This is a genomic window from Streptomyces sp. NPDC060064 (assembly GCF_042736455.1).
Lineage (GTDB): Bacteria > Actinomycetota > Actinomycetes > Streptomycetales > Streptomycetaceae > Streptomyces.
In genome coordinates this window covers 54,936-105,296 of sequence record NZ_JBHWWF010000033.1, presented here as the reverse complement: position 1 = coordinate 105,296, position 50,361 = coordinate 54,936, and the positions used below count along the sequence as shown (strand labels likewise).

Below are 50,361 nucleotides of genomic sequence, written 5' to 3'. Positions count from 1 at the left end.
CGGACGCTACAGCGTCCCGGGCCCTCCTCTTACGTATGTCTGTCTACGCGGTCTGGTGCGCGGCCAGCAGCGCCAGCGCCGCTATCAGCACCACCAGCAGGGTCAGCAGCGCCACCGGGTTCAGGCCGCCGAAGGGGCCCTCCTGCTGCAGCCGCTCGCGGTTCGCCCGGCATACCGGGCATCGGCCCTCGTTCACCGGGGCCGCGCAGTTGGCGCACACCAATCGGTCGTAGGTCATGCGCTCTCCTCCTCCCGCGCGCCGGAGCCGCAGGTGCGGACCGTAAGCACAGTTCTCTCCCGCCAACGCTCAAGGAAACGCAACTGTTCCCCTACCACTGTGCCAGCTCCCGCGCGTTTCGGCGCGCCGCCCCGGATTACGCCCGTTCCGTTACGGGACAAAATGCGCAACCCCGCGACGTCGACTGCGAGCGCCAGGCTCCTTCGCGTAGTGTCACGCTCACCTACCCCCGGCCGACCGTGGTGCACCCGTGATCCGATTCGACAACGTCTCCAAGACCTACCCCAAGCAGAGCCGCCCAGCCCTGCGCGATGTGTCGCTCGACATCGCCAAGGGGGAGTTCGTCTTCCTCGTGGGCTCGTCCGGTTCCGGAAAGTCGACCTTTCTGCGCCTTGTTCTGCGTGAGGAGCGCGCCAGCCAGGGCATGGTGCATGTCCTCGGCAAGGACCTGGCCCGGCTGTCGAACTGGAAGGTGCCGCACATGCGCCGCCAGCTCGGCACCGTCTTCCAGGACTTCCGCCTCCTCCCCAACAAGACCGTCGCCGAGAACGTGGCGTTCGCGCAGGAGGTCATCGGCAAGCCGCGCGGTGAGATCCGCAAGGCCGTGCCCCAGGTCCTCGACCTCGTCGGCCTCGGCGGCAAGGAGGACCGGATGCCCGGTGAGCTCTCCGGTGGTGAGCAGCAGCGCGTCGCGATCGCGCGGGCCTTCGTCAACCGCCCCATGCTGCTGATCGCGGACGAGCCGACCGGAAACCTGGACCCGCAGACCTCCGTGGGCATCATGAAGCTGCTGGACCGGATCAACCGGACCGGGACCACCGTGATCATGGCGACCCACGACCAGAACATCGTCGACCAGATGCGCAAGCGCGTCATCGAGCTCGAGAAGGGCCGTCTCGTACGCGACCAGGCACGCGGCGTCTACGGCTACCAGCACTGAGCCCGTACAGACTGAAAGGCTGAAAGCTCGCCATGCGCGCCCAGTTCGTCCTGTCGGAGATCGGCGTCGGTCTCCGCCGCAATCTGACGATGACCTTCGCCGTCATCGTTTCGGTAGCCCTTTCGCTCGCCCTCTTCGGCGGTGCGCTGCTCATGCGCGAGCAGGTCAGCACGATGAAGGACTTCTGGTACGACAAGGTCAACGTCTCGATCTTCCTCTGCAACAAGAACGACGCGGCGACCTCGCCCAAGTGCGCCAAGGGTGCCGTCACCGCGCAGCAGAAGGAGCAGATCGAGGCCGATCTCAAGAAGATGGATGTCGTCGACACCGTCCAGAAGGAGTCGGCCGACGAGGCGTACAAGCACTACCGGGAGCAGTACGGCGACACCCCCATCGCCTCCACGATCACGCCGGACCAGATGCAGGAGTCGTTCCGCGTCAAGCTGGACGATCCGGAGAAGTACAAGGTCGTCGCGACCGCCTTCGCCGGCCGGGACGGTGTGCAGTCCGTCCAGGACCAGCGCAACATCCTGGAGAACCTCTTCTCCCTCATGAACGGCATGAATGTCGCCGCGCTCTTCGTGATGGCGCTGATGCTGGTGATTGCGCTGATGCTGATCGTCAACACCGTGCGGGTGTCGGCGTTCAGCCGCCGTCGTGAGACCGGCATCATGCGACTTGTGGGAGCATCCAGCTTCTACATCCAGATGCCGTTCATCATGGAGGCCGCCTTCGCCGGTCTGCTGGGCGGTCTGGTCGCCTCCACCATGCTGCTCGTCGGCAGGTATTTCCTGATCGACCATGGTCTGGCGCTCTCCCAGAAGATGCAGCTGGTCAACTTCATCGGCTGGGACGCGGTGGTCACCAAGCTGCCGCTGGTGATCGCGATCGGGCTGCTGATGCCCGCCATGGCCGCTTTTATCGCTTTGCGCAAGTACCTCAAGGTGTGACAAGCGCCCCGGGCGCTGTACGGCCAACGGCCGTACGGCGCCCTTTGCTTGTCCTAGAGTGGGCGCCATGCCGGGCCCGGAGTTCTGCCCTCGGCCCCGCCGCATCCGCCGCGGGGCGGCCCTGACGTTGGTCTTCGCCAGCGTGCTCGCCACCGCGGCCGCCACCGACGGCCTGCCGCGCGACGACGAGAAAACGCCCCGCCCCCTTGCCGCCCGCGCCGCTGCCGCGACCGTCGACCGCGACGACGTCGCCAGGGCCGCCGCTGAGGCGATGGCCGACGGCAAGTCCGGCACGAAAGCGGCCGAGGACGTCGTCAGCCGCAGCGGGGACCGCTGGGGCGCGGTGTACGACAAGAGCGAGTACGAGGAGTTCGAGCAGGCCCTCGACGGCGAGTACACGGGCGTCGGCCTCGGGGCCAGACGCACCGCCGACCGGCGTGTGGAGGTGGCCAGGGTCCAGCCCGGCGGGCCCGCCGACAAGGCGGGCATCAAGGCCGGCGACCGGCTCCGTACGGTCGGCGGCATCGACGTCGACAAGCGTCCCGTCACCGAGGTCGTGGCGCTGCTGCGCGGCGGCAACCGTACGAGCGTGGTCCTGGGCCTCGAGCGCGCCGGTCGGAGGTGGTCCGAGACACTGCTGCGCACCACACTGACCACCGAGGCGGTCACCGTCCGCAACCTCGCCGACGGGGCTGTGATGATCAAGGTTGCCTCCTTCACCAAGGGCTCGGGCGCGCAGGTACGGAACGCGGTCCGGGCCGCTCCCGCCGGGGCCGGCGTTCTGCTCGATCTGCGCGGCAACGCCGGCGGCCTGGTTGCCGAGGCCGTCGCCGCCGCCTCCGCCTTCCTCGACGGCGGCCTGGTCGCCACGTACGACATACGAGGCGAGCAGCGTGCTCTGTACGCGGCAGCAGGCGGTAACACCGAGCGACCGGTGGTCGCGCTCGTCGACGGCGGCACCATGAGCGCCGCCGAGCTGGTCACCGGGGCGCTGCAGGACCGCGGCCGCGCGATCACGGTGGGGTCGCGCACCTTCGGCAAGGGCTCGGTCCAGATGCCCAGCCGCCTTCCCGACGGCTCGGTCGCCGAGCTGACCGTCGGCCACTACCGCACGCCGGCGGGCCACAGCGTCGACGGCCGGGGCATCACACCGGACCTGGTGGCGGGCAAAGGGGCCGAGAAACGGGCCCAGACGGTATTGAGTGGCCTCGGGGGAGGGTCGTAGTGCGAAAATGACCGCACTATGGCAAAGGAAACAGGGCGCAAGCTGATCGCGCAGAACAAGAAGGCGCGGCACGACTACCACATCCTCGACACCTACGAGTGCGGTCTCGTGCTGACAGGTACCGAGGTGAAGTCGCTGCGCCAGGGGCGGGCCTCGCTGGTGGACGGCTTCGTCCAGATCGACGACCACGAGGCGTGGCTGCACAACGTGCATATCCCCGAGTACACCCAGGGGACGTGGACCAACCACAGCGCGCGGCGCAAGCGGAAGCTGCTGATGCACCGCGCCGAGATCGACAAGCTCGCGTCGAAGACGCAGGAGACGGGGCACACGATCGTGCCCCTCGCGCTGTACTTCAAGGACGGCCGGGCCAAGGTCGAGATCGCGCTGGCGAAGGGCAAGAAGGAGTACGACAAGCGGCAGACGCTGCGGGAGAAGCAGGACCGGCGGGAGACGGACCGCGTGATCTCGGCGGCGAAGCGGCGTCAGCGGGCCTGAGCCGTGGGCGCGGGGGAATATGCTGGCACGGTCGTGCGTTGGTCACGTACGATGGCATCTGCCCCTCACGGGGTGTGTACCACCAGCACCACCTTGAAAAATAAACATGGGGATGATCGGTTTCGACAGCGGATGTCGAAGCAGGGGAAGCGAGCCGAGGAAGCGGCAATGATCTCGTAAACCATATGTCGCAACCAATAATCGCCACTTCCAAGAGCGATTCCCGCGCCTTCGCGCTCGCTGCCTAATTAGCAGCTAGCGAAGGCCTTCGGGTGTCAGCCCGGGGCTGTTCCCGACCCGGATCCTGGCATCAGCTAGGGGACTAAACCTCTAAGCCCGGTCACGGGGCTTAGAGGGAAATCAAACAGTGACTGAGCCCGTCGGAGACTTGTTCGCGTGATCTCCGGGGCCGAGAAAATCGCAGCGAACTGCGCTCGGAGAAGCCCTGTTTCTGCACCGTTGGACGCGGGTTCGATTCCCGCCATCTCCACAATTCCCATGTGAGGCGAAGGCCCGGCTGCTACGGCAGCCGGGCCTTTGTCGTGCATACGGCCGTGCACAGGCGTGTGCACGGCCGTGTACGCGGACGTGCCTGCCGCGGCTCAGGCCGCGGGCTGGTGGCCGCCGGTCAGCAGCCCGAGCAGGTGGTCCATCTCGGTGCGCCAGATGCGGTGCACATTCATCCGGGTCGGCTGCGGCTGCCCGGGCAGCTGGAAGCGGAACGAGCTCCAGACGGCATTGCGCTTGACGTCACCGATCATTCCGACGACTTCGGCCGGCTGAAGTGCGAAAGCGATCTCCTGCGGGCGATTGCTCATCCGGCCCGCCTTGTGGACGACCACGGCCTGCTCGGTCACGGTGATGAAGTAGTACGTCAGAAACGCCTGGCCTATGAGGCCGAGCATGCTCATCAGCCACACACTGGGGCCTGCGATGGCCTGGATGGTGACGATGGGCCGGTCGGCCGGATTGGCCTGCGCGATGGCGGCGGCCACCTGCTGCTGGATGGTTGCCTTCTTGATGGCCATGGGCCCTCCCCTGAGCGGAACACAGGCCCCCGCTTCGGGGGCGGTGCAGCGTATCGCCCGGTCCGCGGCGGTATCCGCCCGGGGGCTGGGGTCAGGGCCGCCGGGCCTTCGCCGCTGCGGACAGCAGCAGCGCGACCGCGGCCGCCGAGAGAGGCACCACGTATCCGTACGGTGCGCTCGCGTGCTCCACCGTCCAGCCGCCCGTCGCCGAGCCGGCCGCTATGCCGCCGAGCAGCGCGGTGACCGCGAGCGTCATGCCCTCGTTCAACTGGCCCTCCGGGGTCAGGCGTTGCACCAGCGTCATGCCGGTGACCATGGTCGGGGCCGTGGCCATCCCGGCCAGGAGCAGCGCGCCGGCCAGCGTGAGCAGCGAGCCGGTGGCGGCGGCGAGCAGCGGCAGCGACATCAGCGCCGTCATCGCGGCGATGCAGGTCAGCAGGCGGCGCGGAAGGCTGCGGGCGGGGCGTACGGAGCCGTAGAGCAGGCCGGCCGCGCACGATCCGGCCGCCTGGAGCGCGAGCACCGCGCCCGCGGCGCTCGCATGCCCGCGGTCGTCCGCGAAGGCGATCGTCACGACCTCCATGGAGCCGAAGACCGCTCCCGTGGCGAGGAAGACGGAGAGTATCGCGGGCATTCCCGGCGTACGGAGCGGGGATCCGGCGTGCGTCGAGCGCGCGGCCACCGGCGGTTCGGTGGAGCGCTGGGCCGCGAAGATCAGTACGCCCGTCAGCAGCAGGACCGCACCGGTCAGGGTGCCCGCCTCGGGGAAGAGCGCGGAGCACAGGAACGCCCCGAGCACCGGGCCGAGCATGAAGCACAGCTCGTCGGCGGCCTGCTCGAAGGAGTTCGCGGTGTGCAGCGCGGCCGCGTCGCCCTTGTGGAGATGGGCCCAGCGGGCGCGGGACATGCCGCCGGTGTTGGGGGTGCTGGCGGTCGCGGCGTACGCGGCGAAGAGCGTCCAGTCGGGCGCGCCGAAGCGTACGCACAGCAGCAGCGCGAGCGAGCCGAGCGCGGCGAGCGCGGTGGCGGGCACGGCGATACGGGCCTGCCCGTACCGGTCCACGAGCCGCGCGGTCCACGGCGCGACCAGGGCGGTGGCGGCGAGGCCGGTCGCGGTGACGGCTCCGGCGAGGGCGTACGAGCCACGCGACCCGGCGATCATGATGACGGCGCTCACGCTGAACATGCCCATGGGGAGGCGGGCGATGAGGTTGCCGAGGGTGAAGGCGCGGGCGCCGGGGGTCGCGAAGAGCCGGGCGTAGGGGTTGTGCCGCGGGGTCCGGGTGGCGCCGTGCGGCTCGAAGAGCCGGAGGTAGGGCGCGAGGCGGGACTTTCCCCCACCCCGCCGCTTCCCGTAACCGGGGCTCCGCCCCGGGCCCCGCGCCTCAAACGCCGGCGGGGCTTGATTGTCTGATTGCGGCATGGGGCAACCCTCGCCGCGGTGCTCCCGCCGCGTCCAACACCTGCTCGGCACCCATTGACGCACCCACGTTGTAAATTCACCGCGTGCCCCAGGACATGGACCCCCGGCTGCTCCGCGCCTTCATCGCCGTCGCCGACGAGCTGCACTTCACCCGTGCCGCTGCCCGGCTGTATGTCGCGCAGCAGGCCCTCAGCCGCGATATCCGGCGGCTGGAGCGGGAGTTGGGCGTCGAGCTGTTCGTAAGGACCACCCGCCAGGTGACCCTCACGGCCGACGGCGAGCGGCTGCTGCCGTACGCGCGGCGGGTGCTTCAGGCCCAGGACGATCTGCTGGCCGCCGCCTCGGGCGCGTCCCGGCCGCTCCTCGTCGACCTCAACAGCGAGGGCATGGCGTCCGGCCGGGTGCTGGCGCTGGCCCGTGAACTCGCCCCGGAGTGCGAGCTGATGGCCCGCTTCGAGAGCGGGCTGACCGGCGCCGCCGCCGAGATCGTCGCCGGTCGGCTCGATGTGTCCTTCGGGCGGTTCGCCGGGCTCGAGCCCGGCATACGGGCGCTCCTGTCCCACCAGCCCGTGCGGTACGAGCCGATGGCTGTACTGCTGCCGCACGACCACCCCCTCGCCACAATGCCCCGGATCCCGTTGAACGCTCTGGCGGGCGAGACCGTATATGCCGGTGCGGGCAATCCGCGCACGCTGGAGTGGACGGATCTGGCGCGGCGGCTGTTCGCGGGTCGAGGGATCGCGATCGCGCCGCCCGCGCCCGTGGCGATCGGTGCTGAGGAGTTTCGGAGGGTGATGGCCAAGACGCGTAACCCGGTCCTGGCTGTCGTGGACTTTCCGGCCATGCCGGACACCGTGCTGCGCCCGATCGTCGACCCCGTACCGCTGTCACCGCTCTCGCTGGTGTGGCGCAAAGGATCGCGCCACCCCGGAGTGGACGCGCTTCGAGCGGCGGCCGCCGAACTCGCCGCGCAAGAAAGCTGGCTGGAATGGGACCCATCGGGATGGTTGCCGGAATGTGACATGTCGCTGATCTGTGACAACAACTGACACAAGGGCACGAGTGTCATCGGTGTGCGCTACATTCTGGGTCCGGGTGCATGAGGTAGGGGGCGTTCGGATTGGGTGGGGACCCGGTCCGGCGAACACTGGTCAGTCGTATGCGCGCTCGTATTTCAGCCAGGTGGGGGTGTGTGTACAACTGTGGATAATTGGCAAGAAGATTCCCGTATCGGTCATACTCATGAGCCGTACGAAGTCACTGTCCAACTGGACGGGCTTGGCCGAATACTGGGGGATCTACCGCCCGAGCCGGCCGCCCAGGAGGGCTCCGACGGACCGGTGTTCGTCGATGAGAGCGGCCGCCGCAGCAAGAAGTTCCGTCGCCTCGGCTGGGTCCTCGCGATCGCCTGCGCCTGCTACGCCGTGACGCTCGTCGCCGCCCTCGTCGGCGGCAACTCCAGCGCGCCCTGGCTGCCCGGCATCGGCCAGCAGGGCAAGGAGCAGACCGACAAGGTCGAGATACAGCCCGCCCCCACCGACGGCGCCTCCGTGGCGGCCACCCCCAGCGGCGTACCCGGCGCTCCCACCCCGACCGACTCCAACGGCGCCGTGCTGCCGCAGCCGTCGGGCCGTGCGTCGAACGGCAGCTCCGTCGGAGGGCCGGCCGCACCGGGTCCCGGGGCCTCCGGCTCCGTATCGCCCAAGCCCTCCAATGGCGGCGGCCTTCCGGTTCCCGGCGGGCCCTCCACGTCCGCCTCCCCGGGCGGCGGAGGAAGCGATCCCGGACCCGAGCCCGACGGCAGCCCCACCGCTCCCACGCCGCCCGACCCCGGTCCGACCGGCGGTCCGACCGAGCCACCCATGCAAGAAGGCGCGCTCTAACACATGACACTCCCCAGCAACCGGGCCCCGCGACAGCGTCGGAGAGCCCGGCGCTCCGTACGGCGCAGACTGCCCATGCGCTATCTGCTGCCCGTGGTCTTCCTCGTCGCGCTGCTCGCCATGCTGATGCTGCGCGGCTATGTGCACAGCGAGATCCTCGCCGACCACCGCGTCCGTCCGCCGGCGCCCACCGACCAGGTCCCCGACCAGATCCTCGAGGGCGGACCGGTCATCGACGCCCGCGGCAAGTCCGCGCCCAAGGCGTTGCGCATCCCCGACAAGCAGCTCGTGCTCACCTTCGACGACGGCCCGGACCCCGTCTGGACGCCGAAAGTGCTGGACAAGCTGAAGAAGTACCACGCGCACGGCGTCTTCTTCGTCACCGGCACCATGACCTCCCGCCACCCCGAGCTGGTGGAACGGATGGTGCGGGAGGGGCACGAGGTGGGTCTGCACACCTTCAACCACCCCGACCTCTCCTTCCAGTCCACCGACCGCATCGACTGGGAGCTCTCGCAGAACCAGCTGGCGATCGCGGGCGCGGCAGGCATCCGTACGTCCCTCTTCCGGCCGCCGTACTCCTCCTTCTCGGACGCCATGGACAACAAGTCCTGGCCGGTCACCCAGTACATCGGCAGCCGCGGCTACATCACCGCCCTCAACAACACCGACTCCGAGGACTGGAAGCGCCCCGGCGTCGACGCGATCATCAGGCAGGCCACGCCCAAGGGCACCCAGGGCTCGATCGTGCTGATGCACGACTCCGGCGGCGACCGCTCCCAGACCGTCGCCGCCCTGGACCGCTTCCTGCCGCAGATGAAGGCCAGGGGCTACCGTTTCGCGAACCTCACCGAGGCGCTCGGCGCCCCCAGCGCCCACACCGCCGTCACCGGCCCCGAGCTGTGGAAGGGCAAGGCATTCGTCGCCGCCGTCGCCTTCTCGGAGAACACCACCGAGGTCCTGGTCGTCGGCCTCGCCGCGATCGGTGTGCTGGTCTTCGCGCGCTTCGCGCTGATGCTGCTGCTCTCCTTCGCGCACGCCCGCAAGGTGCGCAGGCCCGGCTTCAGCTGGGGCCCGCCGATCACCGGACCCGTGTCCGTGCTCGTCCCCGCGTACAACGAACGCGAGTGCATAGCCAATACGGTGCGTTCGCTGATGGCGAGCGACCATCCCATCGAGGTCCTCGTCATTGACGACGGCTCCACCGACGGCACCGCGGACATCGTCGAGGCGCTGCGGCTGCCGAACGTCCGCGTTGTGCGCCAGGAGAATTCCGGAAAGCCCGCAGCCCTCAACAACGGCATCCGGCACGCCCGTTACGAGATCGTCGTGATGATGGACGGCGACACCGTCTTCGAGCCGTCGACCGTGCGCGAGCTGGTGCAGCCCTTCGGCGACATGCGCGTCGGCGCGGTCGCGGGCAACGCCAAGGTCGGCAACCGCGACAGCCTGATCGGGGCCTGGCAGCACATCGAGTATGTGATGGGCTTCAACCTGGACCGCAGGATGTACGACCTGCTGGGCTGCATGCCCACCATCCCCGGCGCGGTCGGCGCCTTCCGCCGCCAGGCCCTGGAGCGCGTCGGCGGCATGAGCGAGGACACCCTCGCCGAGGACACCGACATCACCATGGCCATGCACCGCGACGGCTGGCGCGTCGTCTACGCCGAGCGGGCCCGTGCCTGGACCGAGGCGCCGGAGACCGTGCAGCAGCTGTGGTCCCAGCGCTACCGGTGGTCGTACGGCACCATGCAGGCGATCTGGAAGCACCGCCGCGCCCTGGTGGAACGCGGGCCCTCGGGCCGCTTCGGCCGGGTGGGCCTGCCGCTGGTCTCCCTCTTCATGGTCCTCGCGCCGCTGCTGGCCCCGCTGATCGACGTCTTCCTGCTGTACGGGCTGGTCTTCGGCCCCACTCAGAAGACGATCGTCGCCTGGCTCGGCGTCCTCGCGATCCAGCTCGTCTGCGCCGCGTACGCCTTCCGGCTCGACCGCGAGCGCATGATCCATCTGATCTCGCTGCCACTCCAGCAGCTCCTCTACCGGCAGCTGATGTACGTCGTGCTGCTCCAGTCCTGGATCACGGCACTGACCGGCGGCCGGCTGCGCTGGCAGAAGCTGCGGCGTACGGGAACGGTGGAGGCGCCCGGAGTGATACCGAGCCAGCGGCGCAGCAGTGAGGACCGGAGGCCGGTCGCGTGAGCCACAGCTCCACGGCCGCCGCGGCGCCGGACCTGGCAGCCGCCGGGCCGGCTCCGCGCCCGGGCCGCGACCGCTATCTCGACCTCCTGCGCTCCGTCGCGCTGGTCCGCGTCGTCGTCTACCACATCTTCGGCTGGGCCTGGCTGACGATCCTCTTCCCGTCCATGGGTGTGATGTTCGCGCTCGCGGGCTCGCTGATGGCGCGCTCGCTGTCGCGGCCCGCGCTCGGGGTGATCCGCGGCCGTATCCGCAGGCTGCTGCCACCGCTGTGGGCGTTCGCGGCGGTCCTTGTGCCGATGATGTTCCTGGGCGGCTGGAAGCCCGACAAGAAGGAAGGCCTGTGGTGGTGGGCCGACCTGCTCAACTACCTCTTCCCGGTCGGCGCCCCGCCGTTCCCCTGGTCCCTCGGCGACAAGTCAGGCCTGGTGGAGACCACCTGGGCGGTGCAGGCCGGCGAACCGCTCTGGTATCTGCGCACCTACCTCTGGTTCGTGATCGCGTCGCCGCTGCTGCTGTGGGCCTTCCGCAAGGTGCCGTGGGCGACGCTGCTCGCCCCGGTCGCCCTGTGCGCCGTGGTGGGCACCGACCTGGTGAGGATCCCCGGCGAGACGGGCTCCGCCATCGTCGACTTCGCGACCTTCGGTGCCTGCTGGGTCCTCGGCTTCGCCCACCACGAGGGCCTGCTGCAGCAGATCCCGCGCCATCTCGCGCTGTCCTGCTCCTCGCTGGTGATGGCCTTCGGCCTGTGGTGGGCCTCGGGCCACCAGACCGTGGACGGCTGGGACCTGAACGACATACCGCTGGCCCAGGCCACCTGGTCGCTCGGCTTCGTGGTGATCCTGCTGCAGTACTCCCCGTCCTGGCAGCAGCTCCCGGGCGGGCTCGCCCGGCTCGACAAGTACGTCACGCTGTCCAACAACCGAGCGGTGACGATTTACCTCTGGCACAACACCCTGATCATGGCGACGATCCCGCTGCTCGACCTGTTGTGGGAGATCCCCTTCGTGGACGCCCACCTGGGTGGCGTACTGGAAGCTACGTACACACCTCTGATGTTCGTGGTGGTCTGGCCGCTGATCGGGCTGATGATCGTGACCGTGGGCTGGGTCGAGGACCTGGCGGCGAAACGGAAGCCGCGACTGTGGCCGACCGGCGCCCGTAGGGCGAAGGACGGCTCACACCGGCGCTGACCGCCGGGTGAGAGCAAGGTTGCCTACCGGTCACCTCACGCCACCTGGACCGAAACGCGCCGTCCATAACGTCGCTTCCACGACCCGAGGACCGTGGAGGCACGTGATGGCTGGCCGGTGGATCGAACAGTGGGACCCGGAGGACGAGACCTTCTGGCGAGCGACGGGGGAGAAGATCGCCCGGCGTAATCTCGCCTTCTCCGTCCTGAGTGAACATATTGGGTTCTCCATCTGGACCCTGTGGTCCGTGATGGTGCTCTTCATGGGGCCGCAGTACGGCATCGACCCGGCCGGCAAGTTCTTCCTGATCGCCACGGCGACGCTGGTCGGTGCGGTGATCCGGGTGCCGTACACCTTCGCCGTCGCCCGCTTCGGCGGCCGCAACTGGACCATCTTCAGCGCGCTGCTGCTCCTGCTGCCGACCGGCGCGGCGTACGCGGTCATGGAGCCCGGGACCTCGTACACCACCTTCCTGGCGGTCGCGGCGCTCACCGGCGTCGGCGGAGGCAACTTCGCCTCGTCGATGACGAACATCAACTCCTTCTTCCCGCTCCGCAAGAAGGGCTGGGCCCTCGGGCTCAACGCGGGCGGCGGCAACATCGGGGTGCCGGTGGTGCAGCTCGTGGGCCTGCTGGTGATCGGGACGGCCGGGGCGACCCATCCGCGCATTGCGCTGGGTGTGTACATCCCGCTGATCGTGGTGGCCGCGGTGTGTGCGGCGCTGTGGATGGACAACCTCGCGCCGGTGAAGAACGACACCGGAGCGGCCAAGGAGGCGGTCCGTGACGCCCACACCTGGATCATGGCGTTCCTCTACATCGGGACCTTCGGCTCCTTCATCGGCTACAGCTTCGCCTTCGGCCTCGTCCTGCAGACGCAGTTCGGCCGTACGCCGCTGCAGGCCGCGTCGCTCACCTTCATCGGGCCGCTGCTCGGCTCACTGATCCGGCCCGTCGGCGGTCTGCTCGCCGACCGGTTCGGCGGGGCGCGCATCACCCTGTGGAACTTTGTGGCCATGGCGGCCGCGACCGGAGTGGTCGTCGCCGCCTCGGTCAAGGAGTCCCTGAGCGTCTTCCTCGTCGGCTTCATCGCGCTGTTCGTACTGACCGGGCTCGGTAACGGCTCGACGTACAAGATGATCCCCGGCATCTTCAACGCCAAGGCGCTGGCCAAGGGCATGACGGGCGAGGAGGCGGGCGCGTACGGCCGCAGGCTGTCCGGGGCCTCGATGGGACTGATAGGCGCCGTGGGCGCGCTCGGCGGCCTCGGCATCAACCTCGCCTTCCGGCAGTCCTACCTGACCGCCGGGACGGGGACCAGCGCCTTCATCGCCTTCCTCGCCTTCTACGCGGCGTGCTCGGTGGTCACCTGGGCGGTATACCTTCGCCGGCCCGCCGCCACCCCTGTGCAGGCTGGGGCAGCCGAGGCGGCTGAGGCAGAACCGCAGCTCGGCTACGCCCGGGTGTGAGCGGGACGACACCGGAGGGACTCGCCGTAACGGCTGGGAAATGTGGGCGAACCGAGCCTGTCACGCACCGTTGGCAGGCTCGGCCGCCACATCCGTACAGGGTGGGACAGAGTAGGGACGATCACATGCAAGACCATCAGCACGGGCCCCTCGCCGGATTCACCGTCGGCGTCACCGCCGCCCGGCGCGCCGACGAGCTCGGCGCGCTGCTCCGGCGCCGCGGCGGCGACGTTCTGCATGCCCCGGCCCTGCGTATCGTCCCGCTCGCCGACGACGCCGAACTCCTCGCCGCCACCAAGGAGTTGATCGATCACGCGCCCGATGTCGTGGTCGCGACGACCGCGATCGGCTTCCGCGGCTGGGTGGAGGCCGCGGACGGCTGGGGGTACGGCGAGGAACTGCTGACCCGGCTGCGCGGTGTAGAGCTGCTGGCCCGCGGGCCCAAGGTGAGGGGCGCGATCCGCGCCGCAGGGCTCACCGAGGAGTGGTCCCCGGCCTCCGAATCCATGGCCGAAGTTCTCGACCGGCTGCTGGGGGAGGGTGTCGACGGCCGCCGCATCGCGCTCCAGCTGCACGGCGAGCCGCTGCCCGGATTCGTCGAGTCGCTACGGGCCGGGGGCGCCGACGTCGTCGTCGTACCGGTCTACCGGTGGATGGCGCCGGAGGATCTCGGTCCGCTCGACCGGCTCCTCGACGCGACCGTCTCCCGTGCCCTGGACGCCGTCACCTTCACCAGTGCCCCGGCCGCCGCCTCGCTGCTCTCCCGTGCCGAGACCCGCGGCCTGCTCCCCAAACTGCTGCGCGCACTCGACCACGATGTGCTGGCGGCCTGCGTGGGGCCGGTCACCGCGCTGCCGCTGCAGGCCGTGGGTGTCACCACGGTGCAGCCGGAGCGCTTCCGGCTCGGCCCGCTCGTCCAGTTGCTCGGCGTTGAGCTGCCCTCCCGCGCCCGTACGCTGCCGGTCGCGGGACACCGCATCGAGATCCGCGGCCACGCCGTCCTGGTCGACAACGACCTGCGCCCGGTGCCGCCCGCCGGAATGGCCCTGCTGCGCGCCCTGTCCCGGCGCCCCGGCTGGGTCGTCTCCCGCTCCGACCTGCTGAGCGCGCTGCCGGGCGCGGGCAAGGACGAGCATGCCGTCGAGACGGCCATGGCCCGGCTGCGTACGGCGCTGGGCGCGCCCAAGCTGATCCAGACCGTCGTCAAACGCGGCTACCGGCTGGCGCTGGACCCGGCTGCCGACACCAAGTACTCCGACGTCTGACGTACGAGAGCGGTCGCCCGCCACAGGCAGGCAAGCGCGGCCGTGGACAGCACCAGGCGCACCACGTTCCAGGCGACCCACGGGTCCTCGAAGCTTTCGCGCACGGCGGCAGGATCGGCGATCCGGGCCGGGTCACCGGCTGCCGCCAGCCCGTCGTTGAGCGGAATGTTCACCGCCGTGGTCACCAAGAGCACCGCGGCGTACAGCACCAGCGCCGCCACCGCCCACCTGCGCGCCGGGGAGCGGCGCTGCTGCCAGGCCGCGACCGCGGCCAGGATCAGCGCACCGAAGAAGCCCGCGAAGAAGGCGGGATTCTGGATCACCTCGTTGATGTTCTGCATGACCTCGATGTAGATCCGGTCGTCGCTGCGCGCCAGCGCCGGCATCACGGAGGTCGCGTACGCGTACCAGACGCCCGCGACCAGGCCATTGGCCACTGTCGCCGCCCCGAGGACGGCCTGAGCGCTCCCGCCGGCTGCCCTGCTCTCCGCTCTGATCTCTGCCCTGTCCTCTGCCTTGTTCTGCGTCATGTCATCAGTCAAGCGGTGGCAGTGGACCCTCTCCATGGGCGAGCGTCGCAACCCCATGTCCAGGCGTCTACGGTGCAGGGGTCTGCGGTGGGGGCGTCTACGGTGCGGGCGTCTACGGTACGCAGGATGAGCACTGATCATGTCCGCCTCAGCCTCGACGGCCCGGACGACGCCGCACGCCTCGCCGAGGCGGTGGGGTCTGCCGGGCCGCCCGCGAGGAGCTCGGCCTGCACCGCATCCAGGCAGGCACCCTCCTCGACAACGCCGCCTCCCAACGGGTCCTCGTCAAGTGCTCCTTCGAGGTCATCGGCACGGCCTCGCGCTATCTGCACATCAACGGCGAGTGGCGTGACCACCGCCTCTTCCAGCGGATTCTGCACAACGACCCACCCACGCCCTGAAGTTCACCTCCCTCATGCAACCTGTCCGGGTGTCCGGCGCGTAATGATGTCGCCGACGTCCGCATCAGCGGCGCGGCCCGCACCGGAATGGAGAACAGCCAGATGGTCTCAGGCACGGTGAGCACAGGCATGGTCGGCAGAGGTACGGCGTTGGGCGCGGTCCTGCTGTCTCTGCTGGCAGTCCCCGCGCAGGCCGCATCAGCCACGACGGCTGCGGAGAGCGCCAGTTCGGCCACGAAGGGCACCACTTCCGCCGCGAAGAGCGCCACTTCGGCTGCCGAGGGGGCTCGCACGCTCGAGGCGGCGTTCTGCGGCAAGCCGGCGGCCGTGTCGACAGCGCCCACCGCACGCGCCACGACGCCTGGCGGGCCGTACGCCGAGCACCACGTCGACCGGTACGAGGACATCGCTCCGGGCATCGCACGCCACTGACGCCGGAAAACGCGGCCGGACCGGGCAGGAGGAGGGGTTCCGGCCGCGCCTCCGGACGGGCACTCTGAAAGGGAACGGCTCCCACCGGCAACCTCCGAGACAAGCTCCGAGACCCCGAGGCGGTGACAGGCGCATGACGGCGGGCATGGGCTCGTACGACTGGCGGTTCGACTCAGGGCGCATCTGCCTGGACCTGGTGGCGACCTCGGAGACGGCTTCCGGCATGGCCTCCGGCGCCGAGGAGCCGCTGGCGGAGGCCGGACGGCTCGGGCAGTGGCTGGTGGGGGCGGGGCTGGTGCCCGCCGGGACACCGCTCGCGGCCGTCGACGGCCACTGGGCGGCCAGGTTCGTCGAACTGCGGGACTGTGTCGGGCAGCTGGTGCGGGCCCAGATCGAGGGCCGCTGCGCCGAGTTCGCTCTCGAGCGCGTCAATGTCTTCGCCGCGGGGCGGCCGCCCGGCGTCAGAGCCGTACGCGCCCCGGACGGCTCGCTGGTACGGACGCTGAGCGCCGCGCCCGATTGCGAGGCGCTGCTCGCCGCCGTCGCCCGCGACGCCGTGGAGCTGCTGACCGACCCGGTTTCCCGGGCCCGGCTGCGGCGGTGCGAGGGCGACAACTGCCGCCGCGTCTACCTCGACACCTCGCGGGGACGGCGGCGCCGCTGGTGCTCCAGCGAGGTGTGCGGGAACCGCGAGCGGGTCGCCAGGCACCGCCGCAGGGCCGCCGTGGCGAGGGCCTGAGACCCCTCCCGGGGCCGCCGTAAAAGATCTTGAAAGTTTTTTGGCTGTGCGTTGAGTGATGCGTCTGTGGTCCCCGTAGTGATGGGGGAGAAGCAGTCAGCCGAAATCAGGGTCTCGACCGGGAGGTTCAGGTGCGCAAGGATGCGGCCGTGGCCGATGACCGTCCGCAAAGGGCCCGCCATCGCAGCGAGAAGCCACGCATCGACTCCTCAGCACCTGACGAGGAACTCATGCGCGCGCTGTATCGCGAACATGCGGGACCTTTGCTTGCTTATGTACTGCGCCTCGTCGCCGGCGATCGCCAGCGCGCCGAGGACGTGGTGCAGGAGACGCTCATCCGTGCCTGGAAGAACGCCGGTCAGCTCAACCGAGCGACCGGCTCTGTCCGACCCTGGCTGGTGACGGTGGCACGCCGCATCGTTATCGACGGTCACCGCAGCCGGCAGGCCCGGCCGCAGGAGGTCGATCCGTCGCCGCTGGAGGTCATGCCCGCGGAGGACGAGATCGACAAGGCGTTGTGGCTGATGACGCTCTCAGATGCGCTCGATGATTTGACGCCCGCCCACAGGGAAGTGTTGGTCGAGACGTATTTCAAGGGCCGTACGGTCAATGAGGCGGCCGAAACGCTCGGCATACCCAGCGGGACGGTGCGGTCCCGTGTGTTCTACGCACTCCGTTCCATGAAGCTCGCTCTGGAGGAGAGGGGGGTCACGGCATGACCATGTATGAGCAGGAATCCGTACACGATGCGGTCGGCGCATACGTGCTCGGCATTCTCGACGACGCGGACGCCTCCGCCTTCGAGGCGCATCTGGCGGGCTGCGACATTTGCGCCGCCCACCTCGAGGAGTTCTCCGGGATGGAGCCGATGCTGGCCATGCTGGCGGAGGCCCCGGCACCGGTCCAGCAGTCGAATGTGCTGAGCATGCCCGGTCTGCACGCCATGCCGGGGGCGGAATTCCCGCCACCGAGGCCCGTTCCCGTGGTGCCGAAGGCGCCCAGCCCGAAGCTGCTCGGCGGACTGCTCGACGAGGTCGCGGCCAAGCGGGCGCAGAAGCGCAGGCGCGGGATGTATCTGGTCGCGGCCGCCGCGGCGCTGATCATCGGTGGTCCCGCCGTCGCGGTCGTCGTCACGGCGAACGACACCGGCACCAAGAACGAGGCGGGCGCGGGCACCGACCCGCACCCCACCAGTCCCGCCGAGGACGCCTTCTTCAACCACATGGACGAGAAGGTCCGGGCGACGGACGCGACGACCAAGGTCAGCGCGACCGTCGGTATGGAGAAGAAGGCCTGGGGCACCCACACCGTTCTCGAACTGAAGAACGTCAAGGGTCCGCTGAAGTGCAACCTGGTCGCCGTCTCCAAGACCGGCGAGCAGGAGGTCGTGACCTCCTGGGCGGTGCCGAAGTGGGGGTACGGGATCGCGAACAGCCCGAACGCCCTGGGCAAGAACCCGCTCTACGTCCATGGCGGCGCGGCGATGGACCGCAACGACATCGACCACTTCGAGGTCCGTACGTTTGACGGCAAGCGACTGGTGGAGGTCGAAGCCTGACAGATTCGCCCCCTTCGCGTACGGTTGACGGCTGCCCAGTGCACGTCAGAAGGGGGCCTCGGTGGCCGCGCAGGATGCCGCTGTTGATTCCATGGTCGAATCCGCCGTTGACACGGTCAGGGACCGTGAAATCGGTGTTGAGCAGGAACATCTCGACCAGGTGTACCGCCGCCTCGAGGAGAAGATCCACGAGGCGGAGTTCTTGATGAACGACGCCGCCAAACGCGGCCAGGTCGGCACGCCCGGCGCGCTCGCCGAGCGGGACGCCCAGGTCTTCAGGGCCGGTGTGCACCTCAACCGCCTGAACAACGAGTTCGAGGACTTCCTCTTCGGCCGGATCGACCTGCTGTACGGCAAGGACGGCGAGAAGGGCCCGGACGGGGCGTACACCTCGGTCGAGCCCGCCGACGACGCCGTACGTGCCGACAACACCGCCGAGATCGGCGAGACCCTGCACATCGGCCGTATCGGCGTTCTCGATTCCGACTACGCGCCGCTGGTCATCGACTGGCGGGCCCCGGCCGCCGCGCCCTTCTACCGCTCGACACCGGTCGATCCCGGCCGGGTGGTACGCCGCCGGGTCATCCGCTCCAAGGGCCGCAAGGTCCTCGGCGTCGAGGACGACCTGATGCGCCCGGAGCTGACCGCCACGCTGGACGGCGCCGCGCTCCCGGTCATCGGGGACGGCGCGCTGATGGCGGCGCTCGGACAGGCCCGCAGCCACTCGATGCGTGACATCGTCGCCTCCATCCAGGCGGAGCAGGATCTGGTGATCCGCGCCCCGGCCGCTTCCGTGACGTATGTCGAGGGCGGCCCGGGGACCGGCAAGACCGCGGTGGCCCTGCACCGGGCGGCGTATCTGCTCTACCAGGACCGCAGGAGATACGCGGGCGGCATCCTCATCGTCTCGCCGACCCCGCTGCTCGTCGCGTACACCGAGGGCGTGCTGCCTTCGCTGGGCGAGGAGGGGCAGGTCGCGATCCGCGCGGTCGGCAGTCTGGTCGACGGCGCGGAGGCCACGGCCTACGACGAGCCGGCCGTGGCCCGGATCAAGGGCTCCTCGCGGATGCTGAAAGTGCTGCGCCATGCCGCGCGGGGCGCGCTGGAGCTGTCGGGACCCGCGGTGGAGCCGACGGGGCAGCTCGCCTTCGGCGAGGAGCCCCAGGCCCCGTCCGGAGCGCCCGACCGGCTGCGCGTCGTCGCCTTCGGCCGCCGCCTCGAGATCGAGGCCGACGAGCTCCATCGCATCCGCCACAACATCCTCGGCGGCACCACCCCGGTCAATCTGCTGCGCCCGCGCGCCCGCAGGCTGCTGCTGGACGCCCTCTGGTCGAAGTCCGGATCCGCGGGTCGCGGTGCGTCTTCTTCGCTCGGCGACCCCGAGCTCGCGGCCGAGCTGCGGTCCTCCTTCGACGAGGACATCAGCGGCGAGGACAGCTTCATCGAGTTCCTGGACGCGTGGTGGCCGGAGCTGACGCCGCGCGGCGTGCTCGTCGCGATGGCCGACGAGCGGCGGCTGGGCCGGTGGGCGCGGCGGGTGCTCAACCCGGGCGAGGTGCGCCGGCTGGCCCGCTCCCTGCGGCGGCTCGGCGACGACGGCCGAGGCCCTCTCTCCGTACACGACGTGGCCCTGCTGGACGAGCTGGGGACACTGCTGGGCACCCCGGCCCGTCCGCGCAGGAAGCGCGAACTCGACCCGCTGGACCAGCTCACCGGTCTGGAGGAGCTGATGCCGCAGCGCCAGGAGTCGCAGCGCGAGCGTGCCGAGCGGCTGGCGCAGGAACGTACCGAGTACGCGCATGTCATCGTCGACGAGGCGCAGGACCTGACTCCGATGCAGTGGCGGATGGTCGGCCGCCGCGGCCGGCACGCCACCTGGACGGTCGTCGGCGATCCGGCGCAGTCGTCCTGGTCGTCCCCGGACGAGGCGGCCGAAGCACGCGACGAGGCGCTCGGCAGCCGTCCGCGCCGCCGCTTCGAGCTGACCGTCAACTATCGCAATCCGGCCGAGATCGCCGAGCTGGCGGCCAAGGTGCTGGCGCTGGCGATGCCGGGCATGGAGTCGCCGTCCGCGGTCCGCTCCACGGGCGTACGGCCGCGCTTCGCGGTGGTGCGGGACGGTGACCGGGCCGCGGCCGTACGGGCGGAGGCGAAGCGCCTGCTGGACCAGGTGGACGGCACGGTCGGTGTCGTCGTCGCGATGAACCGGCGCGAGCAGGCGGCACGTTGGCTGGCCGGGCTCGGCGAGCGCGTGGTGGCGCTCGGCTCGCTGGAGGCGAAGGGACTGGAGTACGACGCGACCGTCGTCGTCTCGCCCGCGGAGATCGCGGACGAGTCCCCGGCCGGGCTGCGCGTGCTGTACGTGGCGCTGACGCGGGCGACCCAGCAGCTGACGGTGGTCTCGGACCGGCGCGACGAGCCGGACGCGAACGGTGTGCCTGACCTCCTGCGGGACTGATCCGGGGCTGATGGGGGGCCGGTCCGGGACTGATGGGGGGCCGGTCCGACGCCGGCCCGGGACTGAACGGACGCTGATCCGTACTGATTCCGAGCAACCCGCGATGCGGGAATCGCCTACCGGGATTGTTGGTCCGGGGGCGTCCCCCGGGAAAAACACAGTGTTAGCCTGGTTGTGGCACCGGCTCGATCCAAGCCCCCGGGCCCAACCTTCGTCGCTGCGAGCGACCACTTGCCGCGAGGCGAGCATGGCGGGTCGGTGCCACCTTTTCGTACGAGAGACAGGTCCGCGTCACCGGAAGGTGGCGCGGACCTGTTTCATTGGGGGCTTCCGCCGGGACAGCCCTATCTCGTATGGTGGAAAGCTGTTTCCGAAAACTAAATGACCACTATTACCTGCTACTCGCAGGTAGGTGCGACCATCGGAAAGCGTCGCCGGGCATGAGCCGCGGCCGCATGGCAATGAAGCTAGCGAAAGCAGAGGAACCCGGTCATGGCAACGGCGCCCAGCGTCTCGTACTCGATGACGGTCCGGCTGGAGGTCCCCGCGAGCGGTACCGCGGTCTCCCAGCTCACCACGGCCGTGGAGTCCTCCGGCGGCTCTGTGATCGGCCTGGATGTGACCGCTTCCGGCCACGAGAAGCTGCGGATCGACGTTACGATCGCAGCGACCTCGACCGCGCACGCCGACGAGATCGTCGAAGAGCTGCGCAAGATCGTGGGCGTCGTCCTCGGCAGGGTCTCCGACCGTACGTTCCTGATGCACCTCGGCGGCAAGATCGAGATGCAGTCCAAGCACCCCATCCGCAACCGTGACGATCTCTCGATGATCTACACGCCGGGCGTGGCGCGGGTCTGCATGGCGATCGCCGAGAACCCCGAGGACGCCCGACGCCTCACCATCAAGCGCAACTCCGTTGCAGTGGTGACCGACGGCTCCGCCGTCCTCGGCCTCGGCAACATCGGCCCCATGGCCGCGCTCCCGGTGATGGAGGGCAAGGCGGCCCTCTTCAAGCGCTTCGCCGGCATCGACGCCTGGCCGATCTGTCTCGACACCCAGGACACCGACGCCATCGTCGAAATCGTCAAGGCGATCGCCCCCGGCTTCGCGGGCATCAACCTCGAGGACATCTCCGCGCCCCGCTGCTTCGAGATCGAGGCGCGGCTGCGCGAGGCCCTGGACATCCCGGTCTTCCACGACGACCAGCACGGCACCGCGATCGTCGTCCTCGCCTCGCTGACCAACGCGCTGCGCGTGGTGGGCAAGGCCATCGGGGACGTACGGGTCGTCATGTCCGGCGCCGGCGCGGCCGGTACGGCCATCCTGAAGCTGCTGATCGCGGCGGGCGTCAAGCACGCCGTCGTCGCCGACATCCACGGTGTGGTGCACGCGGGCCGCGCGGACCTGGTGGCCGCCGCGCCCGACTCGCCGCTGCGCTGGATCGCCGACAACACCAACCCCGAGGGTGTCACCGGAACGCTCAAGGAAGCGGTCGTCGGCGCGGACGTCTTCATCGGCGTGTCGGCCCCGAACGTGCTGGGCGCGGAGGATGTCGCGGCGATGGCCGACGGCGCGATCGTCTTCGCGCTCGCGAACCCCGACCCGGAGGTCGACCCGGCAATCGCCCGCCAGACGGCGGCAGTTGTCGCCACCGGCCGCTCCGACTTCCCCAACCAGATCAACAACGTGCTGGTCTTCCCGGGCGTCTTCCGCGGTCTGCTGGACGCCCAGTCCCGTACCGTCAACACGGAGATGATGCTCGCCGCGGCCGCGGCGCTGGCGGATGTCGTCACCGAGGACGAACTCAACCCGAACTACATCATCCCGTCCGTCTTCAACGACAAGGTCGCGGGAGCGGTCGCCGGAGCGGTACGCAACGCCGCGAAGGCGGCCGGCGCGGCTGTGACGGGCCCCACGTCGTCCTGACGTACGGCGCGTCGCGGGTCGCGGGGCCGGGAATGCGGCTCTAGGGTGACGGACCATGAGCCCCGCGCTCGAGGCTCTGCGGCTCCGTGGAGTCTCCGACGAGTAGACGGAACGTCACCACGACGAGGCAGTGGCGCTTTTCGTGTGACTCCGGAGGGTGCCGGATTGGCTTTCCCGCCGCTGGTGGGGGCAGGATGCGTATTCGGGCGCGAGGGTCTGACAGCAGACCCGGGTCCGGGGACTGTCCGAGGGCCCTGGCAGCATCGGCTTCGATCTCACGCCTCACAGGCAAGAAGAACACGGGAGTAACAACATGAACCGCAGTGAGCTGGTGGCCGCGCTGGCCGACCGTGCCGAGGTGACCCGGAAGGACGCCGACGCTGTACTGGCCGCTCTCGCCGAGGTCGTCGGCGAGGTCGTCTCCAAGGGCGACGAGAAGGTCACCATTCCCGGCTTCCTGACCTTCGAGCGCACCCACCGTGCCGCTCGCACCGCTCGTAACCCGCAGACCGGCGACCCGATCCAGATCCCGGCCGGCTACAGCGTGAAGGTCTCCGCGGGCTCCAAGCTCAAGGAAGCCGCCAAGGGCAAGTAAGCCCCGAGGCACAGCACGAAGGGCGGCCACCTGTGTGTCGGGTGGCCGCCCTTTGCGTGCGTACGGGCCTTCCAGGGCCCGTGTGGGCCGTTACCGGGGGCTGCGCCCTCAGACCCCACGTACGCCCTTCGGACGTGTCCTCAATCGCCGGACGGGCTGAAGGATCCGGGATCGCAATTCAGCCTCGCCGGCGTTTGAGGCGCAGAGGCCTGGCGTCGCAAATCAGCCCCGCCGGCGTTTGAGGCGCGGGGGTCCGGGGGCGGAGCCCCCGGGGGTCAGATGAGCGCGCCGCCGGGGAGTTCGACCTTCGCACCCAGCTTCTCGAGCTTCTCCATGAAGTTCTCGTAGCCGCGGTTGATCAGGTCGATACCGTGCACCCGCGAGGTACCCTGCGCCGCCAGCGCCGCGATCAGGTACGAGAAGCCACCGCGCAGGTCAGGGATGACCAGGTCCGCGCCCTGGAGCTTCGTCGGGCCCGACACGACCGCCGAGTGCAGGAAGTTGCGCTGACCGAAGCGGCAGTCCGAGCCGCCCAGGCACTCGCGGTAGAGCTGGATGTGCGCACCCATCTGGTTGAGCGCGGAGGTGAATCCCAGCCGCGACTCGTACACCGTCTCGTGGACGATGGACAGGCCCGCCGCCTGGGTCAGCGCCACCACCAGCGGCTGCTGCCAGTCGGTCTGGAAACCGGGGTGTACGTCCGTCTCCAGGGCGATCGCGTTGAGCGAGCCGCCCGGGTGCCAGAAGCGGATGCCTTCGTCGTCGATCTCGAAGGCGCCGCCGACCCTCCGGTACGTGTTCAGGAACGTCATCATCGAGCGCTGCTGCGCGCCGCGCACATAGATGTTGCCCTCGGTCGCCAGCGCCGCCGACGCCCAGGACGCCGCCTCCAGGCGATCCGGGATGGCCCGGTGGGTGTAGCCGCCGAGCTTGTCGACACCGGTGATCCGGATGGTCCGGTCGGTGTCCATGGAGATGATCGCGCCCATCTTCTGCAGTACGCAGATGAGGTCCTCGATCTCCGGCTCCACCGCGGCGTTGGAGAGCTCGGTGACGCCCTCCGCCAGTACCGCCGTCAGCAGCACCTGCTCCGTCGAGCCGACCGACGGGTACGGAAGGCGGATCTTGCAGCCACGCAGCCGCTGCGGGGCCTCCAGGTACTGGCCGTCCGCACGCTTCTCGATCGTCGCGCCGAACTGGCGCAGCACCTCGAAGTGGAAGTCGATCGGCCGGCCGCCGATGTCGCAGCCGCCCAGGCCCGGAATGAAGGCATGGCCGAGCCGGTGCAGCAGCGGGCCGCAGAACAGGATCGGGATGCGTGAGGAGCCCGCATGCGCATCGATGTCAGCGACGTTCGCGCTCTCGACGTGCGACGGGTCGAGCACCAGCTCACCAGGCTCGTCGCCGGGCCGGACCGTCACTCCGTGCAACTGCAGCAGTCCGCGTACGACGCGCACATCACGGATGTCGGGCACATTGCGCAGCCGGCTCGGCTCACTGCCGAGCAGGGCGGCGACCATCGCCTTGGGCACGAGGTTCTTCGCGCCGCGAACGCGGATCTCGCCCTCCAGCGGGGTTCCGCCGTGGACAAGCAGTACATCGTCTGTGCCGGTCATGAATCTCGCGTTCCGGAGTGGTCGGACGGGGGGCCAGTGAAAAGGGTAAGGGGCGTACACCCCTGTCCCGTAAGGCCAAGGACGGTCCTGGGACGTAATGAATTGGGCACAACACGTTCAGTCCGCGTGCCTGTGCGGAGCGTCACCACCGGGCCTTCCGGAGTCGGCGGCGTCCGCCGTGCCCTGAGCTGCGTCGGCTCACACTGTGCCCCGCGCTCCCCGCGGAGGGCGAAGATGCGGGATCATGTCTCGCATGACCGAGGTGTCCTCGCTCACAGGGCGGCTACTTGTCGCCACACCCGCCCTCGCGGACCCGAATTTCGACCGGGCGGTGATTCTGCTGCTCGACCACGACGACGAGGGCTCGCTCGGCGTCGTCCTCAACCGGCCGACGCCGGTGGTCGTCGGCGACATCCTGGAGTCCTGGGCCGCACTGGCGGGTGAGCCCGGCGTGGTCTTCCAGGGCGGCCCGGTCTCGCTCGACGCCGCGCTCGGTGTCGCCGTGATCCCGGGCGACGAGGGGCCGCTGGGCTGGCGGCGGGTGTACGGCGCGATCGGTCTTGTCGACCTGGAGACGCCGCCGGAGCTGCTCGGTGCGGCGCTGGGCTCACTGCGGATCTTCGCGGGGTACGCAGGGTGGGGGCCGGGCCAGTTGGAGGACGAACTGAACGGCGGCGCCTGGTACGTCGTCGAGTCGGAGCCGGGTGATGTGTCGTCGCCGCGGCCGGAGAGCCTGTGGCGGGCGGTGCTGCGGCGGCAGCGCAGCGAACTGGCGATGTTCGCGACGTATCCGGACGACCCGTCGCTCAACTGACCTCCCGCGACGTGCCGCGGCCTCCCGTGACCTCCCGCTGACCTCCGACGCGGACGGCGCCCGGGCGCGGGTGGGGCCCCGTGGCGGCCGGTGGGGCGTCGACGTGAGTACCCTTGGAGCTCATGAGCACTCTTGAGCCCGAGCGCGGGACAGGCACGGGAACCCTCGTGGAGCCGACGCCCCAGGTGTCGAACGGCGACGGCGACCACGAGCGCTTCGCCCATTACGTCCAGAAGGACAAGATCATGGCGAGTGCCCTCGACGGCACTCCCGTGGTGGCACTGTGCGGGAAGGTCTGGGTGCCGGGGCGCGACCCCAAGAAGTACCCCGTCTGCCCGATGTGCAAGGAGATCTACGAGTCCATGGGCCCTGGCGGCGACAAGGACAAGGGCGGCAAGGACAAGAAGTAACTCCTCGGGTCCTGCCGTCGTGAACGGCCCCCGGGGTGCGCATGCGTGCGTACCCCGGGGGCCGTTTGCGTGCGTGCTCCCGTTGCACGGGGTGCAGCTGCCGGTCACAGAGTGGTTGAGACCTCTTGTCCGGTTGTTTGCCCGGCTCTAGCCTCCTGCGTGTTGTGCAGAACGAAACGTACGTTGCACATGTTGCAACGCCTACTCGTAGGGGACAACGCATGAAGCTGTCTGCCCGAATTGCCGCCCCCGCCGCGGCACTTGTGCTGGCGGGCCTCACCGCCACCGCCTGCGCCCCTCAGACCTCCGACAACAGCGCCAAGAAGGACGAGAAGACCGGCACCCTGCGCGTCTGGCTCTTCCAGGAGGTCAACAACAAGCCGAAGGAGCAGGTCGTCGACGCCGCCGTCGCCGCGTTCGGCAAGGAGCACAAGGACGTAAAGGTCGAGATCGAGTACATACCGGTCGAGACCCGCGCCCAGAAGATCAAGGCCGCCTTCAACGACCCGAAGAGCGCGCCGGATCTGATCGAGTACGGCAACACCGACACGGCCGGATACGTCAAGGACGGCGGACTCGCGGACGTCAGCGCGGAGTTCACCGCCTGGGACGAGGCCAAGGACACCGACCCGACCGCCAGGCAGTCGGTCACGGTCGGCGGCAAGATCTACGGCGCGCCGCTCTTCGTCGGCGTACGCGCGCTGTACTACCGCACCGATGTCTTCAAGGAGCTGGGCATCGCTGCGCCCAAGACCCAGGACGAGCTGGTCGCCACCGCCAAGAAGATCCACAAGGCGAAGCCGGAGCTGTACGGGCTCGCGGTCGGCGGCGCGTACACCTATGGCGCGATGCCGTTCATCTGGGCGCAGGGTGGCGAGCTCGCCGAGGAGAGCGGCGGTTCGTACAAGGCGGCCATCAACAGCCCGGCCGCACAGAAGGGCATCACGGCGTACACCTCGCTCTTCGGCGACGACAACTGTCCGGCCGCGAAGTGCGCCTCGATGGGCGGCAACGCGACCGTGACGGCCTTTGCCTCCGGCAAGGCGGCGATGGTGATCGGCGGCGACTTCAGCCACCAGGCGGTGGAGGCGGGCTCGGTGAAGGGCAAGTACGCGGTGGTGCCGCTGCCGGGCCTGAAGGCGGGCGAGACGGCGCCGGCCTTCGCGGGCGGCAACAACATCGGCGTACTGAAGAGCAGTTCGCACCGCACGCCGGCGGTGGACCTGATGAAGCAGTTCGCGGGCAAGGAGACGCAGCGCAGGCTGTTCGACGCGATGGGCTTCCTGCCGACGTACACGGATGTCCGGTCGGAGGTGGCGAAGAAGGAGCCGTTCGTCGACCCCTTCGTCAGGACCCTGGGCGCGGGAGCCAAGTTCGTCCCGGCCTCACCGGGCTGGGGTCGGATCGACGCGTCGCTGGTGCTGCCGACGATGTTCCAGGAAATCGTGAGCGGCAAGAAGGACGTGGTGGCGGCGTCGGGTGACGCGGCGAAGAAGATGGACGCGGCGTTCGCTGCCGCGGGCTGAACGCGATGACGAACGGTACGAACCGGGGTCCGGACGCCCCGGACGCCCCGGACAGCGAGGGGGCAGCGGTGCCTGTTGCCGAGGCGGGCGTCCCGGATGGTTCGGGCCCGCGCGCAGTCGGTGCTCCTGCGTCGGCCGACACGGCGGCGTCCGCAGTCGGGGCCGGCGCGTCGACCGACGCCTCGGTCGACACCGACAGCGCGGGCGTCCGAGACGTCCCGGGCCCGCGCGTCGGGACCTCCACGGCCGGCCGGTCCGGCGCAGCCGCCTCGGGGCGCAAGGGCGGTCCGGACGGCCCGCAGGGTGCCCAGGGTGCCGGGAAGGCGCGCGCATACCGTGGGCCCCGGCGCGGACAGGGGCGCGGGGGCTGGACGCCGTGGCTCTACCTCGCGCCCGCGCTCGTCGTCCTCGGCGGGCTGCTCGTCTATCCCATCTACCAGCTCGGCCTGATCTCCTTCCTGGAGTACACCCAGGCCCAGGTCAGCGGCGGCGAACCGACCACCTTCCAGGGGCTCGGCAACTACCGCACCCTTTTCGCCGACAGCCAGTTCTGGCAGGTCCTGCTCGCGACCCTGGTCTTCGCCGCCTCCTGCGTCGTCACCACGCTCGCCGTGGGCTGCGGCCTCGCCGTCCTGCTGACACGCGTACGGGCCCTGCCCCGTCTCGCGCTGATGCTGGCCGCGCTCGGCGCATGGGCCACCCCGACCATCACCGGGTCCACGGTCTGGGTCTTCCTCTTCGACCCGGACTACGGACCCGTCAACCGGCTCCTCGGCCTCGGCGACTTCTCGTGGACGTACGGGCGCTACAGCGCCTTCGCGCTCGTGCTCCTCGAAGTCGTGTGGTGCTCATTCCCGTTCGTGATGGTGACGGTGTACGCGGGCATCAAGGCGATCCCCGGAGAGGTACTGGAGGCGGCCTCGCTCGACGGCGCCTCGCAATGGCGGATCTGGCGCTCCGTCACCGCCCCGATGCTCCGCCCCATTCTCGTCGTCGTCACCATCCAGTCGATCATCTGGGACTTCAAGGTCTTCACCCAGATTTATGTGATGACGAACGGCGGAGGCATCGCCGGACAGAATCTCGTGCTCAATGTGTACGCCTATCAGAAAGCCTTCGCCTCCTCGCAGTACAGCCTGGGCTCGGCGATCGGCGTCGTGATGCTGCTGATTCTGCTCGCGGTCACCCTCGTATATCTGCGACTGCTGCGACGCCAGGGAGAAGAGCTGTGAGCCTGCCCCGCATCCACCGCCCCTGGCGCCTCGCCGCCGAGGCATCCACGCTCGTCATCGCGGTCGTCGTGGCCTTCCCGCTGTACTGGATGGTGCTCTCCGCCCTCAAGCCGGCAGGCGAGATCCAGTCGACCGAGGCACGGCCCTGGACGCTTTCCCCTTCGCTCGACTCTTTCCGCCGCGTCTTCGAACAGCAGGAATTCGGCCGTTATTTCCTCAACAGCCTGTTCGTCGCGGGGGTGGTGGTCGTCGTCTCCGCACTGATCGCCTTCCTGGCGGCGACGGCGGTCACCCGGTTCCGCTTCAAGTACCGCACCACCCTGCTGATCATGTTCCTCGTCGCGCAGATGGTGCCGATCGAGGCGCTGACGATCCCGCTGTTCTTCCTCATGCGGGACTTCGGTCAGCTGAACACCCTCGGCTCGCTGATCCTGCCGCATATCGCCTTCTCGTTGCCGTTCGCGATCTGGATGCTGCGCGGCTTTGTGAAGGCGGTCCCCGATGCGCTGGAGGAGGCGGCGTACATCGACGGCGCGAGCCGGACGCGCTTCCTGTGGCAGATCCTCTTCCCGCTGGTCTTCCCGGGGCTGGTGGCGACGAGCGTGTTCTCGTTCATCTCGACCTGGAACGACTTCCTGTTCGCCAAGTCCTTCATCATCAGCGACACCTCGCAGTCGACGCTGCCGATGGCGCTGCTGGTCTTCTTCAAGCCGGACGAGAACGACTGGGGCGGGATCATGGCAGCGTCTACCGTGATGACCGTGCCGGTGCTCGTCTTCTTCGTACTCGTACAGCGACGTCTGGTCTCCGGACTCGGCGGCGCGGTGAAGGACTGACGCGATGACCTCCGCAGAGAGCTCCACATCGACCTCCGCATCGACCTCCGCATCGACCTCCGCATCGACCGCCACAGAGACCTCTACGCCGACTTCCACGGATCTGGTTCCGGCGCCGCGGACTGTCGACGGTCCGCACCGCACCCCCTTCGTTTTCGCTACCGGTACCGCACTTGCCGCGGCTCCCGGCACGGAGGGCGTCGCCCGCTGGCTCCGTACGGTCGTGGGCACCGCCCTCGGCCGCGATCTGCCCCCGGGCGCGGCCGGAGCCGACCACACCATCACGCTGCTGATCGATCCGTCCCTGGCGCCCGAGGCCTACCGCCTCACGGTCTCGTCGGCCGTCGAGATCGTGGGCGGCAGCTCCGCCGGGGTGTTCTGGGGAGCCCAGACGTTGCGCCAACTCCTCGGTCCTGATGCGCACCGACGGGCGTGCCCGGACCCGGAAGCCCGGCGAGGCGTCCCGCACCAGGTCATCGAGGACAGCCCCCGCTTCCCCTGGCGCGGCCTCATGCTCGACGTCTCACGGCACTTCCTGCCGAAGGACGACGTCCTGCGCCACCTCGACCTCCTCGCCGCCCACAAGCTCAACGTCTTCCACTTCCACCTCACCGACGACCAGGGCTGGCGCATCGAGATCAAACGCCATCCGAGGCTGACGGAAGTCGGTGCCTGGCGGGAACGCACCAAATACGGCCACCGCGCTTCCGCGCTCTGGGACGAGAGGCCGCACGGCGGTTACTACACCCAGGACGACATCCGCGAAATCGTCGCGTACGCCGCCGAGCGGCATATCACCGTCGTCCCCGAGATCGACATCCCCGGCCACTCGCAGGCCGCCATCGCCGCGTATCCGGAACTGGGCAACACCGACGTCATCGACACAACCACCCTCTCCGTCTGGGACAACTGGGGTATCAACCCGAACGTACTCGCCCCCACTGACAACACCCTCCGCTTCTACGAGGGCGTCTTCGAGGAGGTCCTCGGCCTCTTCCCCGCCACCTTCATCCACATCGGCGGCGACGAGTGCCTGAAGGACCAGTGGAAGGTCTCTCCGGCCGCCCAGGCCCGTATCAAGGAACTCGGCCTGGCCGACGAGGACGAGCTCCAGTCCTGGTTCATCAGGCACTTCGACAGCTGGCTCGCCGACCGCGGCCGCCGTCTCATCGGCTGGGACGAGATCCTCGAGGGCGGCCTCGCCCCGGGCGCCGCCGTCTCTTCCTGGCGTGGATACGCCGGCGGCATCGCCGCGGCCGAAGCAGGACACGACGTCGTCATGTGCCCCGAGCAGCAGGTGTACTTGGACCACCGCCAGCACGGCGGCCCCGACGAGCCGATGCCCATCGGCTATGTACGCACCCTCGAGGACGTCTACCGCTTCGAGCCCGTGCCCCCGTCCCTGTCGCCCGAGGCCGCCGCACACATCCTCGGCACCCAGGCCAACGTCTGGACCGAGGTGATGCAGGACCGTTCCCGCGTCGACTACCAGGTCTTCCCGCGGCTCGCCGCCTTCGCCGAGGTCGCCTGGTCCGCACTCCCTGCGCCCGCCGAGCGCGACTTCGCGGACTTCGAGCGGCGAATGACCGCCCACTACGCGCGCCTTGACGCGCTCGGTGTCGATTACCGCCCGCCCGGCGGCCCGTTGCCGTGGCAGAAGCGACCCGGCGTGATCGGACGCCCGATCGAGGGTGCGCCCCCAAACGTGTGAGCCCGGTGTAAAGCTGTGTGTCCTGCGCCGCAGAGCCTGGGACCGTGGAAGCCCGTAAGGAATAAGTCGTACAAGGCTCGCCGAAGAGTGGCAATCCGCACGTGGCGGCGATGGTGTTGCAAATCGGACCATCGTCACGAGTGGGTGCATCCGGTGCGGATGTGCCCTTCGCGGACCCTCTCGTCGGTCGGCTCGGAAGATGTGCCAGAGTTGCCACGTCCGGGCTGTGAGCACGTACGGTACGGCAACACAGGCGGGACAGCCGGGACACCGGGAAGGGGCAGCTGGGTGACCACGCACGCACCGCAGGCGGCGCAGTCGGTGACGCTGCCGGCCTCGCTCGACGAGGCCGTGGCGGCGCTCGACGCCATGCCCGCCGCCGTGCCCGTCGCCGGCGGTACGGACCTCATGGCCGCCGTCAACAAGGGCCAACTCCGCCCCGCGGGCCTCGTCGGCCTCGGCCGTATCAGCGAGATCCGCGGCTGGCGCTACATGGACGGGCACGCGCTGCTCGGCGCCGGACTCACCCACGCCCGGATGGGACGGCCCGACTTCGCGGCCCTCATCCCCGCGCTGGCCGCGTCCGCGCGCGCCGCGGGCCCGCCCCAGATCCGTAACGCGGGCACGCTCGGCGGCAATATCGCCACCGCCGCCCCCACCGGCGACGCCCTGCCCGTACTGGCCGCCCTCGAGGCGGACCTGGTGATCGCGGGACCCGGCGGCGCACGCCGCGAGATCCCCGTCTCCCATCTGCTGGCCGGCCGCGAGATGCTCGCCCCCGCCGAACTCATCGGATTCGTCCGCGTACCCCTGCTGCACGCCCCGCAGGTCTTCCTGAAGGCGACCGGCCGGACCGGACCCGGCCGCGCCACCGCATCCGTCGCCGTCGTCCTCGACCCGGCGCGGCGCGGGGTGCGCTGCGCGGTGGGTGCGATCGCGCCGATGCCGCTGCGGCCGCTGGAGGCGGAGCGCTGGATCGCGTCGCTGATCGACTGGGACGGCGAGCGGGGCCTGGCGACGGAGGCGCTGGCGGCCTTCGGCGAGTACGTCGCGGCGGCGTGCATCCCGGATCCGGCCCCGGCCGCGCAGGGCGAGGAACCGCCCGCGCTGCCACCCGCCGTACTGCATCTGCGGCGCACCGTCGCCGCGCTGGCCCGACGTGCACTGGGGAGGGCGCTGTCGTGAGCAATGAGGACAATCCGCACGAACTGCCGCACGAGCTCCCGCCGGAGCAGGGCGGCTGGCAGCCGATTCCGCACGGCGGCGAGTACGACGCCGAGGCCACGGCTTTCCTGCAGCTGCCGCCCGAGGGCGCGCTGGACGCTGCGCCGCTCGAGGCGCCGGGCCACGGCTACGTACCGCCGATGATCACGCCACTGACGCCGGCCGACGCGACGGATCCGGCGGCGACGGGCACATGGGCCGCGCACCAGGCGGACGGGGAGCCGGCCGCGGTGCGGTGGCCGGAACCGGCGTCCGGGTACACGGGGCCCGCCGACCCGCACGCCACGGGCCAGTGGACCTTCAACGAGACCGAGCCGGTCCAGGCCGCCTCGGAGCTGACCGGCCAGTGGACGATTCCGGTGGCGGGCGGCGACCTGCCGGAGGAGTCGGGCGAGTTCACCACGACGGCGCTGCAGTCCCAGTGGGCCGATACGGCCCCCGCGACGCTGCCGGGCGGTGCGACAGCCCCGTGGGCGCCCTCGCCCGACGCCCCGGCGACGCTTCCGGGCGGAGCGCCCGCGCCGTGGGCGACGGCACAGGAGCCCGCGGCGGTCGAGGAGTCTTCGCCGGGGGAGGAGCCTTCGGCGGTGCAGGGGCCGGCCGAGTCCGAAGGAGCCCCCGAGGAGACCGCCGCAGTCCCTGAGGAGGCCGCTGCGGAAGCTCCCGCGGAGAGCCCCGAGGAGGAGCCCCTCCCCACCTCCTCCACCGGCAGCGACGAGCACCCGCCCACCTCCTACGTCCTGCGGGTCAACGGCACCGACCGCCCCGTCACCGACGCCTGGATCGGCGAATCCCTGCTCTACGTACTGCGCGAACGACTCGGTCTCGCGGGCGCCAAGGACGGCTGCTCGCAGGGCGAGTGCGGCGCGTGCAACGTCCAGGTCGACGGCCGTCTCGTCGCCTCCTGCCTGGTCCCCGCGGCGACCGCGGCGGGCTCCGAGGTGCGTACGGTCGAAGGCCTCGCCACCGACGGCGAACCCTCCGACGTCCAGCGCGCTCTGGCGGCCTGTGGCGCGGTCCAGTGCGGTTTCTGCATCCCCGGCATGGCCATGACCCTCCACGACCTCCTCGAGGGCAACCACGCCCCCACCGAGCTCGAGACGCGGCAGGCCCTGTGCGGCAATCTCTGCCGCTGCTCCGGCTACCGGGGCGTCCTCGATGCCGTACGCGAAGTGGTCGCCGAGCGCGGAGCGAGCGCCGTGGCCGCGGCGGAGGCGAGTGAGGAAGCCCGCATCCCGCACCAGGCGCCCCCCGGTGCAGGTAGTGTGCAGCTCCACCCGCACGACGGAGGCATGGCGTGAGCAACGACGCGGCCACCACTGCGACGCCCCAGGCGGTCGACGGCCCTCAGCCGCAGCCGCCCGCCCACGGCCTCGGCGCTTCCCTCCCACCGGCCGATGCCCGCGCCAAGACCGAGGGCACGTTTCCGTACGCCGCCGACCTGTGGGCCGAGGGCCTGCTGTGGGCGGCGATCCTGCGCTCCCCGCACCCGCACGCCCGTATCGGCTCGATCGACACCTCGGCGGCGCTGGACATGCCGGGAGTGCGGGCAGTGGTCACTCACGAGGACATTCCGGGTGATTCGTCGTACGGCAGGCGTATCGCCGACCGTCCCGTCTTCGCCTCCGATCTGGTCCGCCACCACGGCGAGGCGATCGCGGCGGTCGCGGCCGACCACCCCGACACGGCCCGCCTCGCGGCGGCGGCGATCGCGGTCGAGTACGAACTCCTCGAACCGGTCACCGACCCCGAGAAGGCCTTCGCCGCCGACCCACTGCACCCCGACGGCAATCTGATCCGTCACATCCCGCTCCGCTACGGCGACCCCGATGTGGCGGGCGAGGTGATCGTCGAGGGCCTCTACCGCATCGGCCGCCAGGACCCGGCCCCGATCGGAGCCGAGGCCGGCCTGGCCGTCCCGCGCCCGGACGGCGGCGTGGAGCTGTACGTCGCCTCGACCGACCCCCACACGGACCGCGATCTGGCGGCGGCGTGCTTCGGCCTGGAGCCGGACCGGGTGAAGGTCGTCGTCACGGGCGTCCCGGGCGCGACGGGCGACCGCGAGGACCCCGGCTTCCAACTCCCGCTCGGCCTGCTGGCGTTGAAGACGGGCTGCCCGGTCAAGCTCACGGCCACCCGCGAGGAGTCCTTCCTCGGCCACGCCCACCGCCACCCCACGCTGCTGCGCTACCGCCACCACGCGGACGCGGAGGGCCACCTGATCAAGGTCGAGGCCCAACTGCTGCTGGACGCGGGCGCGTACGCCGACGCCTCCTCCGAATCGCTCGCGGCGGCGGTCGCCTTCGCCTGCGGCCCGTACGTCGTCCCGCACGCCTTCATCGAGGGCTGGGCGGTCCGTACGAACAACCCTCCCTCGGGCCATGTGCGCGGCGAGGGAGCGATGCAGGTGTGCGCGGCCTACGAGGCCCAGATGGACAAACTGTCCGCGAAGCTCGGCCTCGACCCCACCGAACTCCGCCTCCGCAACGCCCTTGCCACCGGCGACATCCTCCCCACCGGCCAGACGGTCACCTGCCCCGCGCCTGTCGCGGAACTCCTGCACGCCGTACGGGACTTCCCGCTCCCCGACCTCCCCAAGGACTCACCGGAGAACGACTGGCTGCTCCCGGGCGGCCCGGAGGGCGCGGGCGAACCGGGAGCGATCCGCCGCGGCGTCGGCTACGCACTGGGCATGGTCCACATGCTCGGCGCGGAAGGCACCGACGAAGTCTCCACAGCCACGGTCAAGGTCCACGACGGAATCGCGACCGTCATCTGCGCGGCAGTGGAAACGGGCCAGGGCTTCGCCACGCTCGCCCGCCAGATCGTCCAGGAGACGCTGGGCATCGAAGAGGTCCGCGTGGCCTCGGTCGACACGGACCAGCCCCCGGCGGGCCCGGCGGCCCACGGCCGCCACACGTGGGTCTCGGGCGGCGCGGTCGAGAGGGCCGCGAAGATGGTCCGCACCCAGCTACTGCAGCCCCTGGCCCACAAGTTCGGCATGTCCACGGAGCTGCTCCAGATCACCGACGGCAAGATCACGTCGTACGACGGTGTCCTCTCGACCACCGTCACGGAGGCGATGGACGGCAAGGAGCTATGGGCAACGGCCCAGTGCCGCCCCCATCCGACCGAACCTCTCGACGACTCGGGCCAGGGAGACGCTTTCGTGGGCCTCGCCTTCTGCGCGATCCGCGCGGTGGTGGACGTCGACATCGAACTGGGCTCGGTCCGCGTGGTCGAAATGGCGGTGGCCCAGGACGTGGGCCGCGTCCTGAACCCGGCCCAACTGAACGCCCGCATCGAAGCCGGCGTCACCCAGGGCGTCGGCACGGCCCTGACAGAAAACCTCCGCACGGCCCGCGGCCTGGTCCGCCACCCGGACCTGACGGGCTACGCACTCCCGACATCTCTTGACGCTCCGGACATTCGCATCGTGAAACTGGTCGAGGAACGGGACGTGGTGGCCCCCTTCGGAGCCAAGCCGGCAAGCGCGGCCCCGGTGGTGACCTCCCCGGCGGCGGTGGCGTCGGCGGTACGCGCGGCAACGGGGCGCCCGATCAACAGGCTGCCGATAAGGCCGCAGGCGGCGGTGGCTGTTCCCAACTCGTGACCGTGTGACGCTCATTGCACGTGCAATCCAAGGGTGCGCACTGTCACTGAGGCTCGGTACAGTGATCCCTGTAGACGTGTGTAAACGGGGAGGCGTTCGTGGCGGAGGACAACGGCACAGGGGCGGTAGCGGCGGCGGGGGCGCTGGGGGCGATGGGGTTGATCCCCTTTGCGGGCAGCGCTATGGCGGCGGCGAAGATGGTCGCCGACATGGAGTCGATGTCGACCTTCAAGAAGGAGGTCGACAAGATCCTTGTTGACCTTGAAGGCTCCGATGCCGCACCGGACAAGGTCTCGGCTGAGCGGCTGGAGCGGAGCCACCTGGGCAAGCCCGAGTTCAGGGAGAGCGCGTACCTCTACGGCGCCTACTCGATCGTCCACGACGAGCTTGAGAAGCTCTCCAAGATTCTGGCGTTGCAGATCGACGGCCTGAGTATCGCCGTGCAGGCTTCTCAGGAGGGCTACGAGAACATCGACTACGACATCCGGCAGCGTATGCGGCGGCTCGCCAGCGAGACGGCGCCGCAGCGCCAGGACCAGGCGCAGCAGAGCGGTGTCAACCACGCGGGTGGCGGCGGTTCGCAGTCTGGCACCGAAGAGTACGAGGTCTGATGAACACGGGGACGGGGAAGGCAGGAATGGTGGTTCGCCATGGCTGACGATGCACAGACCGGACGTAAGACGCCGGAACTTGTGGAGACGGACTTCCACTCCAAGACGCACGATGAGCTGCTGGCCATGATCGAGGGAACAAAGGCCGAGTCGGCAGCGGAACTTGCCAAGAAGCTGTCCAAGGCGGCGTCCATGATCACGCGAGTCGGTGAGGGCATGAAGGCCCATATGACTCGGGTCGTATGGGAGGGCGAAGGCGGCCAAGCATTCAAGGACTGGGGCCACAAGGCGGCCATGGCCACGCTGGAGCTCGGCAAGTACAGCGAAGGCGCCTCGATGGCGCTTGAGCAAGTTGCCACCGCCATCGCCCAGGCGAACACCGCGGTACCGAAGAAGGACGGGTCGCTCGAAACGCAGGCGAAGGAAGCCCAAGAGCTCTTGAGGGCGGCGCAGAAGGATGGCGGCGCCGGCGATATGTCCAAGACCAGCAAGCAGCTTCACACTGCCCAGGCCGAGATGGAGAGGCGACGCCTCGAGGCGGCCGACCAACTGAGGAAGTTGGGGCAGACCTACACGCACTCCGGGCAGCAGATCATGAGCATGCACCCGCCGGAGTTCCCGCCGCCGCCGGGACGGTTCGTGCCGGCGGCGAAGAGCCTGAACAGCTCGGAGTCCGTTGGTGACTCTGGTACCGCCGCTGGAAGCCGTCGATCGTCTGCTGATTTGTACTCGCAGTCAGAGCGATCCGTCTCTCCCACCAATGAGACGTCAGCAAGGGCGAACGTCCCTCCGGCTACCGTCTCGCCTCATGCCGCCGTGCCTGATCGTCCTGTCGGCATGGAGATCGACGGAATTGCGACTTTGCCTCCGCCGGTGTCGACGCCGCCGCCGGTTACACCGGGCCTCGCTCCGCCGCCCAGTGGGCATGAGGGCCCGGGCATCCTGCCGCCAGGGACGATCCCCCCGGCGTTCGGTGGGAGCAAGACAGCCATGCCCAGCACCACTGCGCCCGGGAGGGCGCTTCCCAGTGCCCGAGGTCTCGGGGTGCCCGGACAGGCGGGTATCAACTCACGAATGCCGCGTGAAGGCATCGTCGGTGGCCGTCCTGTCGCGCCGAACACGGGTCGTCCCACCGGTGGGATTCCCCGAGGCACGGTGATCGGCAATGAAAACACCACAGGCCGCGGGCCGATGGGTCGCGGTGGCATGGGCGGCATGCATGGCGGAGGTCCTATGGGAGGTGGGGGCCAGAGCGGCATCTCGGGTGGGCGTCGCCTGGCATCCGAGGCGGGCGGCGTTGTCGGAGGTCGGCCTCAGCAGCCCGGAAAGAACAGCGCCCGGCCCTTCACGCCAGGGGGCTCGGGCCTGGTCCGAGGTGCTAACCCGAACTCCGCCGAGGGTGCGCATCCCGGACAGGCAGGCCGGGGCGGAGCGATCCCTCCTGGGACGCACGGTGCCAACTCTCGCCGTGATGAGCAGAGCGGCGAGCGCCCGGACTACTTGTTGGAAGACGAAGAAACCTGGCAACAGGGCGGTCGCCGCATTGTGCCGCCGGTCATCGACTAACCCGTACTAACACGGGGAGAGGGAACTGATGCACACCAGTAGCCGTCCAGTAGCGAAGCATGGCCGCGCAGTGTCCGCCGCCTTGGGCATGCTGCTGGTGGGCATCGCCGCAGCTCCTGCCCACGCGGAGAGCATCCGCGATCAGCAGTGGCATCTGGACGTGATGCATGCCGACGAGATGTGGCGAACCAGTAAGGGCAAGGGCGTCACTGTCGCCGTGATTGATACTGGTGTCGACGATCGCCTGTTGGACCTACATGGACAGGTCCTCCCAGGGCTCGACCTTTCGGAGCAGCCGGGTGACGAGAACTCGGACTACGAGGGGCATGGCTCGGGAATGGCCGCCATGATCGCAGGAACAGGCAAGCGGCCAGGAGGGAAGGGCTCATTCGGTCTTGCTCCCGAGGCCAAGATCCTTCCGATCAGGCTACCCAAGCCCAATGAAGGCACTAAGTTGGCGTTCAACCCTGAGCTGTGGAATGCATCGCTCAGTAAAGGGATTCGTTACGCAGCGGATTCCGGCGCACGAGTCATCAATATTTCGCAGGGCGATAAAGAATCATCGGACGAAGTCGCCGAGGCGGTGAAGTATGCCCTCGGTAAGGGCTCTCTGATTTTTGCGGCTGTCGGCAATGATGGTGAAAAGGGAAACCCGGTCATGTACCCGGCGGCAACCCCGGGCGTCGTCGGAGTAGCTGCGTTTGATAAGAACGGCCGGACAACGAAGGAATCGGAGCGAGGGCCGCAGGTAGACCTTGTGGCACCCGGTGAAGACATCTTCGCCGCGTGCGGTGGAGGGACGCAGATCTGCAAGAGTCACGGAACCAGCGATGCCACCGCTCTCGCATCCGCCTCTGCCGCGCTGATCTGGTCCAAGTATCCGCAATGGACCAATAACCAGGTCCTCCGCGTTGTGATCAACACGGCTGGAAAAGCAAAGAGCGGCAAAGCCCGTACCGACGCCGGAGGGTATGGAGCCGTACGCCCCCGCATTGCCCTGAAGACCCCCGGCGACCCGGGCCCCGCCGACGAGTACCCCCTCCCGGACTTCGCGGCCGCTGCCCCCAAGTCGCCCTCCCCGGACGCCTCGAAGGCCACGGGCGGCACCGGGACCGACAAGAGCCAGCCCGGTGCCCCGGCGTCCGCGTCCAAGGACGACAGCAACACCGGCCTCTTCATCGCACTCGGCATCGGCGCGGCTGCCCTCATTGGCGCGGCAGTCGCCATCCCCGTCATTCGCTCCCGCCGGCGCAACGAGGGTGTCCCGTCGGCTCCGCCCTTCCCGCCCCACGCTGATCAACAGCAGCCGCAGTACCCGGCCTACGGCCCGCCGCCGGTCGGCCAGAACCACCCGCACCCGGGTCCGCCCGGACCTGGTCAGCCAGGGTGACGTAGCTGTCTTCATTGAGTCTCTGCGCCCTTGTGGCCAGGAACGTCGGGTGGTCGGGCCGCCGGCGGTGATCCCTCCCGGAATCCCCATTGCACTTGCGCATGGTGGTGTCGTCTCCGATAGCGTTTTCACGCGCGACATGCGGTGTGGGATGAACGTGACAAGACGGGGGAGAGGCGTGGCGAGCGAGACGCAGCCGCAAAGTCTGCAGCATCTGATCGACCTAGAAGGGCGTCAGGCAGCAGGGAGTCAGCTAGCGGGATCCATTTCTGCGAACGGTTGGTGAGCGGGGGGTGCCCAAGCCCGAGGGCTCGGGCACCGTGCTACCCGGGTTGATCCTGCCCGCGTTCGGTGGGAGCAAGACAGCCATGCCCAGCACCACTGCGCCCGGGAGGGCGCTTCCCAGTGCTCGGGGTCTCGGGGTGCCCGGACAGGCGGGCATCAACTCACGAATGCCGCGTGAAGGCATCGTCGGTGGCCGTCCTGTCGCGCCGAACACGGGTCGTCCCGCCGGTGGGATTCCCCGAGGCACGGTAATCGGCAATGAAAACACCACAGCCCGCGGGCCGATGGGTCGCGGTGGCACGGGCGGCATGCATGGCGGAGGTCCCATGGGAGGCGCCGGCCAGAGCGGCATCTCCGGTGGGCGTCGCCTGGCGTCCGAGACAGGCGGCGTTGTCGGAGGACGACAGCAGAAGCCCGGGCAGAACAGCGCTCGTCCCTTCACACCCGGCGGCTCGGGCCTGGTCCGAGGGGCGAACTCTGAAGGTGGCGTACACCCTGGGCAGGCGGGCCGAGCGGGCGCAGTCCCCCCGGGATCGCACGGTTCCAACTCCCGCCGTGACGAGCGGAACGGCGAGCGCCCGGACTACCTGTCGGAGGACGAAGAGACGTGGCAGCAGGGCGGCCGCCGCGTAGTCCCGCCGGTCATCGACTGATCCAGAGCTGAAACTGTCAGAAGGAAGAGATGCGAACCACCAGCAGCAAGCGATTTGTCCGGCCCACTGCCGTTGCGTCGGCTGCATTGGGATTGTTGCTGGTGGGCATCGCAGCGACTCCCGCGCACGCAGAGGGCGCGCGAGATCAGCAGTGGCACCTGGACACGATGAAGGCTGACGAGATGTGGAAGGTCAGCACCGGGAAAGGCGTCACTGTTGCCGTAATCGACAGTGGCGTGGACAAGAACCTTCCCGATCTCCGAGGACAAGTGCTCCCCGGCCTCGACCTCTCCAACAAGCCCGGTGACGAATACTCTGACTACGACGGGCACGGGAGTGGTATTGCTGCGATGATCGCAGGCAGGGGGAGTGGGTCAGGCAGCAAGGGGGCGATCGGGCTCGCTCCAGGCGCCAAGATCCTTCCTATCCGGATGCCCACGGAGACTGAGGGCACCAAGCTGGCTTGGAATCCGGAGCTGTTTAACAAGTCCCTCAGTAAGGCGATTCGCCATGCTGCGGATTCAGGTGCGAAGGTGGTCAACATCGCGTTGGCCGTACCGGAGACGACGGACGAAGTCGCGGAATCGGTGAAGTACGCCCTGAGCAAGGGTTCTTTGATCTTTGCTGGTGTTGGCAACAGCGGAGACGAGGCGAACCCGGTGCTGTACCCGGCCGCAGTCCCGGGTGTCATCGGCATGGCGGCCTTCGACAGGAATATCAAGGCGACGAAGGAATCGGAGCGAGGGCCGCAAGTAGATCTCGTTGCACCGGGTGACGAGATTATTCACGCCTGCCCCGGGAGTACACAGGTTTGCCGGAGCCACGGCACCAGTGACGCGACCGCCCTCGCTTCGGCTTCCGCCGCGCTGATCTGGTCCAAGTACCCGAAATGGACCAATTACCAAGTCCTTCGCGTCATGATCAATACGGCTGGGAAGCCAAAGAGCGGTGCAGTCCGGTCAGACTTCATTGGGTATGGAGCCGTCCGTCCGCGCATCGCGCTGAAGACCCCCGGCGACCCGGGACCGGCAGACGAGTACCCCCTCCCGGACCTCGCGGCAGCCGCTCCCAAGGCCCCCTCGCCGGAAGCCTCCAAGCCCGCTGGCGGATCCGAGACGGAAAAGGACCAGCCTGCCGCCACCGCTCCAGCCGCGTCCAAGGACGACAGCAACACCGGCCTCTTCATCGCACTCGGCATCGGCGCGGCTGCCCTCATTGGCGCGGCAGTCGCCATCCCCGTCATTCGCTCCCGCCGACGCAACGCAGCTGTCCCGTCGGCTCCGCCCTTCCCGCCCAACGCTTATCAACAGCAGCCGCAGTACCCGGCCTACGGCCCGCCGCCGGTCGGCCAGAACCACCCGCACCCGGGTCCGCCCGGACCCGGTCAGCCTGGGTGACGTAGCTGTCTTCATTGAGTCTCTGTGCCCTTGTGGCCAGGGACGTCGGGTGGTATGGCCGCCGGCGGTGATCCCTCCCGGAATCCCCATTGCACTTGCGCATGGTGGTGTCGTCTCCGATAGCGTTTTCACGCGCGACATGCGGTGTCGGATGAACGTGACAAGACGGGGGAGAGGCGTGGCGAGCGAGACGCAGCCGCAAAGCCTGCAGCATCTGGAGGGCGAGGAGGACAAGGCCAACCTGGAATTCGAGAAGAGTGCCGCTTGGAAGCAGTTCGGCATGAGTAGTGCACTGGGAATTGGTACAGGTATTGCCGTTACTCCGTTCCTCGGTCCTGCGGCCGGAGTGGCTGCCGCTACGGCCATCCCCATGCTCGTCGACACTGGGTCAGCCGCTCTGGAAACGTACTGGGGGAATGGCTACAGCGAGGAGGCGCTCAAAAACGAAGCCGACTTTTCTAGCAAGGCAAGCTTGAATGCGGAGGACTTTGAGAACTACGGAAAGGTTCGCGCCAAAAGCCCATTGGAGAATTATATGGCATTTCATGATGTTCCTGACGGGCTGCGAACGACGTATTTTCAGGAGGCTTTGAACGCTTACGACCGCGGCGCGAACTCGGCGGACCGAACGGACGGAAACAAGTGAGGTCCCTTTACGGCATGACTGCCGTCACCCTGGGCTTGGTGGTCCTCTTGGCGGGATGTTCCGGCAGCGATGAATCACCCGCCAAGGTTAAGGCGACGGCGACTGCGACTGGGATACAGTCCAAGGATGCCTGTGGAGGGCTCTCGCCGTTGGGTAGTCAGGCGCTCGAACGAGTCACCGGGGTCAAGCAATACAGTCAGACACACTCGTCGGACATGGAGTCCTTGGCCAGCGAGGTGTCAGGCTGGCTGAAGGGTGGTCCGACGAGTCCTGCCGACTTCTGCGGAATTAAGCCTCTCGGGGTGACGAGCGAGTCTGCTGAAGCAGTTGTGCCCGACAGTGAGATGTATTTTGTGTTCGAGCGGGTTGCGAAACTTCCGCCCGCCGGAGGTGAGGCAAAGGGAAGCTTGTCGCTCCCAGTCGGACTGCAGGCAGTTGGGACTTCCGAAGGAGCCGATATCTATTTTCGGTGCACTCGATCCGGCGAAACTTCCAATCCTGAGAAAACACCCATTGTGCGCGGTAGGATTCAGTATTCTGCAACCTCCAACGCCGACGCGTATAAGGATAATGTAAAGCTTCTGCAGGATGTTACGCACAAACTGGTTGTCCAGTTGCGGTGTGAGGGAGATGCGGGGATCCCCGAGCGTTGAGCATCGGGCGTTCCAGTCGGCGTCGAGGCTGGCCTGCACGGGAGCGAGTTTCTCCGCGGAGTTGAGCGGTCGCTACAACGTCGGTGACAACGAGTTTTGCCAGACGGATGCGGACTAGCTGATGGAGCGGCTGCTTCTTCACCACAGGTCTGCTGCGGTGGTCCTGCTGGCGTTTGCGCTCTTGGGGGAGTACCGCGTGCAGCGGATCGTCGGGAGGCGACTTGCTGCCCTACCCTTTCGAGTCGAGGCGGTGGCATGCGGACCACGCTGAGAGTGCTGATAGTGCCTGCTGTCGTCGTGATGGCCGTGACGGCGGGTTGTTCCTCCGACGGCGGTGGCGGGGACAGAGCACAGGGCAAGCCGGCCGACGAGATCTGCGGGGCCTTCGCCAAGGACGACAGCAACACCGGCCTCTTCATCGCACTCGGTATCGGCGCCGCTGCCCTCATCGGCACCGCCGTCGCCGTCCCTGTCATCCGCTCCCGTCGTCGCAACGCCTGACACGTCCGGGTCGCCTTCAGGGGGTGCGCGCTGAACGCGCACCCCCTGAAGGCAGCCTCAGTCCTCGTGCGTCGTTCCGCTTGCAGACTTGCTGCCCCAACCTCCTTGCCTGCATCGCACATTCGCATCGTGCAACCTTTCGAGTGCTCAGTGGTGACGTCGACTGAACAACCCGGAGCAGGGCATGGTAACTGCCTCACAATCGGGTCTCAGACGGGGCGAGATGCCCAACTCCTCACGATCTGCCACTCATTGCGTATGCAATCCTGAGGTGCGCAGCGCCCCCCCTGCTCACTACAGTGGCTCTGAAGCTGTTGAAGCTGTTGAAGCTGTGGTAAGCGGGGAGGAAGTCTTGCTGCGAAGCGAGGGTGAGCCGAGCGTGGCTCGGAAAGCTGCTGCGCCCTCTCCGGCGGCCAGAGGTCGGCTTCAGGCCGAGCCGTGTATGCGCTTGCTCAACGCCCGCCCTCCCGGACCCGGACAGCTTTGAACATCGCGCTCAGCGCTCGCATCACCGCCAGTCTTCAGCCTAGTAGCCACGGACACTCAGCAACGGGGAAGAACGATGTCGTTCGACGAGGAATGGGCCAGCGCACGGTCCAGTGCGACCAGCATGCGACTCAACCAGTTGCCTGCCGAGGGTGGGGGCGGTGGCGGCGGCGGAGCCTCGGACTACAAGGTCACGTCCAAGGACCTGCAGGCCATCGGCAATGAGGCTCAGGAGCTCTACCACGGCCTCGAAACCGCCGCGTTCCACGCCGGAGCTCAGACCGACACCGCCTCCACGAGCCTTGATCAGGACGGCTTCAAGACGGGTTCGGGCATGTGGACCGCCTGGGACAAGTGGCGCACCCAGTCCGAAACGCTCTTGAGTGCCTGCGCGCATATCCACAATCACCTTGAAGACACGGTCCTCAGCCACACCAATCACGAAGAAGTGCTCGTCACCAACTTCACCATGTCCAAGATTTCCGAGCACTTCAGCTGAGGGGCGCGCAGATGCCGACGTTTGACCAGGTTCTCCATGTTCGCCTCGGGAGCCTCAAGGAATCTGTCACGGACTGGGGTGCGACGTACGACAAGCTCGTGAAGCTGGAGGAGAAGGCGGAAAACGGTCTCCGCACGAAGGCCGACAAGGCCGACTGGGAGGGCGAGAACGCGGGCGTAACTCGCCCCTTCGTGAAGAAGACCGCCAAGGAGTTCGGAGACGCCGCCAAGGTGGCGGACAGTATCCGGAACATCCTTCGGGACGCGCTGGCCGAATTCAAATCGGCGAAGGAATCGCTCGAGAAGCTGGTTGAAGAGGCGCCGGGTAAGGGAATCCGTATTGATCCCGACGGTGTCGTCAGCTACCTGATCCATCCCGATCGCAGGAGTAAGAACTACGACGGGCCCAAGCCCGAACAGGCCGACTTCGATGCGATGAGGTCTGCCATCAAGGCTGCCATTGACAAGGCGAACGATGCCGACGATGTGGCATCTCGAGCTCTGCGCACGGTCGTTGGCACGGACGAGAACAACTTCTCCGGTACTGACTACAACTCCCTCAAGGACGCCTCCAAAGCTCAAGACGCAGAGGATGCCAAGGAGGCGGCGAAGATCGTCAAGAAGGGTGACGACGCCACTCCGGAGGAGATCGACAAGCTCAACAAGTACTTCAAGGACAACAAGGGCGACCCGTACTTCGCCGAGCGATTCGCCCTCGAAGTGGGTCCGAAGGGGAGCTTGGAGTACTGGGCCGACATGGGTGTGCCGGGAGACGGCCCGAGCCGCCTCGGCATTGACCATCGCGACAAGCTGGCGGAGCTTCAGAAAAACTGGAGCATGACTCTGGCCGCTGCCACGCACTCCACCAGCCCCGAGATGGAGCAGTGGAAGGCGGATGTGATCAAGGCCGGCAGCGAGCCCATCCAGTCGCGTGGTGCGCATCCGTACGGCTTCCAGGTCATGAGCAACCTGATGCGCGTCGGGGACTACGACGACAAGTTCCTGCGCAATTACGGCAACGCGCTCGTCGTGGCCGAGGACAAGATCACACACGGCGGCTCTCATCCGCCCGGCCGGGCCTGGTTCCAGCCGCAACAGGCCCACCTCAACTGGATCGGCGGGGGCGCGGGCCAGGACCCGATGTCCGGCTTCATGGAGGCGCTCGGCCACAACCCGAAGGCGTCGACCGAGTTCTTCAACAGCGACATCGACCTCACGCCGGAGAACAGTAAGGACGACAAGAAGCTCAACGCGTTCGACTACTTCTCCAAGGACCGGGACTGGCCGGAGGAGCTGAACGACAAGGGCAGGATGAGCAAGGAGCCCGGCTACGACGCGCTGGGCCATGCGCTGGAGTCCGCCACGACGGGCCATCCGTACGACGCTCCGGCCGAGGGTCTGAAGGACGTCCGTACGGCTGAGAACGCCGAGGTCATGCAGAAGGTCGTCGAGTACTACAGCGGCGAACCGAAGCACATGCACGAGCAGCCGGGCATCGATGACAGCCTCGGCAAGATGGGTGCGGCGTACATCGACGAGCTGGACCGGTCGCTGGAGCAGGAGAACGGCTCCTCCATGCAGGAGGTGACGGACTCGCCCTTCGGAGCCAACGGCAAGAACGGTCACTCCCGCTTCGGCGACAAGTTCGACACGGAGTTGCTGTTCAACCGGGGCGACGCGATCAACTTCATGGGCATCGTGGGGCAGAGTGAGTCCGGCCACGCCCAGCTGTCGGCTGCCCAGACGGTCTACACGACGAGTGTGATGGACGAGGTCGGTCCCAAGCCCGGCTCCGGGCATGCCCAGGATCTGGACTTCACCGACGCCAAGACCGCGCTGCGGATCGGTGCGGAGACACACGGCATCCTCGACGAGTCGCGCATGGCGCAGATCGACCAGGACTACGACAAGGACTCTGAGGAGCACAAGAAGGCCGTCGGAAGGACCACGGAGTGGGTCAAGTTCGGCGTGGGCGCGGCGGCTGCGGGCGGTGTCGCGGCGCTGACCGGCGGCATGGGCGGAGTGCTTGTTCCGCTGGCCACGGAAACCGTGGGCGGTGCCGTGGTGACGTTCCTCGGTATGGAGGCCGATGACATTGCGGAGAAGTACGAGGAGGACGAGCTCCTCAAGAAGAAGTCGGACGACCTGAAGGACGAGGCGCTGGATACGGGCAAGCAGAACGCCCTCATGCCGGCCAACGCGTACGCCGACGCCCCCGGCTGGAAGAAGGAGGACAGCAACTACGTTCGGGAAGAGCTGACCAAGTACGTCAAGGACAGCCGCCTGCATGCCAAGGACGACTCACTGCCCGACCCGTACAAGCCGAAGAAGAATTGACATGCGAACCACGCTGAGAATGTTCATGGTGCCCGTGGCCGTCGTCGTCCTGGGGGCGGCAGCGGGGTGCTCCTCCGACAACGGAGGCAAGGACGCGATGAAGGGCAAGCCTGTCGCCGATGTCTGCGACGGCTTCGCGAAGGATGCCCCGGCTCTCAATGCCCTCAGGGCGATCGTCGGGGACGGTGATTTCGCCGATGACCGTTCTCTGCCGGATGAGACGCTCAAGGCCTTGCGAGAAGCGGACGGCGAGCTCACGACGAAGGAGCTGGCGAGCGGCACCCCCCTTTGCCGACTGCAGGCGGCAAAGGACGGTGAGTCGGCCCTCGACATTGACTTCCGTGAGGCCTTGGTGGTTCCGAAGGGCCGGGACAGGCCGACCTTCTCCTACTTCATCACTGGCGAGGATGCGCTCTCCGCGAACCGTTTCGCGAAGATCCTTTTTGAGTGCCGCATGAAGGAGCCCGCGAAGAAGATCATCGTCGCGGCGGAGCTCGAGCGATCGAACAAGAGCGAGGCCTCGGAGAAGGATCTCCCCGGGCTCCAGATCACGGTACTCAACGCAGCGGCCCGCAAGGTTGCCGCCGAGCTGGGCTGTCAGAACGACACCAAGCTGGTGAGCGGGGTGCCCAAGCCCGCGGCCTGAGCCGGCTCAGGGCACCGGCGGTGCCGGTGGGCTGCAGTCCCTGCACAGACCCGGCTGTGGAGCCCGGAAGGCGCGGTCGCAGCGATCGCAGTTTTGGAGCGGGTCCGGGCAGCGGGCCCGTTTTTGGGCGGCCGGGAGCGGTGGCGGCAGCATCGCCGTGAGGCGGTGGGCGAGTAACGCTGCCGGGTGGTGGATCGCACCCCCGGGAAGCGCTGCGGTGAGAGTGCGCCGTACCGCCTCCGGGGTGACGCCGCGCTCGAGCCAGGCGTCGACCGCCGGGGCGAGGCGGCGTACGTCTCTTTCGGCGAGGAGCAAGCGTGGGTCGTCGCACCGTAGGGCCGCGACGAGATCGAAGGCGGCCGTAGTCGCCGACGCGGGTAGCGGCAGGACTGGTGCGGGGCGCGCGTGCTGCGGGCGTTTTGGTGGTGACGGGGTTGAACTGGGCTCCGCAGCGCCGGGATTGTTGTAGGAGACCGTACGGGTGATCACTCGGCCCGATGGCAGCCGCTCACGTGTACGAGCGAGGTAGCCATGGGCCTCCAGCTCCCGCAGGGCGGCCGCGATGCGGACCTCGCCCTCCGGGAAGCGCTCGGCAAGGGCCTTGATGGAGACCTTCGCACCTGCGGGCAGCGACTGGATGTGGGCGGCCAGGCCGATGGCCGTAAGCGAGAGTTCGCGGTGCTGGGTGAGGTGGTTTCCGACCACGGTGAAGCGGTCCGGGTGGCGGCGGTTGATGTGCCGGATGCCGGACGTGGGAACGGAAGGCGACGCGCACGGGGGCGCGTTAAGCTGCGGATCAGCCATCTGGGAAGCGTCTACTTCCTCGGTGGTCAGGCCCTCGATCGGGATTGCCGTCCCGGCCGGGGGCCGTCGCGTGTCTGTGGTTGTCAAGGCTGAGCCTGCACTGCCAACCGGCATATGTGCCAGCCAGGTTGGGGCAGATCACTCGTAGGAGTGATGGGGGCTGGGGGTGGGTTGGAAGGGTTCTCTCCCAGGGTTCTTTATTCCTTGGACGTCGCGCCGCACCGGGCGCGGGCTCGCCGGAGCGCGTGAACCTCGATCCGGATAGATCGTGGTGATTGCGTTGATTCCCACCAAGACCGTGTTTTGCGGTGAAGGATCCGGGCAAGTCACCCACCGGTCGGCGAGCGCCTCCACCGGCAGCAGCCCGCGCTCAGACTCCGCCTCGGGCTACGGGTGTTCGGTCTGAGGCTGACCAGATACGAGAGACCAGGATGTGGGCTCAGATCACGGGCAGTGCTGTCAGTGATTCCTCGGTCATCAGGAAGACGCGGTTGCCGTCGGCCCGGAACCCCCGGACCGGGGCGTGATCTTCTGGCCGGAAGGACGCGAAAGACTTTCCGCCGCTCAGTTCCAACGCCTCCACCGTCCTGTCATCCATGATCCAGGCGGAGACGCCCTGCCTCAGGACAGGGCTCCTGGCGTCCCCCACCGTCGAAAGTTCCCAGGCGATGCTGCCGTCCGTCACCTTGAGACGTTTGGCCCAACGGCCGCACATGACGTACACCCAGCCGCCGTCGACCGTTGGCGTCGACCAGGTCTGGACATCGTCGTTGTAGTCCTTGTAAGGCTTGGTCGTCCAGATCTCCTTGCCATCGGAGATACGACGTGCGGTCAGGTTCTTGCCGCCGAAGTAGACCGTGTCCCCGTCGACGGTGGGGGCGTAGGCGACCTCTGCCTTGGAGGGGAATCCCCACACCTTTCTGCCGCTTCTCGTGTCGATCGCCTCGACGTCTCCGCCGCTGGCACAGAAGAGGAGACGATCCTGCGCGACGACTCCTCGCGGGCCTCCTCCCGCGAGGGCGTCAACCGGGCTGTCAACCGTCCAGCGAATCTTGGCGTCGGAGCGGCCAATGGCGCGCAGTCGGCCGTCCGTCGTGACCACATAGACCGAGTCCTTATCGGCGGCGAGGAGGAATCGGGCCTGGGCAGGGGCTGTCCACTTGCGCTCTCCGGTAGAGGCGACGAAGGTCACCAGCTTGCTTCCGGGGCCGACCGCCGCAATCAGCTGGTCGGACAGGGAAATGTACCCGCCGGCGGTGACAACCTCCGGGGCGCTCCAGCGCAGCTTTCCGTCGACGACGCTGTGGGCTGCCAGGCCGCCGTTGCGCGCGCCGAAGACGATGACGTCGCGCACAGGCTTGGCCGGCGGTGAGTCTTTGGCGTTCACGGGCAGCGGGCCCCACAGTGGTTTGAGCTTCGCCCCGATGACGGGCTGGAGCTCACTGGGGCTCAAGGTGCGGGCTTTTGGCGTCTTCACCGCAGGGGGGATGTCGAACGGACCAGGTGCTGCTTTGCTCTGCGTACCGGAGTCCGAACTGTCCTCGCCGCGCCGCAGCCACCAGACGACTCCGCCCCCGCCGGCTGCCAGTGTGGTCCCTCCTGCCGCGAACGTGGTCAGAAGCCGACGGCGGGAGACGGTGCCTGAGGTGTTCGAGCCGGGCTGGGTGGTGAGCTGGTGGACTCCCGTCTCGCGCGCCTTGATGTCGTCTGCCAACCTGCCCTTCCGCCAAGCGCGTTCCGCGCCACGCGGCGGAGCGAAGGCCGTGGCGATCTGACCGGGTGCAGGCCGGTGACTGGGGTCCTTGGCGAGACAGGGGTCGATCAGTGGCCGGAGTGAGGGTGAGACCTGCGCCATGTCCGCCTCGCCGTGGACCACTTCGTACTGCACCGCAGCGACATGGCCGGCGTCGAACGCGCGGCGGCCGCTCGAGGCGAAAGCGAGTACGGCTCCGAGGGAGAA

Annotated in this window: 43 protein-coding genes, 1 other RNA gene and 1 pseudogene (1 of these 45 cut by a window edge); 38 read left to right on the top strand and 7 right to left on the bottom strand. The window is 68.5% G+C overall.

Features of this window, described 5'->3' with window-relative positions:
* Positions 1 to 43: 43 nt before the first annotated feature.
* Positions 44 to 238, bottom strand: coding sequence for a hypothetical protein (locus tag ACFWDI_RS31715; RefSeq protein ID WP_362690189.1), 195 nt, complete (start codon positions 236 to 238; stop codon positions 44 to 46).
* Positions 239 to 488: 250 nt separating this feature from the next.
* Here ACFWDI_RS31715 and ftsE point away from each other — a divergent pair, with 250 nt between their 5' ends.
* The 5 genes from ftsE to ssrA all read left to right on the top strand — a co-directional run bounded on the left by ftsE (position 489) and on the right by ssrA (position 4,344).
* Positions 489 to 1,178 carry a cell division ATP-binding protein FtsE gene (ftsE, locus tag ACFWDI_RS31710; protein ID WP_327323917.1) on the top strand — a complete coding sequence of 230 codons (690 nt, stop codon included), beginning with the start codon at positions 489 to 491 and terminating at the stop codon, positions 1,176 to 1,178.
* A gap of 32 nt (positions 1,179 to 1,210) precedes the next feature.
* A complete protein-coding gene (gene ftsX / locus ACFWDI_RS31705) occupies positions 1,211 to 2,128 on the top strand; it encodes a permease-like cell division protein FtsX (protein ID WP_385309277.1) in 918 nt (305 codons plus the stop codon).
* 67 nt (positions 2,129 to 2,195) lie between these two features.
* The gene (locus tag ACFWDI_RS31700) at positions 2,196 to 3,353 is read left to right on the top strand and encodes a S41 family peptidase (RefSeq protein ID WP_385309276.1); all 1,158 of its coding nucleotides are present in this window, start codon (positions 2,196 to 2,198) and stop codon (positions 3,351 to 3,353) included.
* Positions 3,354 to 3,371: 18 nt separating this feature from the next.
* Positions 3,372 to 3,851, top strand: coding sequence for an SsrA-binding protein SmpB (gene smpB / locus ACFWDI_RS31695; RefSeq protein WP_385309274.1), 480 nt, complete (start codon positions 3,372 to 3,374; stop codon positions 3,849 to 3,851).
* 108 nt (positions 3,852 to 3,959) lie between these two features.
* Positions 3,960 to 4,344: a transfer-messenger RNA gene (ssrA, locus tag ACFWDI_RS31690) on the top strand.
* A gap of 109 nt (positions 4,345 to 4,453) precedes the next feature.
* Here the strand turns inward: ssrA and ACFWDI_RS31685 are convergent.
* Together ACFWDI_RS31685 and ACFWDI_RS31680 are read right to left on the bottom strand one after the other, a co-directional pair.
* The gene (locus ACFWDI_RS31685) at positions 4,454 to 4,879 is read right to left on the bottom strand and encodes a hypothetical protein (protein ID WP_385309272.1); all 426 of its coding nucleotides are present in this window, start codon (positions 4,877 to 4,879) and stop codon (positions 4,454 to 4,456) included.
* Positions 4,880 to 4,970: 91 nt separating this feature from the next.
* Positions 4,971 to 6,302 (bottom strand): MFS transporter, encoded by a 1,332-nt coding sequence (locus ACFWDI_RS31680; protein ID WP_385309270.1) that lies wholly within the window; start codon positions 6,300 to 6,302, stop codon positions 4,971 to 4,973.
* 95 nt (positions 6,303 to 6,397) lie between these two features.
* Between ACFWDI_RS31680 and ACFWDI_RS31675 the strand changes: the two genes are divergently transcribed.
* The 6 genes from ACFWDI_RS31675 to ACFWDI_RS31650 all read left to right on the top strand — a co-directional run bounded on the left by ACFWDI_RS31675 (position 6,398) and on the right by ACFWDI_RS31650 (position 14,307).
* Positions 6,398 to 7,351 (top strand): LysR family transcriptional regulator, encoded by a 954-nt coding sequence (locus ACFWDI_RS31675; RefSeq protein WP_385309287.1) that lies wholly within the window; start codon positions 6,398 to 6,400, stop codon positions 7,349 to 7,351.
* 291 nt (positions 7,352 to 7,642) lie between these two features.
* A complete protein-coding gene (locus ACFWDI_RS31670) occupies positions 7,643 to 8,185 on the top strand; it encodes a hypothetical protein (protein ID WP_385309268.1) in 543 nt (180 codons plus the stop codon).
* Between the two features lie 75 nt (positions 8,186 to 8,260).
* Positions 8,261 to 10,384: a glycosyltransferase gene (locus ACFWDI_RS31665; RefSeq protein WP_385309285.1), complete on the top strand. Its 2,124-nt coding sequence runs from the start codon at positions 8,261 to 8,263 to the stop codon at positions 10,382 to 10,384.
* Positions 10,381 to 11,574 carry an acyltransferase gene (locus ACFWDI_RS31660; protein WP_385309266.1) on the top strand — a complete coding sequence of 398 codons (1,194 nt, stop codon included), beginning with the start codon at positions 10,381 to 10,383 and terminating at the stop codon, positions 11,572 to 11,574. Before ACFWDI_RS31665 ends, ACFWDI_RS31660 begins: the two co-directional genes overlap by 4 nt.
* Positions 11,575 to 11,680: 106 nt before the next feature.
* Positions 11,681 to 13,042 carry a nitrate/nitrite transporter gene (locus tag ACFWDI_RS31655; RefSeq protein ID WP_385309264.1) on the top strand — a complete coding sequence of 454 codons (1,362 nt, stop codon included), beginning with the start codon at positions 11,681 to 11,683 and terminating at the stop codon, positions 13,040 to 13,042.
* A 125-nt stretch (positions 13,043 to 13,167) separates the two neighbouring features.
* The gene (locus ACFWDI_RS31650) at positions 13,168 to 14,307 is read left to right on the top strand and encodes a uroporphyrinogen-III synthase (protein WP_385309262.1); all 1,140 of its coding nucleotides are present in this window, start codon (positions 13,168 to 13,170) and stop codon (positions 14,305 to 14,307) included.
* On the opposite strand, the gene ACFWDI_RS31645 is transcribed toward ACFWDI_RS31650, so the two are convergent.
* Complete coding sequence (locus tag ACFWDI_RS31645; protein WP_385309261.1) at positions 14,256 to 14,837, bottom strand: DUF1772 domain-containing protein; 582 nt, start codon at positions 14,835 to 14,837, stop codon at positions 14,256 to 14,258. The two genes, ACFWDI_RS31650 and ACFWDI_RS31645, sit on opposite strands and share 52 nt — an antisense overlap.
* A 197-nt stretch (positions 14,838 to 15,034) precedes the next feature.
* Between ACFWDI_RS31645 and ACFWDI_RS31640 the strand changes: the two are divergent.
* The 8 genes and pseudogenes from ACFWDI_RS31640 to ACFWDI_RS31605 form a co-directional block, all read left to right on the top strand.
* A pseudogene (locus ACFWDI_RS31640) lies at positions 15,035 to 15,238 on the top strand (GNAT family N-acetyltransferase); the annotation flags it as partial.
* 102 nt (positions 15,239 to 15,340) lie between these two features.
* Entirely contained in the window at positions 15,341 to 15,670 is a 330-nt protein-coding gene (locus tag ACFWDI_RS31635; protein WP_385309259.1) for a hypothetical protein, read from the top strand.
* Between the two features lie 133 nt (positions 15,671 to 15,803).
* On the top strand, positions 15,804 to 16,409 hold the full coding sequence (locus ACFWDI_RS31630) for a CGNR zinc finger domain-containing protein (RefSeq protein ID WP_385309257.1): 606 nt from the start codon (positions 15,804 to 15,806) through the stop codon (positions 16,407 to 16,409).
* Positions 16,410 to 16,540: 131 nt separating this feature from the next.
* Positions 16,541 to 17,128 carry a sigma-70 family RNA polymerase sigma factor gene (locus ACFWDI_RS31625; RefSeq protein WP_108148995.1) on the top strand — a complete coding sequence of 196 codons (588 nt, stop codon included), beginning with the start codon at positions 16,541 to 16,543 and terminating at the stop codon, positions 17,126 to 17,128.
* Entirely contained in the window at positions 17,125 to 17,967 is an 843-nt protein-coding gene (locus ACFWDI_RS31620) for an anti-sigma factor family protein (protein ID WP_385309255.1), read from the top strand. Before ACFWDI_RS31625 ends, ACFWDI_RS31620 begins: the two co-directional genes overlap by 4 nt.
* A 91-nt stretch (positions 17,968 to 18,058) precedes the next feature.
* The gene (locus tag ACFWDI_RS31615) at positions 18,059 to 20,425 is read left to right on the top strand and encodes a HelD family protein (protein WP_385309283.1); all 2,367 of its coding nucleotides are present in this window, start codon (positions 18,059 to 18,061) and stop codon (positions 20,423 to 20,425) included.
* A 492-nt stretch (positions 20,426 to 20,917) separates the two neighbouring features.
* A complete protein-coding gene (locus tag ACFWDI_RS31610; RefSeq protein ID WP_385309253.1) occupies positions 20,918 to 22,351 on the top strand; it encodes an NAD-dependent malic enzyme in 1,434 nt (477 codons plus the stop codon).
* Between the two features lie 313 nt (positions 22,352 to 22,664).
* Complete coding sequence (locus tag ACFWDI_RS31605; protein WP_326650212.1) at positions 22,665 to 22,946, top strand: HU family DNA-binding protein; 282 nt, start codon at positions 22,665 to 22,667, stop codon at positions 22,944 to 22,946.
* Positions 22,947 to 23,221: 275 nt separating this feature from the next.
* Here ACFWDI_RS31605 and murA read toward each other — a convergent pair whose 3' ends face one another.
* Positions 23,222 to 24,562, bottom strand: coding sequence for a UDP-N-acetylglucosamine 1-carboxyvinyltransferase (murA, locus tag ACFWDI_RS31600; RefSeq protein WP_327323902.1), 1,341 nt, complete (start codon positions 24,560 to 24,562; stop codon positions 23,222 to 23,224).
* A gap of 253 nt (positions 24,563 to 24,815) precedes the next feature.
* Here murA and ACFWDI_RS31595 point away from each other — a divergent pair, with 253 nt between their 5' ends.
* The 19 genes from ACFWDI_RS31595 to ACFWDI_RS31505 all read left to right on the top strand — a co-directional run bounded on the left by ACFWDI_RS31595 (position 24,816) and on the right by ACFWDI_RS31505 (position 47,597).
* On the top strand, positions 24,816 to 25,376 hold the full coding sequence (locus ACFWDI_RS31595; RefSeq protein ID WP_327323901.1) for a YqgE/AlgH family protein: 561 nt from the start codon (positions 24,816 to 24,818) through the stop codon (positions 25,374 to 25,376).
* Positions 25,377 to 25,498: 122 nt separating this feature from the next.
* A complete protein-coding gene (locus ACFWDI_RS31590) occupies positions 25,499 to 25,786 on the top strand; it encodes a DUF3039 domain-containing protein (protein ID WP_327323900.1) in 288 nt (95 codons plus the stop codon).
* A gap of 221 nt (positions 25,787 to 26,007) precedes the next feature.
* Positions 26,008 to 27,312 carry an extracellular solute-binding protein gene (locus ACFWDI_RS31585; RefSeq protein WP_385309250.1) on the top strand — a complete coding sequence of 435 codons (1,305 nt, stop codon included), beginning with the start codon at positions 26,008 to 26,010 and terminating at the stop codon, positions 27,310 to 27,312.
* A gap of 5 nt (positions 27,313 to 27,317) precedes the next feature.
* Entirely contained in the window at positions 27,318 to 28,544 is a 1,227-nt protein-coding gene (locus ACFWDI_RS31580; RefSeq protein ID WP_385309248.1) for an ABC transporter permease subunit, read from the top strand.
* A complete protein-coding gene (locus ACFWDI_RS31575; protein WP_385309281.1) occupies positions 28,505 to 29,380 on the top strand; it encodes a carbohydrate ABC transporter permease in 876 nt (291 codons plus the stop codon). Before ACFWDI_RS31580 ends, ACFWDI_RS31575 begins: the two co-directional genes overlap by 40 nt.
* Positions 29,381 to 29,384: 4 nt before the next feature.
* A complete protein-coding gene (locus ACFWDI_RS31570; RefSeq protein ID WP_385309247.1) occupies positions 29,385 to 31,091 on the top strand; it encodes a beta-N-acetylhexosaminidase in 1,707 nt (568 codons plus the stop codon).
* A gap of 288 nt (positions 31,092 to 31,379) precedes the next feature.
* The gene (locus ACFWDI_RS31565; protein ID WP_385309245.1) at positions 31,380 to 32,276 is read left to right on the top strand and encodes an FAD binding domain-containing protein; all 897 of its coding nucleotides are present in this window, start codon (positions 31,380 to 31,382) and stop codon (positions 32,274 to 32,276) included.
* Positions 32,273 to 33,616 carry a 2Fe-2S iron-sulfur cluster-binding protein gene (locus ACFWDI_RS31560; protein ID WP_385309243.1) on the top strand — a complete coding sequence of 448 codons (1,344 nt, stop codon included), beginning with the start codon at positions 32,273 to 32,275 and terminating at the stop codon, positions 33,614 to 33,616. Before ACFWDI_RS31565 ends, ACFWDI_RS31560 begins: the two co-directional genes overlap by 4 nt.
* A complete protein-coding gene (locus tag ACFWDI_RS31555; protein ID WP_385309241.1) occupies positions 33,613 to 35,928 on the top strand; it encodes a xanthine dehydrogenase family protein molybdopterin-binding subunit in 2,316 nt (771 codons plus the stop codon). The genes ACFWDI_RS31560 and ACFWDI_RS31555 overlap by 4 nt, the downstream gene beginning before the upstream one ends.
* Positions 35,929 to 36,026: 98 nt before the next feature.
* Entirely contained in the window at positions 36,027 to 36,539 is a 513-nt protein-coding gene (locus tag ACFWDI_RS31550) for a hypothetical protein (RefSeq protein WP_385309239.1), read from the top strand.
* Positions 36,540 to 36,578: 39 nt separating this feature from the next.
* Positions 36,579 to 38,105, top strand: a complete 1,527-nt coding sequence (locus ACFWDI_RS31545; protein WP_385309237.1) for a hypothetical protein — start codon at positions 36,579 to 36,581, stop codon at positions 38,103 to 38,105.
* Positions 38,106 to 38,133: 28 nt separating this feature from the next.
* The gene (gene mycP / locus ACFWDI_RS31540) at positions 38,134 to 39,495 is read left to right on the top strand and encodes a type VII secretion-associated serine protease mycosin (protein WP_385309235.1); all 1,362 of its coding nucleotides are present in this window, start codon (positions 38,134 to 38,136) and stop codon (positions 39,493 to 39,495) included.
* A gap of 967 nt (positions 39,496 to 40,462) precedes the next feature.
* Positions 40,463 to 41,830: a type VII secretion-associated serine protease mycosin gene (gene mycP / locus ACFWDI_RS31535; protein ID WP_385309233.1), complete on the top strand. Its 1,368-nt coding sequence runs from the start codon at positions 40,463 to 40,465 to the stop codon at positions 41,828 to 41,830.
* 178 nt (positions 41,831 to 42,008) lie between these two features.
* The gene (locus ACFWDI_RS31530; protein WP_385309232.1) at positions 42,009 to 42,476 is read left to right on the top strand and encodes a hypothetical protein; all 468 of its coding nucleotides are present in this window, start codon (positions 42,009 to 42,011) and stop codon (positions 42,474 to 42,476) included.
* 14 nt (positions 42,477 to 42,490) lie between these two features.
* Entirely contained in the window at positions 42,491 to 43,129 is a 639-nt protein-coding gene (locus tag ACFWDI_RS31525) for a hypothetical protein (protein ID WP_385309230.1), read from the top strand.
* A 255-nt stretch (positions 43,130 to 43,384) separates the two neighbouring features.
* On the top strand, positions 43,385 to 43,630 hold the full coding sequence (locus tag ACFWDI_RS31520; RefSeq protein WP_385309228.1) for a hypothetical protein: 246 nt from the start codon (positions 43,385 to 43,387) through the stop codon (positions 43,628 to 43,630).
* A gap of 562 nt (positions 43,631 to 44,192) precedes the next feature.
* The gene (locus ACFWDI_RS31515) at positions 44,193 to 44,615 is read left to right on the top strand and encodes a hypothetical protein (protein ID WP_385309226.1); all 423 of its coding nucleotides are present in this window, start codon (positions 44,193 to 44,195) and stop codon (positions 44,613 to 44,615) included.
* An 11-nt stretch (positions 44,616 to 44,626) separates the two neighbouring features.
* Positions 44,627 to 46,951 carry a DUF6571 family protein gene (locus ACFWDI_RS31510; protein WP_385309224.1) on the top strand — a complete coding sequence of 775 codons (2,325 nt, stop codon included), beginning with the start codon at positions 44,627 to 44,629 and terminating at the stop codon, positions 46,949 to 46,951.
* A gap of 34 nt (positions 46,952 to 46,985) precedes the next feature.
* A complete protein-coding gene (locus ACFWDI_RS31505; RefSeq protein WP_385309223.1) occupies positions 46,986 to 47,597 on the top strand; it encodes a hypothetical protein in 612 nt (203 codons plus the stop codon).
* 6 nt (positions 47,598 to 47,603) lie between these two features.
* Here the strand turns inward: ACFWDI_RS31505 and ACFWDI_RS31500 are convergent, their stop codons facing one another.
* Both ACFWDI_RS31500 and ACFWDI_RS31495 read right to left on the bottom strand, forming a co-directional pair.
* Positions 47,604 to 48,401 (bottom strand): helix-turn-helix domain-containing protein, encoded by a 798-nt coding sequence (locus ACFWDI_RS31500; RefSeq protein WP_385309221.1) that lies wholly within the window; start codon positions 48,399 to 48,401, stop codon positions 47,604 to 47,606.
* Between the two features lie 439 nt (positions 48,402 to 48,840).
* Positions 48,841 to 50,361 carry the 3' portion of a serine/threonine-protein kinase gene (locus tag ACFWDI_RS31495; RefSeq protein WP_385309219.1) on the bottom strand. 609 nt of this gene lie beyond the right edge of the window, so only the last 1,521 of its 2,130 coding nucleotides appear in the window; its start codon lies beyond the right edge, outside the window; its stop codon occupies positions 48,841 to 48,843.

Bases quoted from the DNA above. Each gene is read 5' to 3' on its own strand.
- ACFWDI_RS31715 (WP_362690189.1), bottom strand. From the start codon at position 238: ATGACCTACGACCGATTGGTGTGCGCCAACTGCGCGGCCCCGGTGAAC.
- ftsX (WP_385309277.1), top strand. From the start codon at position 1,211: ATGCGCGCCCAGTTCGTCCTGTCGGAGATCGGCGTCGGTCTCCGCCGC.
- ACFWDI_RS31700 (WP_385309276.1), top strand. From the start codon at position 2,196: ATGCCGGGCCCGGAGTTCTGCCCTCGGCCCCGCCGCATCCGCCGCGGG.
- smpB (WP_385309274.1), top strand. From the start codon at position 3,372: ATGGCAAAGGAAACAGGGCGCAAGCTGATCGCGCAGAACAAGAAGGCG.
- ACFWDI_RS31685 (WP_385309272.1), bottom strand. From the start codon at position 4,879: ATGGCCATCAAGAAGGCAACCATCCAGCAGCAGGTGGCCGCCGCCATC.
- ACFWDI_RS31680 (WP_385309270.1), bottom strand. From the start codon at position 6,302: ATGCCGCAATCAGACAATCAAGCCCCGCCGGCGTTTGAGGCGCGGGGC.
- ACFWDI_RS31675 (WP_385309287.1), top strand. From the start codon at position 6,398: ATGGACCCCCGGCTGCTCCGCGCCTTCATCGCCGTCGCCGACGAGCTG.
- ACFWDI_RS31665 (WP_385309285.1), top strand. From the start codon at position 8,261: ATGCGCTATCTGCTGCCCGTGGTCTTCCTCGTCGCGCTGCTCGCCATG.
- ACFWDI_RS31655 (WP_385309264.1), top strand. From the start codon at position 11,681: ATGGCTGGCCGGTGGATCGAACAGTGGGACCCGGAGGACGAGACCTTC.
- ACFWDI_RS31650 (WP_385309262.1), top strand. From the start codon at position 13,168: ATGCAAGACCATCAGCACGGGCCCCTCGCCGGATTCACCGTCGGCGTC.
- ACFWDI_RS31645 (WP_385309261.1), bottom strand. From the start codon at position 14,837: ATGACGCAGAACAAGGCAGAGGACAGGGCAGAGATCAGAGCGGAGAGC.
- ACFWDI_RS31635 (WP_385309259.1), top strand. From the start codon at position 15,341: ATGGTCTCAGGCACGGTGAGCACAGGCATGGTCGGCAGAGGTACGGCG.
- ACFWDI_RS31630 (WP_385309257.1), top strand. From the start codon at position 15,804: ATGACGGCGGGCATGGGCTCGTACGACTGGCGGTTCGACTCAGGGCGC.
- ACFWDI_RS31620 (WP_385309255.1), top strand. From the start codon at position 17,125: ATGACCATGTATGAGCAGGAATCCGTACACGATGCGGTCGGCGCATAC.
- ACFWDI_RS31615 (WP_385309283.1), top strand. From the start codon at position 18,059: ATGGTCGAATCCGCCGTTGACACGGTCAGGGACCGTGAAATCGGTGTT.
- ACFWDI_RS31610 (WP_385309253.1), top strand. From the start codon at position 20,918: ATGGCAACGGCGCCCAGCGTCTCGTACTCGATGACGGTCCGGCTGGAG.
- ACFWDI_RS31605 (WP_326650212.1), top strand. From the start codon at position 22,665: ATGAACCGCAGTGAGCTGGTGGCCGCGCTGGCCGACCGTGCCGAGGTG.
- murA (WP_327323902.1), bottom strand. From the start codon at position 24,562: ATGACCGGCACAGACGATGTACTGCTTGTCCACGGCGGAACCCCGCTG.
- ACFWDI_RS31595 (WP_327323901.1), top strand. From the start codon at position 24,816: ATGACCGAGGTGTCCTCGCTCACAGGGCGGCTACTTGTCGCCACACCC.
- ACFWDI_RS31590 (WP_327323900.1), top strand. From the start codon at position 25,499: ATGAGCACTCTTGAGCCCGAGCGCGGGACAGGCACGGGAACCCTCGTG.
- ACFWDI_RS31585 (WP_385309250.1), top strand. From the start codon at position 26,008: ATGAAGCTGTCTGCCCGAATTGCCGCCCCCGCCGCGGCACTTGTGCTG.
- ACFWDI_RS31580 (WP_385309248.1), top strand. From the start codon at position 27,318: ATGACGAACGGTACGAACCGGGGTCCGGACGCCCCGGACGCCCCGGAC.
- ACFWDI_RS31570 (WP_385309247.1), top strand. From the start codon at position 29,385: ATGACCTCCGCAGAGAGCTCCACATCGACCTCCGCATCGACCTCCGCA.
- ACFWDI_RS31545 (WP_385309237.1), top strand. From the start codon at position 36,579: ATGGCTGACGATGCACAGACCGGACGTAAGACGCCGGAACTTGTGGAG.
- mycP (WP_385309235.1), top strand. From the start codon at position 38,134: ATGCACACCAGTAGCCGTCCAGTAGCGAAGCATGGCCGCGCAGTGTCC.
- mycP (WP_385309233.1), top strand. From the start codon at position 40,463: ATGCGAACCACCAGCAGCAAGCGATTTGTCCGGCCCACTGCCGTTGCG.
- ACFWDI_RS31525 (WP_385309230.1), top strand. From the start codon at position 42,491: ATGACTGCCGTCACCCTGGGCTTGGTGGTCCTCTTGGCGGGATGTTCC.
- ACFWDI_RS31520 (WP_385309228.1), top strand. From the start codon at position 43,385: ATGCGGACCACGCTGAGAGTGCTGATAGTGCCTGCTGTCGTCGTGATG.
- ACFWDI_RS31515 (WP_385309226.1), top strand. From the start codon at position 44,193: ATGTCGTTCGACGAGGAATGGGCCAGCGCACGGTCCAGTGCGACCAGC.
- ACFWDI_RS31510 (WP_385309224.1), top strand. From the start codon at position 44,627: ATGCCGACGTTTGACCAGGTTCTCCATGTTCGCCTCGGGAGCCTCAAG.
- ACFWDI_RS31500 (WP_385309221.1), bottom strand. From the start codon at position 48,401: ATGGCTGATCCGCAGCTTAACGCGCCCCCGTGCGCGTCGCCTTCCGTT.